At 71.3% G+C, this 55,547-nt stretch carries 39 protein-coding genes; 23 read left to right on the top strand and 16 right to left on the bottom strand.

All coding sequences use genetic code 11. The annotated features are described in order from the left end of the window. Positions 1 to 494 precede the first annotated feature (494 nt). On the bottom strand, positions 495 to 1,697 hold the full coding sequence (locus ABD747_RS09935; protein WP_344803934.1) for a glycoside hydrolase family 64 protein: 1,203 nt from the start codon (positions 1,695 to 1,697) through the stop codon (positions 495 to 497). Between the two features lie 227 nt (positions 1,698 to 1,924). Here ABD747_RS09935 and ABD747_RS09930 point away from each other — a divergent pair, with 227 nt between their 5' ends. The 3 genes from ABD747_RS09930 (at position 1,925) to ABD747_RS09920 (ending at position 3,765) form a co-directional block, all read left to right on the top strand. Next, positions 1,925 to 2,938, top strand: coding sequence for an aldo/keto reductase family protein (locus tag ABD747_RS09930; RefSeq protein WP_344803932.1), 1,014 nt, complete (start codon positions 1,925 to 1,927; stop codon positions 2,936 to 2,938). Continuing rightward, positions 2,938 to 3,132: a hypothetical protein gene (locus tag ABD747_RS09925; RefSeq protein WP_344803930.1), complete on the top strand. Its 195-nt coding sequence runs from the start codon at positions 2,938 to 2,940 to the stop codon at positions 3,130 to 3,132. Before ABD747_RS09930 ends, ABD747_RS09925 begins: the two co-directional genes overlap by 1 nt. Positions 3,133 to 3,282: 150 nt before the next feature. Continuing rightward, the gene (locus ABD747_RS09920; protein WP_344803928.1) at positions 3,283 to 3,765 is read left to right on the top strand and encodes an NUDIX hydrolase; all 483 of its coding nucleotides are present in this window, start codon (positions 3,283 to 3,285) and stop codon (positions 3,763 to 3,765) included. A gap of 97 nt (positions 3,766 to 3,862) precedes the next feature. Here ABD747_RS09920 and ABD747_RS09915 read toward each other — a convergent pair whose 3' ends face one another. Then, positions 3,863 to 4,159 carry a hypothetical protein gene (locus tag ABD747_RS09915; RefSeq protein WP_344803926.1) on the bottom strand — a complete coding sequence of 99 codons (297 nt, stop codon included), beginning with the start codon at positions 4,157 to 4,159 and terminating at the stop codon, positions 3,863 to 3,865. Then, entirely contained in the window at positions 4,156 to 5,298 is a 1,143-nt protein-coding gene (gcvT, locus tag ABD747_RS09910; RefSeq protein WP_344803924.1) for a glycine cleavage system aminomethyltransferase GcvT, read from the bottom strand. Before gcvT ends, ABD747_RS09915 begins: the two co-directional genes overlap by 4 nt. A 166-nt stretch (positions 5,299 to 5,464) precedes the next feature. On the opposite strand from gcvT, the gene ABD747_RS09905 reads away from it, so the two are divergent. Further along, on the top strand, positions 5,465 to 6,955 hold the full coding sequence (locus ABD747_RS09905; RefSeq protein ID WP_344803922.1) for a leucyl aminopeptidase: 1,491 nt from the start codon (positions 5,465 to 5,467) through the stop codon (positions 6,953 to 6,955). 263 nt (positions 6,956 to 7,218) lie between these two features. Here ABD747_RS09905 and ABD747_RS09900 read toward each other — a convergent pair whose 3' ends face one another. Then, positions 7,219 to 7,713 carry a hypothetical protein gene (locus tag ABD747_RS09900; protein WP_344803920.1) on the bottom strand — a complete coding sequence of 165 codons (495 nt, stop codon included), beginning with the start codon at positions 7,711 to 7,713 and terminating at the stop codon, positions 7,219 to 7,221. Positions 7,714 to 7,764: 51 nt separating this feature from the next. Next, positions 7,765 to 8,526 carry a dienelactone hydrolase family protein gene (locus ABD747_RS09895; protein ID WP_344803918.1) on the bottom strand — a complete coding sequence of 254 codons (762 nt, stop codon included), beginning with the start codon at positions 8,524 to 8,526 and terminating at the stop codon, positions 7,765 to 7,767. Between the two features lie 101 nt (positions 8,527 to 8,627). Between ABD747_RS09895 and lpdA the strand changes: the two genes are divergently transcribed. From lpdA to lipB, 4 genes are all read left to right on the top strand, one after another. After that, entirely contained in the window at positions 8,628 to 10,022 is a 1,395-nt protein-coding gene (gene lpdA, locus ABD747_RS09890) for a dihydrolipoyl dehydrogenase (protein ID WP_344803916.1), read from the top strand. Between the two features lie 121 nt (positions 10,023 to 10,143). Further along, the gene (gene sucB, locus ABD747_RS09885; RefSeq protein ID WP_344803914.1) at positions 10,144 to 11,946 is read left to right on the top strand and encodes a 2-oxoglutarate dehydrogenase, E2 component, dihydrolipoamide succinyltransferase; all 1,803 of its coding nucleotides are present in this window, start codon (positions 10,144 to 10,146) and stop codon (positions 11,944 to 11,946) included. 175 nt (positions 11,947 to 12,121) lie between these two features. After that, positions 12,122 to 13,021: a TIGR01777 family oxidoreductase gene (locus ABD747_RS09880; protein ID WP_344803912.1), complete on the top strand. Its 900-nt coding sequence runs from the start codon at positions 12,122 to 12,124 to the stop codon at positions 13,019 to 13,021. A 110-nt stretch (positions 13,022 to 13,131) separates the two neighbouring features. Further along, on the top strand, positions 13,132 to 13,872 hold the full coding sequence (gene lipB, locus ABD747_RS09875; protein WP_344803910.1) for a lipoyl(octanoyl) transferase LipB: 741 nt from the start codon (positions 13,132 to 13,134) through the stop codon (positions 13,870 to 13,872). 187 nt (positions 13,873 to 14,059) lie between these two features. Here the strand turns inward: lipB and ABD747_RS09870 are convergent, their stop codons facing one another. Further along, positions 14,060 to 16,573, bottom strand: a complete 2,514-nt coding sequence (locus ABD747_RS09870; RefSeq protein ID WP_344803908.1) for a DEAD/DEAH box helicase — start codon at positions 16,571 to 16,573, stop codon at positions 14,060 to 14,062. 150 nt (positions 16,574 to 16,723) lie between these two features. On the opposite strand from ABD747_RS09870, the gene ABD747_RS09865 reads away from it, so the two are divergent. The 4 genes from ABD747_RS09865 to ABD747_RS09850 all read left to right on the top strand — a co-directional run bounded on the left by ABD747_RS09865 (position 16,724) and on the right by ABD747_RS09850 (position 20,531). Further along, positions 16,724 to 17,761 (top strand): ABC transporter ATP-binding protein, encoded by a 1,038-nt coding sequence (locus ABD747_RS09865; protein ID WP_344803906.1) that lies wholly within the window; start codon positions 16,724 to 16,726, stop codon positions 17,759 to 17,761. After that, positions 17,758 to 18,726 carry an ABC transporter permease subunit gene (locus tag ABD747_RS09860; protein WP_344803904.1) on the top strand — a complete coding sequence of 323 codons (969 nt, stop codon included), beginning with the start codon at positions 17,758 to 17,760 and terminating at the stop codon, positions 18,724 to 18,726. The genes ABD747_RS09865 and ABD747_RS09860 overlap by 4 nt, the downstream gene beginning before the upstream one ends. 64 nt (positions 18,727 to 18,790) lie before the next feature. Beyond that, positions 18,791 to 19,744: a lipoyl synthase gene (gene lipA / locus ABD747_RS09855; protein WP_344803902.1), complete on the top strand. Its 954-nt coding sequence runs from the start codon at positions 18,791 to 18,793 to the stop codon at positions 19,742 to 19,744. Then, the gene (locus tag ABD747_RS09850; protein ID WP_344803900.1) at positions 19,737 to 20,531 is read left to right on the top strand and encodes a DUF4191 domain-containing protein; all 795 of its coding nucleotides are present in this window, start codon (positions 19,737 to 19,739) and stop codon (positions 20,529 to 20,531) included. The genes lipA and ABD747_RS09850 overlap by 8 nt, the downstream gene beginning before the upstream one ends. A gap of 50 nt (positions 20,532 to 20,581) precedes the next feature. Here the strand turns inward: ABD747_RS09850 and ABD747_RS09845 are convergent, their stop codons facing one another. After that, positions 20,582 to 21,142: a DUF1707 SHOCT-like domain-containing protein gene (locus tag ABD747_RS09845; protein ID WP_344803898.1), complete on the bottom strand. Its 561-nt coding sequence runs from the start codon at positions 21,140 to 21,142 to the stop codon at positions 20,582 to 20,584. A 494-nt stretch (positions 21,143 to 21,636) separates the two neighbouring features. On the opposite strand from ABD747_RS09845, the gene ABD747_RS09840 reads away from it, so the two are divergent. Next, positions 21,637 to 23,454 carry an ABC-F family ATP-binding cassette domain-containing protein gene (locus tag ABD747_RS09840; RefSeq protein WP_344803896.1) on the top strand — a complete coding sequence of 606 codons (1,818 nt, stop codon included), beginning with the start codon at positions 21,637 to 21,639 and terminating at the stop codon, positions 23,452 to 23,454. Between the two features lie 104 nt (positions 23,455 to 23,558). On the opposite strand, the gene ABD747_RS09835 is transcribed toward ABD747_RS09840, so the two are convergent. From ABD747_RS09835 to ABD747_RS09825, 3 genes are read right to left on the bottom strand one after another with little or no spacing between them, the layout of a single operon-like run. Next, on the bottom strand, positions 23,559 to 26,471 hold the full coding sequence (locus ABD747_RS09835; protein WP_344804194.1) for an AfsR/SARP family transcriptional regulator: 2,913 nt from the start codon (positions 26,469 to 26,471) through the stop codon (positions 23,559 to 23,561). 21 nt (positions 26,472 to 26,492) lie between these two features. Then, complete coding sequence (locus ABD747_RS09830) at positions 26,493 to 29,585, bottom strand: AfsR/SARP family transcriptional regulator (RefSeq protein WP_344803894.1); 3,093 nt, start codon at positions 29,583 to 29,585, stop codon at positions 26,493 to 26,495. A gap of 31 nt (positions 29,586 to 29,616) precedes the next feature. Next, positions 29,617 to 30,390, bottom strand: coding sequence for a hypothetical protein (locus ABD747_RS09825; RefSeq protein ID WP_344803892.1), 774 nt, complete (start codon positions 30,388 to 30,390; stop codon positions 29,617 to 29,619). Positions 30,391 to 30,529: 139 nt separating this feature from the next. On the opposite strand from ABD747_RS09825, the gene ABD747_RS09820 reads away from it, so the two are divergent. From ABD747_RS09820 to ABD747_RS09810, 3 genes are all read left to right on the top strand, one after another. Then, positions 30,530 to 31,768, top strand: coding sequence for an alpha/beta hydrolase family protein (locus ABD747_RS09820; protein WP_344803890.1), 1,239 nt, complete (start codon positions 30,530 to 30,532; stop codon positions 31,766 to 31,768). A 90-nt stretch (positions 31,769 to 31,858) separates the two neighbouring features. Further along, complete coding sequence (locus ABD747_RS09815) at positions 31,859 to 32,356, top strand: hypothetical protein (protein ID WP_344803887.1); 498 nt, start codon at positions 31,859 to 31,861, stop codon at positions 32,354 to 32,356. A 420-nt stretch (positions 32,357 to 32,776) separates the two neighbouring features. Then, positions 32,777 to 33,454 carry a Type 1 glutamine amidotransferase-like domain-containing protein gene (locus ABD747_RS09810; RefSeq protein WP_344803885.1) on the top strand — a complete coding sequence of 226 codons (678 nt, stop codon included), beginning with the start codon at positions 32,777 to 32,779 and terminating at the stop codon, positions 33,452 to 33,454. A gap of 250 nt (positions 33,455 to 33,704) precedes the next feature. Here the strand turns inward: ABD747_RS09810 and ABD747_RS09805 are convergent, their stop codons facing one another. Continuing rightward, on the bottom strand, positions 33,705 to 36,752 hold the full coding sequence (locus ABD747_RS09805) for an RICIN domain-containing protein (RefSeq protein ID WP_344803883.1): 3,048 nt from the start codon (positions 36,750 to 36,752) through the stop codon (positions 33,705 to 33,707). Positions 36,753 to 37,024: 272 nt separating this feature from the next. Next, positions 37,025 to 39,973, bottom strand: a complete 2,949-nt coding sequence (locus tag ABD747_RS09800) for an AfsR/SARP family transcriptional regulator (RefSeq protein ID WP_344803881.1) — start codon at positions 39,971 to 39,973, stop codon at positions 37,025 to 37,027. Between the two features lie 319 nt (positions 39,974 to 40,292). Between ABD747_RS09800 and ABD747_RS09795 the strand changes: the two genes are divergently transcribed. Further along, entirely contained in the window at positions 40,293 to 40,886 is a 594-nt protein-coding gene (locus ABD747_RS09795; RefSeq protein ID WP_344803879.1) for a DUF6790 family protein, read from the top strand. Beyond that, complete coding sequence (locus tag ABD747_RS09790; protein ID WP_344803877.1) at positions 40,883 to 41,560, top strand: TMEM175 family protein; 678 nt, start codon at positions 40,883 to 40,885, stop codon at positions 41,558 to 41,560. The genes ABD747_RS09795 and ABD747_RS09790 overlap by 4 nt, the downstream gene beginning before the upstream one ends. Positions 41,561 to 41,590: 30 nt before the next feature. Here the strand turns inward: ABD747_RS09790 and ABD747_RS09785 are convergent, their stop codons facing one another. Continuing rightward, entirely contained in the window at positions 41,591 to 42,454 is an 864-nt protein-coding gene (locus ABD747_RS09785; protein WP_344803875.1) for a PrsW family glutamic-type intramembrane protease, read from the bottom strand. A 276-nt stretch (positions 42,455 to 42,730) separates the two neighbouring features. Here ABD747_RS09785 and ABD747_RS09780 point away from each other — a divergent pair, with 276 nt between their 5' ends. Continuing rightward, the gene (locus ABD747_RS09780; protein ID WP_344803873.1) at positions 42,731 to 46,585 is read left to right on the top strand and encodes a hypothetical protein; all 3,855 of its coding nucleotides are present in this window, start codon (positions 42,731 to 42,733) and stop codon (positions 46,583 to 46,585) included. A 31-nt stretch (positions 46,586 to 46,616) separates the two neighbouring features. On the opposite strand, the gene ABD747_RS09775 is transcribed toward ABD747_RS09780, so the two are convergent. Further along, positions 46,617 to 46,982 (bottom strand): YdeI/OmpD-associated family protein, encoded by a 366-nt coding sequence (locus tag ABD747_RS09775; RefSeq protein WP_344803871.1) that lies wholly within the window; start codon positions 46,980 to 46,982, stop codon positions 46,617 to 46,619. Between the two features lie 126 nt (positions 46,983 to 47,108). Here ABD747_RS09775 and ABD747_RS09770 point away from each other — a divergent pair, with 126 nt between their 5' ends. Both ABD747_RS09770 and ABD747_RS09765 read left to right on the top strand, forming a co-directional pair. Beyond that, positions 47,109 to 48,470 (top strand): FAD-binding oxidoreductase, encoded by a 1,362-nt coding sequence (locus tag ABD747_RS09770; RefSeq protein ID WP_344803869.1) that lies wholly within the window; start codon positions 47,109 to 47,111, stop codon positions 48,468 to 48,470. Between the two features lie 97 nt (positions 48,471 to 48,567). Beyond that, a complete protein-coding gene (locus ABD747_RS09765) occupies positions 48,568 to 50,019 on the top strand; it encodes a DHA2 family efflux MFS transporter permease subunit (protein WP_344803867.1) in 1,452 nt (483 codons plus the stop codon). 11 nt (positions 50,020 to 50,030) lie between these two features. Here the strand turns inward: ABD747_RS09765 and denD are convergent, their stop codons facing one another. Together denD and ABD747_RS09755 are read right to left on the bottom strand one after the other, a co-directional pair. Next, positions 50,031 to 51,044: a D-erythronate dehydrogenase gene (gene denD / locus ABD747_RS09760; RefSeq protein WP_344803865.1), complete on the bottom strand. Its 1,014-nt coding sequence runs from the start codon at positions 51,042 to 51,044 to the stop codon at positions 50,031 to 50,033. 47 nt (positions 51,045 to 51,091) lie between these two features. After that, positions 51,092 to 51,529 (bottom strand): RDD family protein, encoded by a 438-nt coding sequence (locus ABD747_RS09755; protein WP_344803863.1) that lies wholly within the window; start codon positions 51,527 to 51,529, stop codon positions 51,092 to 51,094. Between the two features lie 136 nt (positions 51,530 to 51,665). Here ABD747_RS09755 and ABD747_RS09750 point away from each other — a divergent pair, with 136 nt between their 5' ends. Both ABD747_RS09750 and glnA read left to right on the top strand, forming a co-directional pair. Next, positions 51,666 to 53,840: a glutamine synthetase III family protein gene (locus ABD747_RS09750; RefSeq protein ID WP_344803861.1), complete on the top strand. Its 2,175-nt coding sequence runs from the start codon at positions 51,666 to 51,668 to the stop codon at positions 53,838 to 53,840. 269 nt (positions 53,841 to 54,109) lie between these two features. Further along, the gene (glnA, locus tag ABD747_RS09745; protein ID WP_344803859.1) at positions 54,110 to 55,531 is read left to right on the top strand and encodes a type I glutamate--ammonia ligase; all 1,422 of its coding nucleotides are present in this window, start codon (positions 54,110 to 54,112) and stop codon (positions 55,529 to 55,531) included. Positions 55,532 to 55,547: the final 16 nt, after the last annotated feature.

Genomic DNA, 55,547 nt, shown 5'->3' with positions numbered 1-55,547 from the left:
AACGCACCTTCCTGTTCGATCCTCGCTCTCGCGCTCCGCTGCGCGCTCTTGACGGCTCCGCTCGGCAAGCCTCGCTCCGCGCTCCGCTGCGCTCCAGGCCGGCTCGTTCGTCGGTTCTGGTGAAACGAAAAGACGTGTTTCACCGAACGCTCCTGCACTCCCCGGCGCGCAGCGCGCGCTTGATTGCTCCGCTCGGCAAGCCTCGCTCCGCGCTCCGCTGCCCTCCAGGCCGGCTCGTTCGTCGGTTCTGGTGAAACGAAAAGACGTGTTTCACCGAACGCTCCTGCACTCCCCGGCGCGCAGCGTCGGTGCAACTCACCTTCCTGCCTGAAGCTCGCCCCCGCCGCGCCCGGGGCGACTTCGCGCGGTTTGGTGCTACTGCGCTCGTCGTCCTCGACGAGCGAAGTAGCACGAAGGCGAGCGAAGTAGCACGAAGGCGCGCGAAGTTGATCTCCCTGCTCGCTGACCGCGGCCACGACGGGCGGGCGCGGCGGTCAGCCGGCTTCGATCCGGAGCAGCTTCGGGTGGCCGTGGACGACCCGGCCCTCGGCGTTCCAGCCCTTGGTGTGCACGTCGTCGTAGGGGAACGCATAGCCGGCGCCGCCGATGCTGTTGCGATGGACCAGCCGGGCGTAGTGATTGGTCCGCGAGGTGGTGTAGAAGTGCCGCGGCGAGGTGTCCGGCTGATGCGGGTTGGCCAGCAGCGAGGTCCGGTTCAAGGCAGCGGCCAGCCGCGCACTGAGGTTGCCCATCACGTCGTTGGACGTGTGGAACGGCGCGACGCTGCAGTTCAAGATGGCGTACGTCGACGGCCGGGCGAAGCTTCCCGCACCGCCGAAGACGAGCCGTCCGTCCGAGGAGACCCGGCCCTTCAACCGGCCCCAGCGGGCCTGCGTATCGACCACCAGGGTGTGCGAGCGGTAGTGCCGCCACACGTCGGCCACATAGCGATCGAGGTAGCCGGCCACCGGGCTGGCGCCGCCGTGCAGGTCGGCGGCCAGGTTCGGGCTGAGGATCCGGAGCTCTCGACCGCCACGCCGGACCACGAGCCGATCCCAGCCGGAGCCGTCCCTGTCCGACTGGGCCCGCAGCCCGGCCGCGAGCTTGGCCACGCCGCCGTGCCGCAACCCGCCGACGTACTGGCTCGCGCCGGACGTCGCCAATCGCATCGACAGCGGCAGCCCGACGAAGTCGACGAAGCTCAGGTTGGCATACACGCCGTTGCGGTCCAGGGTCAGCTCGAAGAAGCCCCAGTCGATCGCCGCGCCGGGGTCGGAGGGGCTCGCCGCCGACGGCATCGCAATGCCGCCGCCGGGGGTGACGGCGAACCGCAGCGGGCGGTCGAGGGAGAGGAACACCCGCCCGCTCAGCATCCGGGGCAACCGGAGCCGGCGGATCCGGCCGCTGCTGGACAACGGAATCGCCACGTCGGACGACACGGTCGCGCTCGCCGACCCGGACGCCTTCGGGAAGATCTTCGATCCCTTCGCGGACAGGAAGAACCACCGTCCGGTGGCCGGATCGACGCCACAGACGGTGGCGAACATCTTCCGGCCGTGGCGGCGGTTGACGAGGTCGAGCGGGAGCGTGGCCGGCGCCGCCTCTGCGATCGGCGAGCCGAGTACGGCCGGGCCGGCGACGGCGCCGGCTCCCAGGGTAAGGGCGGTGCTGGACAAGAACGTACGTCGGGTGAGCATGGACATCTCCTCCCAGCCGCGACCGGGACGGTCGCGACGGTGAGTTGATCGTGCGGGGGAACGGCCCCTCCGAGCGGCACCTACGTCGGCAACCGGAGACCTGATGAAGGCTCGATGCTGCCACAGTGCAGGTGAGCGCGACGTTTCGTCCGCGTTACTGTGCAAGACGGCCCGCGCGGCGCAGCCGGGCCACGCGACACACATCACACGACCTGGAGGCAACGTCCATGGAGTTCCGCTACCTCGGCAACAGCGGCCTGAAGGTGTCGGCGATCAGCTACGGCAACTGGGTCACGCACGGATCGCAGGTCGAGGCGGACCGCGCGACCGAGTGCGTCCGGGCCGCACTGGACGCCGGGATCACCACCTTCGACACCGCCGACGTGTACGCGAACGGCAAGGCGGAGTCGATCCTCGGCGACGCGCTGGCCGGCGAGCGGCGGGAGGGCCTGGAGATCTTCACCAAGGTCTACTTCCCGACCGGTGAGAAGACGCACAACGACACCGGACTGTCCCGCAAGCACATCCACGAGTCCATCAACAACTCACTGAAGCGGCTGCGGACCGACTACGTCGATCTCTATCAGGCGCATCGCTACGACCACTTCACCCCGCTGGAGGAGACGATGGAGGCGTTCGCCGACGTCGTCCGGTCCGGCAAGGCGCTCTACATCGGGGTGAGCGAGTGGACCCCGGACCAGCTGCGCGCCGGGCACGCCCTGGCCCGCGAGCTGCGGATCCCGTTCGTCTCGAACCAGCCGCAGTACAACGCGCTGTACCGGATCATCGAGCCCGAGGTCGTACCCACCTCTCGCGAGCTCGGCATCAGCCAGATCGTCTTCTCCCCGATCGCCCAGGGCGTGCTCACCGGGAAGTACCAGCCCGGCCAGCCGCCGCCGGCCGGCTCCCGGGCCACCGACGAGTCCGGTGGTGCGGGGTTCATCAAGAACCTGGTGGAGAACGACGACCTGCTCGGCCGGGTGCAGCAGCTGGCCCCGCTCGCCGAGGCCGAGGGACTCACCATGGCCCAGCTCGCGGTCGCCTGGGTCCTGCAGAACGACAACATCGCGTCGGCGATCACCGGCGGCTCCCGCCCCGAGCAGGTCAAGGCGAATGCGGAGGCCGCCGGAAAGACGCTGTCGGCGGAGACGATGGCGGGCATCGACGAGGCACTCGGCGATGCGGTCCAGCGCGACGGATCGCTGGTGGGCAAGGCGTCCCCGGGCCGGCGGCTGGTCTGATGAGCTGGCACTGGAAGGGCGAGCCGGCCGTCCGCGACACCGGCCTGGACAAGACGTTCCCGACCCAGGGCGAGGCCGAGACCTGGCTCGGCGAGTGCTATCCGGACCTGCTCGACGCCGGCGTCCGCGCCGTCACCCTGTACGAGGCCGACCGGCTGGTCTACGGCCCGATGCGGCTCGACCCCGAGGTCTAGCCGGTCCCGCCGCTACTCCCGGTCCCCGACCCGCCGGTTCCCGCTGAAACTGTGCGGCTGTTGCAGCGACACGCCGGTGCTCACTGCGACAACAGCACAGTTTCCGCGAGGCGCGGCGAGTGGACGAGGTGACGGGGACAGACTGGGGGCGTGCCGACACCGCGATACATCCTCGACCTGCGCGAGCACGTCGGGCACGCGCTGCTCCATCTCCCCGGCGTCTCCGGCGTGGTGCTACGCGGCCAGCCGTCGAACGCCGAGCTGCTGCTGGTGAAGCGCGCCGACAACGGGCGGTGGTCGCTGCCGGCCGGGATCGTCGAGCCCGGGGAGCAGCCGGGCACATGCATCCGGCGGGAGGTCTGGGAGGAGGCGTCGGTCGAGGTCAGCGTCGACCGGCTGGCAATGCTGCGCACGGACCCGCCGAAGACGTACCCCAACGGCGATCGCTGTCAGTTCTTCTCGATGACGTTTCGGTGCTCCTACGTCGGTGGTGAGGCCGCGGTCGGCGACGACGAGTCCACCGCGGTCGGCTGGTTCGCCCTCGACGCCCTGCCGGACCTGGGCGAGCGGGATCGCGAGCGGATCGAGGTGGCCCTGCCCGAGCGCGGCGAGACGGTCTTCCTGCTCACCTGAGCCCGCCCCGCCCCACGCCGGATCCCGTTGTGACGGCTCGGATCCGCTACAACGGATCCGAACCGCACCAGGGGATCCGAGAGCGCGGCAGCGTTGGTCAGTCGGCGGTGGCGCCCGCGGCCTCGCGGCGGCGGGAGGAGCCGACCAGCAGGGCGACGCCGAAACCGGCGACGGCCAGGCCGATCACCACGACGATCGGCTTCGCCGCGTTCGCGGCGGCCACCCGTTTCTCGTACGTCTCCATCGCCGACCCGTCGGCCTTTGCGCAGGTCTGGCCCGGGCCCATCGGCACCCCCCGGCAATCGACCTCCGGCGAGGCGCCCAGGGTGAACGGATACAGCGCGATCAACAGCCCGGCCACGATCAGCCCGACCTGGGCGAGCCGCGACCTCACGACTCACGCACCCGCGGGCTGACGAACGGCGGCTTGGTGACCACGAAGTCCTCCCGGCGGCCGCGGATGTCGACCTGGACCACGTCGTCCAGCCCGACCGAGGAGTCGATCAGCGCCAGCGCGACGCCGATCCGCAAGCTCGGCGAGTACGTCCCCGAGGTGACCGCTCCCAGCTCTTCGCCGCCCGCGCCGAGAACCGTCATCCCGGGTCGGGCGATGCCGCGCCGGACCGCCTTCAGCCCCCGCAGTGTGCGGGCCGGTCCGGCCGCCTTCTCCGCTCGCAACGCGGCGTCGCCGAAGAACCGCTCCTTCCCCCAGCCGACCGCCCAGCCGAGCCGGGCCTGGACCGGGGTGATCGAGGGCGAGATGTCCTGGCCGTGCAGCGGATAGCCCATCTCGGTCCGGAGCGTGTCGCGCGCACCGAGCCCGGCCGGCTGCAGGCCGTACGGCTCACCGGCGGCCGTCAACGCGTCCCAGACCGAGCCGGCCGCGGCCGCGGGCAGCACCAGCTCGTAGCCGCGCTCGCCGGTGTAGCCGGTCCGGCACACAGTCACCGCGACGCGCCCCTGCCCGTTCACCTCGCGGTCGACCTCGACGAAGCTCATGTAGTCGTGCCCGGCCGGGAACCCGGCCGCGGTCAGCACCTCGTCGGACTCGGTGCCCTGCACCGCGATCAGCGCGAAGTCCGGGTGCCGATCCGCGATCTCGACGCCGGCCGGCGCGGCCTCGGCCAGGATGCGGACGACCGTGGCGCAGTTCGCCGCGTTCGGCACCAGCAGCAGGTCGTCGTCGCTGCGCCGGTAGACGATCAGGTCGTCGACCACCCCGCCGTCGGCCGCGCACAGCAGCGTGTACTGCGCCTGGCCCGGCCCGATCTTGTCCAGGTCGGCGGTCAGGCAGGCGTTCAGGTACGCGGCCGCACCCGGTCCGCGGACCGTCGCCTTGCCGAGGTGGCTGACGTCGAAGATGCCGACCGCCGAGCGCACCGCGGTGTGCTCGGCGAGGACTCCCCCGCCGGCGTACTCCAGCGGCATCGTCCACCCGCCGAACGGGGCGAACTTCGCGCCGAGGGCGACGTGCCGATCGTGCAGCGGCGAGGTCTGCAGCGCCGTCCCGGACGGCCGGTCGTCCTCGCTCACCGCCATCGCCTCCCCTGGCCGCCGAACCGTCTCGATCGCCCGGCAAACCCGGGTCCGGACAAGGGCGAACCTACCGCAGCCACGCCAGGAGCCGACGGGCTAGCCTGGAGCCGACCGACAGCGGCGGCCAGTCCAGCTTGCCCGCTTCCGCCCGGAAGGATCGCCTGTGCCCACACCGACCCAGCCTCCGCTCGCCGTCGCGCAGACAGCTCCCCGAGGCGCCGACGTGCTCGTGGTCGGATTGACCGACGACGGTCCGATCGGCGTGCCGGCTGAGCTCGACGCGGCCTACACGAAGGCGTTCGCGACCGGCGTCGCGGACCTGGCCCGGAGCCTGGGCGCGAAGACCGGCGCCGGGAAGACGCGGACGCTGCCCGCGCTCGGCGACGGCCCGCGCATCCTCGTGGTCGGCGTCGGTGCGGCCACTCCGACCCCGGAGGATCTCCGCCGCGCCGCCGGCGCGGGCGTCCGGCAGGCGTCGACGCTGGCCGACGGCGAGCCGCTGTCGGTGGTGGTGTCGCTGGGCGCCGACGAGCCGGAGACCCTGCAGGCCGTGGCCGAGGGCGCGCTGCTCGGCCTGTACGAGTACGCGCCGGTCAGCGGCCGCGACCCGAAGCCGCGCCGGGTGGGCCTGATCACCGTGCTGAGCAGCGCGACGCCGGATGCCGACCTGATCTCGCGGGTGGAGCTGCTGGCGCGTGCGGTGGTGGTCACCAGGGACTGGGTCAACACCCCGCCCAACCTGCTGTATCCGCAGTCGCTGGCGGACCAGGCGAAGGCGCTGGTCCGCGACGCCAAGATCGGCGTCGAGGTGCTGGACGACGCCGCGCTGGTCAAGGGCGGCTACGGCGGCATCATGGCGGTCGGCGGCGGCTCGTCGCGACCGCCGCGGCTGGTCCGGCTGAGCTACGCGCCGCGCGGTGCGTCGTTCCACCTGGCGCTGGTCGGCAAGGGGATCACGTTCGACTCCGGCGGCCTGAACCTCAAGCCCGGCGAGAGCATGTACACGATGAAGTGCGACATGGCCGGCGCGGCCACGGTGATCGCCGCCACCGACGCGATCGCCCGGCTCGGCCTGAAGGTGAAGGTGACGACGTACGCCTGCCTGGCCGAGAACCTGCCGTCGGACACCGCGTTCCGGCCCTCGGACGTGCTCACCATGTACGGCGGCAAGACCGTCGAGAACGGCAACACCGACGCCGAGGGCCGGCTGGTGATGGCGGACGCGCTCGCCCGGGCGAGCGAGGACGAGCCGGACCTGATCGTGGACGTGGCCACCCTGACCGGAGCCGCCGTGGTGGCCCTCGGCGACCGGACGGCCGCCCTGATGGCCACCGACGACACCACCGCGGACCGGCTGCTGGACGCGGCCGAGTCGGCCGGCGAGGAACTCTGGCAGCTGCCCATCCCGCGCGAGATCCGGCCCCGGCTGGACTCGTCCGTCGCGGACCTGCGCTCGACCGCCAAGGAGAAGGTCGCCGGCGCGCTGGTCGCCGCCGCCTTCCTGCGCGACTTCGTCGGCGAGGACATCGCCTGGGCGCATCTGGACATCGCCGGGCCGGCCTACAACGACCGGTCGCCGTACGGCCACGTCAGCGCCGGCGGCACCGGCTTCGGCGTCCGCACCCTGGTCGCCCTCGCCGCCGCGCTCGCTTAATCTGCTCCGCTCGGCAAGCCTCGCTCCCGCGCTGTCTTGATTGCTCCGCTCGGCAAGCCTCGCTCCGTGCTCCGCCGCGTTTGAGGCCGGCTCGTTCGTCGCGTTCTCTGAAACGATGAAGCGTTGTTTCAGAGAACGCTCCTGCACATTCCGGCGCGCGGCGTCGGTGCTGCTCGGGTATGTGCCCTGAGCCGGTGCTGCTCGGGTATGTGCCCTGAGCCGGTGCTGCTCGGGTATGTGCCCTGAGCCTGTCGAAGGGTGCCTCAGCGGGGGTCCGGGGGCTCCAGGGGCGGGAGGCGGAACTCTTCCTCGAGGTCGTCGCTGAACTCGCGGCGCTCGCTCTCGGCGTCGGCGAAGCCGGGACTCCACGGCCGCGGCGGCTGCGGGCCGGCGGCGCTCGACGGACCGCGGTCCTCCACCTTGCGGGTCAGCCGGGTGTTGTAGTCGCGCATCCGCTGCGGATAGCCGACCACCAGCGCGTCGTAGCCGGGGATCTGCATGCTCTCGGCGAAGGAGTACGCCCATTGCGGCGACGGCACCCGGCGGCGGGTCCACTCCCCGTCCCAGGCGACCAGCAGGACGGTGGTCTCGGTGACGATGGTCTGCGGCTCGACGTACGCCTCGACACCGCGCCGGGTCCGGACGAACTCGGTCAGATACAGCGCGACGCTCTCGTCGACCTTTGCGCTGCCGCCGGCGGGCTTGGCCCGGCCGCGGGTGGGGTTCAGCTTGTCGGCGGCGCGGCGGAAGAACCCCATGCCTCGATTATGTCGGGCCGGCTCAAGTCGCACTCGCGACTTGTCAGGTTCTCAGCGCGCTATAGCTCCCCCGGAGCTTGACAACTCGCTCTCCAGCAGGGCGAGCGTGCGGGCCCAGGCGTCCGCCGCGGCGCCCGCGTCGTAGGTATGCGGGTTGGTGTCGTTGAAGAACGCGTGCCCGACGCCCGGATAGACCTGAGCGGTGAAGTCGACGCCGGCCGCCGCCAGTCGCTCGCGGACCGCCGGCAGCCCGCTGATCAGCCGCTCGTCCCGGTCGCCGTAGAAGGCCAGCACCGGGCACCGGATCTCCGCGACGGTCGCCTCGTCCGGCGGCGAGCCGTAGAACGGTATCGCCACCCGGATCCGCGGGTCGGCCGCGGCCAGGGCGAAGCTGTAGCTGCCGCCGAAGCAGAAGCCCAGCACCCCGATCCGATCGCCGACGCCATCGCTCGCGGCCAGGTGATCGACCGTGCCGCGGAGCGCAGCCACCGCCCAGGATGCGTACGCCGGATCCTGGGCCGGTGCCATCCGCTCCCGCATCAGCGGCTGCAGCCGGGCCTGCTCCTCGCGGTCGGTGCTGGTCCGCAGCCGGAGCAGCTCCGCACCCACCTGCGGGGTGATGCCCGCCCGGCTCAGGATGTCCGGCGCCAGCACCAGATAGCCCTCGCCCGCGAGCCGGTCCGCCACGTCGGTGATGTGCTCGACCAGTCCCCAGATCTCGTGGATCAGCACGAGCCCACCGCGCGGCTCGCCGGCCGGCTCGGCAACGTACGTCTCGAAGTCGTCCCCGTCCAGCGTGCTCCGTTCACCCACGCTGCCATGCATACACCCACCCCGGGTGGTCAGCTCGTGTCGGTCGTCGGATTGGATCGACCAGTGGAGTGCACCGCCGGCCCGATTGCGAAGATGACCGCATGGATGGGTCCTTTGACATGGTCGTGCTGGGTGCGGGCAGCGGCGGCTACGCCTGTGCACTGCGTGCGGCCCAGCTGGGTTCCAGGGTTGCTCTGGTCGAGAAGGACCTGGTCGGCGGCACCTGCCTGCACCGGGGCTGCATCCCGACCAAGGCATACCTGCACGCGGCCGAGGTCGCCGATGCGGCTCGCGACGGTGCCCGGTTCGGCGTCCACGCGACCCTGGATCGGGTGGACCTTGGCGAGGTCCGCAGCTACGCCGACGGTGTGGTCTCCCGGCTCTACAAAGGCCTGACCGGGCTGGTCGAGCAGCGCGGCATCACCGTCGTCTCCGGCGAGGGCCGGCTGGTCGGCGGCGATCCGGTGGCGGTGACGGTCGGCGACGACCGGCTGACCGCGCCGGCGATCGTGCTGGCCACCGGGTCGACCTCCAGAACCCTGCCGGGACTGGAGATCGACGGCGTACGCGTGCTGACCAGCGAGCACGCCCTGCGGCTGGACCGGCTGCCGGCCTCGGTGATCGTGCTCGGCGGCGGCGTGATCGGCGTGGAGTTCGCATCGGCCTGGAGGTCCTTCGGGGTCGAGGTGACCGTGGTGGAGGCCCTGCCCCGGCTGGTGCCGAACGAGGAGCCCGAGGCAAGCGCGGCCCTGCAGCGGGCGTTCCGCAAACGCAAGATCAACACCGTCACCGGAAACGGGTTCGCCGGGGTCCGCACCGCCGACGACGGGGTCACGGTGACCCTGGCCGACGGCTCCGAGCTGACCGCCGAGATCCTGCTGGTCGCGGTCGGCCGGGGCCCGGTCAGCAGCGGGCTGGGCTACGAGGAGGCCGGGATCGCGCTGGACCGGGGTTTCGTGTTCACCGACGAGCGGCTCGCGACCTCGGTACCGTCGGTGTACGCCGTCGGCGACCTCGTGCCCGGCCTGCAGCTGGCGCACCGCGGCTTCGCCCAGGGCATCTTCCTGGCCGAGGATCTCGCGCACCGGGCCGGGCGGCTCGACCGGCCGCCGGTCCCGGTGGTGGACCGGGACATCCCCCGGGTGACCTACTCCCACCCTGAGATCGCCTCGGTCGGTCTGGGCGAGGAGGCGGCCCGGGCGGCGTACGGCGAGATCGAGACGCTGACGTACGACCTCGGCGGCAACGGCAAGTCCCAGATCCTCAAGACCCAGGGCTTCGTGAAACTAGTCCGCCGCGCCGACGGCCCGGTCGTCGGCATCCACATCGTCGGCGCCCGGGCCGGCGAGCTGATCGGCGAGGCGCAACTGATCACGAACTGGGACGCCTATCCCAGTGACGTGGCCTCGCTGATCCACGCCCATCCGACCCAGAACGAGGCGCTCGGCGAGGCGCACCTGGCGCTCGCCGGAAAGCCGCTGCACGTCCACGGCTGAACGGGCCGGACAGCGGGTAGTCGACCCTCGTCAGCGCCGGAATGGCTGAGGCTAGGCTGACCCTCACTGAGCACGAGCTCGCCCCGAGCATGAACAGTCCCATGAAGGAGTCCCAGCACCCATGTCGACTTCCGTCACCCTCCCAGCGTTGGGCGAAAGCGTCACCGAAGGCACCGTCACCCGTTGGCTCAAGCAGGTTGGCGACACCGTCGAGGCGGACGAGCCCTTGCTGGAGGTCTCGACCGACAAGGTGGACACCGAGATTCCCGCCCCCACCTCCGGGGTGCTACTGGAGATCAAGGCGGCCGAGGACGAGACCGTCGAGGTCGGGGCCGTGCTGGCCGTGATCGGCGACGAGAGCGAGGCCGGCGGCGACGGCGGCGGCAGCTCCGACGACGGCGGCTCCGCCGAGGCCGCCGAGCCGGCGCCCGAGCCGGAGCCGGAGCCGACGTCGGCTGCCGATGAGGAGAAGGCCGAGGAAGCCAAGCCCGCCGGTGGATCGGGCGGCGGATCCGGCGCTGGCTCCGGATCGGGCGGCGGCGCCGCGAGCGGCACCGAGGTCACCCTGCCCGCCCTCGGCGAGAGCGTGACCGAAGGCACCGTCACCCGTTGGCTCAAGCAGGTCGGCGACACCGTCGAGGCCGACGAGCCGCTGCTGGAGGTCTCGACCGACAAGGTCGACACCGAGATCCCCTCGCCCACGGGCGGGACCCTGCTGGAGATCAAGGTCGGTGAGGACGAGACCGTCGAGGTCGGTGCGGTGCTCGCCATCGTCGGCGAGGCGGGCGCCGAGGCACCCGCCGCCGAGCCGGAGCCCGAGCCCGAGCCGGAAGCAAAGGCCGAGCCGGAGCCCGAACCGGCGAAGCCCGAACCCGCCAAGCCCGCACCCGCCAACGAGGAGCCGAAGCCGGCCCCGAAGTCCGAGCCTGCCCCCGCCGCCAGCGCACCGGCCGAGGCCGCGGGCGGCCAGGACTTCTCCGGCTACGCGACGCCACTGGTCCGCAAGCTGGCCGCCGACCACGACGTGGACCTCGCCTCGGTGAAGGGCACCGGCGTCGGCGGCCGGATCCGCAAGCAGGACATCCTGGCAGCCGCCGAGGAGGCCAAGAAGGCCGCCGAGGCTCCGGCACCGGCCGCCGCGGCACCCGCTCCGGCGGCGTCGGCTCCCGCCGCGGCGAAGAAGCCGGTCGAGCCGAGCAATCTGCGCGGCACCACCGAGAAGATGTCGCGACTGCGCAAGACCATCGCCAAACGGATGGTCGAGTCGCTCCAGGTCTCGGCCCAGCTCACCGCGACCGTCGAGGTGGACCTGACCGCGATCTCGCGGATCCGGGCCCGGGCGAAGGACGACTTCAAGGCGCGCGAGGGCGCGAGCCTGTCGTACCTGCCGTTCATCACCAAGGCCTGTGTCGAGGCGCTGAAGGTGTTCCCCAAGGTCAACGCGACGATCGACACCGAGGCGGGCGAGGTCACCTACCCGAGCGCGGAGCACGTTGGCATCGCCGTCGACACCGAGCGCGGGCTGCTGGTGCCGGTGATCAAGGACGCCGGCGACCTGAACATCGGCGGGCTGGCGAAGAAGATCGCCGACCTGGCCGCGCGGACCCGGTCGAACAAGGTGACCCCGGACGAGCTCGCCGGCGGCACGTTCACGATCACGAACTACGGCTCGGCCGGGACCTTGATGGACACCCCGATCATCAACCAGCCCCAGGTGGCCATCCTCGGCACCGGCGCGCTGGTGAAGCGACCGATGGTGATCAAGGACGCGCGGCTGGGCGAGGTGATCGCGATCCGGGACATGATGTATCTCTCGATGAGCTACGACCACCGGATCGTCGACGGCGCCGACGCGGCCCGCTTCTTGTCGCAGGTGAAGGCGCGGCTGGAGGAGGGCGACTTCGGCTCCGAGTTCGGCCTCTGAGGCCCGCCATCAGCCTCCGCTCCCCCGGCAGCCCGGCCTCGGGCAGCCCGGCCTCGGGCAGCCCGGCCTCGGGCAGCCCGGCTTCGGGAATATGTGCAGGTGTTGCAGCCGGCACCGGCGTGTCGCTGCAACAGCTGCACAGTTTCCGGCGCCTCGGGGCGGGTAGGTCGGCGACGTGAGATACCTGCTCGCCGGCTCCTCGGGCTTCCTCGGCACCGCCCTGCGAGTCGACCTGGCCGCCCAGGGGCACCAGGCGGCCCGGCTGGTCCGGCGCGAGCCGGCGACCGCGACCGAGTACCGCTGGGATCCCGACGCCGGCTCGCTCGACCCCAGCGTGTTCGACGGGGTCGACGTGGTGGTGAACCTGTGCGGCGTCGGAATCGCCGACCGGGCCTGGACGAAGGCCCGGCGAGAGCTGTTGCGGTCGTCCCGGATCAACCCGACGCGTACGTTGGCGCTGGCCCTGGCGGAGCGCTCGGCCCCGCTGCCCGTGCTGATCCAGGGCAGCGCCATCGGGTGGTACGGCACCGAGCCCACCGACGTACCGCTGACGGAGGCGGCGCCGGCCGCCGAAGACTTCATCGGCGAGCTGGTCGAGGACTGGGAGCGCGCCGCGCAGCCGGCGGCGCAGGCCGGGGTCAGGACGGTCTTCCTGCGGACGTCGCCGGTGATGGACCGCGGCGGCGGCGCATTCCAGCCGATGCGGACCGCCTGGTCACTCGGGCTGGCGACCAAGCTGGGCGACGGGTCGCAGCACATGCCGATGATCGCCCTCGACGACTGGCTGCGCGCGCTGCAGTGGGCCGCCGAGACCGCGGACGCGCAGGGGCCGTACAACCTGACCATCCCACAGCCGTCCACCAACGCCGAGTTCACCGACGCGCTGGCCGACGCCCTGCACCGGCCGAGTCTGTTCAAGGCGCCGGCGGGGTTGGTTCGGCTGGGTCTGGGTGAGCTGGCCGAGCAGCTGGTCGGCGACATCTGGGTAGTGCCGCAACGGCTGGTCGAGGGCGGCTTCGTGTTCACCGCCCCCGATGCCCGCGGCGTGGTCCGCGCCGCGCTGCGGCGCAGCTGAACCCGCCGCATCCCCGACCGGAAACTGTGCAGCTCCCGCAACTCCGGCCGGCGTGTCGCTGCCGGAGCCGCACAGTTTCCGGCGACGGGATGAGACGTAGACTCCCCGGCATGGCGCTGAGCTATCTGGACCTGCATCCCGGCGACGAGCTGGTCGACTATCGCGCCGCGTGGGACCTGCAGCGCGAGATCCATGCCGCGGTCGCGGCGGGCAGCCGGCCGGCGACGGTGATCCTGCTCGAGCACGCCTCGGTCTACACCGCGGGCAAGCGCACCGAGCCGCACGAGCGCCCGCTGGACGGCACCCCGGTGATCGACGTCGACCGCGGCGGCAAGATCACCTGGCACGGGCCGGGACAGCTGGTCGGCTACCCGATCGTCAAGCTGCCCGAGTCGGTGGGTGTCGTGGACTACGTACGTCGGCTGGAGGAGGCGCTGATCCGCGCGTTCGCCGCGTACGGATTGGAGACCGGCCGGGTGCCCGGACGCTCCGGCGTCTGGCTGGCGCCCCGCCCGTCGACCGGCTCACAGCCCGATCGTCCCGAGCGGAAGATCGCCGCGATCGGGGTCCGGGTCGCATCCGGCACCACCATGCACGGCTTCGCCGCGAACATCTCTCCGGATCTGGACTGGTTCGGCAAGATCATCCCGTGCGGCATCTCCGACGCCGGCGTGACGTCACTGGCCGCCGAGATCGGCGAGGCGCCCACCCTCGCCCAGTTCGCGGAGGCGCTGAAGCCGCAGCTGGAGGAGATGCTCGCCTTCGGCCCGTACGAGAAGTCCCCCGACCTGCCCGAGCGGCCCGCCCAGCCTCTGGTCAGCTACGGCCTGACCGTCGGCGCCCCAGCCTGACGCAGGGCCTCCCCTCCAGCCGCCTGACCACCGACCCCTACCCGCCCCTTCCCGCCCCTCCCGAACCGGAAACTGTGCGGTTCTTGCAGTCTCCGGCGGCGTGTCGCTGCAACACCCGCACAGTTTCCGCACGGGATGCGGCCGGCGGGTGGGATGCGCCGGGAGTCGGCGGGGGCTTGCCCGGGCGTCACCAGGGGGCGGGGGGGCCGACAGCGGTGATCCGGACGACCGCCTCACCGGCCTCGTCGCTGGCGGCGAGGTCCACCTCGGCGGTGATCGACCAGTCGTGGTCGCCGTCAGGGTCGTCCAGGATCTGCCGCACCCGCCAGACCTCCGACCCGGGCTCGATGATCAACAACGCCGGGCCGCGGGCGTTCGCCCCGGTCTGGATCGCCTCGTGCTCGGCGAAGTATCCCGCCAAGGCGCCCGACCAGTCATCGGCGGTCCAGCCGGCATCCCCGTCCAGCTCCCCCAGCTCGAACCAGCGCCGCCGGGCGGCCAGCTCGACCCGGCGGAACAGCGCGTTGCGGACCAGCACGGTGAACGCTCGCTTGTTGGTCGTCACCGCCGGCGGGCGCCGGTCGGCCTCGGCCACCAGCTCCTCCTCGGGCGAGGGGTTCCTGAGCGTCTCCCACTCGTCCAGCAGGCTGGAGTCGGTCTGCCGAACCAGCTCGCCGAGCCAGGCGATCAGGTCCTCCAGGGCCTCGGTCCGGGCGGCCTCCGGCACCGTCTGGCGCAGCGCCTTGTACGCGTCCGCGAGATAGCGCAGCACCAGGCCCTCGGCGCGGGCCAGCCGATAGAAGGCGACGTACTCGGTGAAGGTCATCGACCGCTCCGCCAGGTCCCGCGCCACCGATTTGGGTTTCAGCTCGTGATCGAGCACCCACGGGTGTGAGCGCGCGTACGCCCGGTAGCCAACGTCCAGCAGCTCCTTCAGCGGCTGCGGATAGGTGATGTCCTCGAGCAGCTCCATCCGCTCGTCGTATTCCAGCCCGTCCGCCTTCATCGCCGCGACCGCCTCCCCGCGCACCATCGAGCGCTGGGCGCTGAGCACCGGACCCGGGTTCTCCAGGGTCGACTCGATCACCGACAAGGCGTCCAGGTGATAGTTCTCCGACTCCGGGTCCAGCAGGTCGACCGCCGCCAGCGCGAACGGGGACAGCGGCTGGTTCAGCGCGAAGTCCGGCTGCAGGTCGACGGTCAGCCGGGCCAACCGGCCATCCGCATCCGGGACCGGCAGCCGCTCCACCACGCCGGTCGACAGCAGTCCCCGATAGATGGTCAGTGCGGCGTGCACGTGCCGGCGCCGCCGGAGCGCCGGCTCGTCGTTGTCGGTCAGCAACCGCTCCATCGCGGTCCAGCAGTTCCCGGGCCGGGACACCACGTTGATGATCATCGAGTGGGTGACGGCGAAGGAGGACTCGAGCGGTTCCGGTTCGGCGCTCACCAGCCGTTCGTACGTCGGTTCGCCGTAGCCGATGGTGCCCTCCGGCGGCTTCTTCCGGACCACCTTGCGCCGCTTCTTCGGGTCGTCGCCGGCCTTGGCCAGTGCCTTCAGGTTCGCCACCACGTGATCGGGCGCCTGCACCAGCACGGTCCCCGACGAGTCGAAGCCCGCCCGACCCGCCCGGCCGGCGATCTGGTGGAACTCGCGCGCGGTCAGCAGCCGCGGCTTCACCCCGTCGAACTTGCTCAACGAGGTGAACAGCACGGTCCTGATCGGCACGTTGATGCCGACGCCGAGCGTGTCGGTGCCGCAGATGATCTTGAGCAGGCCGGCCTGGGCGAGCAGCTCGACCAGCCGACGGTACTTCGGCAGCATCCCGGCGTGGTGCACCCCGATCCCGTTGCGGACCAGCCGGGACAGCACCTTGCCGAAGCCGGCGGCGAACCGGAAACCACCGATCAGGTCGGCGATCTGGTCCTTCTCCTCGCGGGTGCAGACGCGCAACGAGTTCAGCGCCTGCGCCTGCTCGATCGCCGCCGCCCGGCTGAAGTGCACGATGTACATCGGGGCCTGGTGGGTCGCCAGCCGCTCCTCCACCGTCTCGTGCACCGGCGTGGTTACCCACTCGTAGTGCAGCGGCACCGGCCGGGTCGCCGACGTGATCACGGCGGTGTCGCGGCCGGTCCGGCGGTCCAGATCGCGCTGGAAGCGCGTGACGTCGCCGAGCGTGGCGGACATCAGCAGGAACTGCGCGTCGCGGAGTTCCAGCAGCGGCACCTGCCAGGCCCAGCCGCGGTCCGGGTCGGCATAGAAGTGGAACTCGTCCATCACCACCGACGCGATCCGCGCCGCCGCACCCTGCCGCAATGCCAGATTGGCGAGCACCTCCGCCGTACAACAGATGATCGGAGCGTCCGCGTTCACCGCTGCGTCGCCGGTCATCATGCCGACCCGCTCGGCCCCGAAGATCTCCGTCGCGGCGAAGAATTTCTCGCTGACCAGGGCCTTGATCGGCGCGGTGTAGAAGGTCCGGCCGCCGTGCACGCCGGTGGCGAACTCGAGCCCGGTGGCCACCAGGCTCTTGCCGGACCCGGTCGGCGTCGCCAGGATCACGTTGGAGCCGGTGACCAGTTCCAGTAGCGCGTCCGCCTGCGCCGGATAGGGCTCCAGCCCTCGCGCCGACGCCCAGCCGGTGAAGGCCTCGTAGATCGCGTCGGGCTCGGGCGCGACGAGGCTGGGATCGAGGACGGACATGAGGTCTCGATCGTAGGCGACGCATATCGGGCGCTCGATCCGTGAACAGCGCCGTGAAAGCGCTCCCAGGAGGTTCGAGCGCCCGAAACGCGTCAGATCCCCACACGATAGGGTGACCGACTTCCGGGGCGAGAGGCTGGAATGACCGACATGACCGCTGCCGCGGAGCCGAGCACGACGTACGCCGTCGAGGCGCTCGGCCTGCGCAAGACGTATCGCACCCGAGGCGGCCGGCAGGTCGCGGTGGCCGACCTGGACCTGCGGGTGCCGGCGGGCGGGGTGCATGGCTTCCTCGGCCCGAACGGGTCCGGCAAGACCACGACGATCCGGATGCTCCTCGGTCTGATCTCCGCCGATTCCGGCCGGATGCGGGTCTTCGACACCGAGGTGCCGCACCACCTGCCGAGCGTGGTCGATCGGATCGGCGCCATCGTCGAGCAGCCCAAGTTCTTCCCGGCCTTCTCCGGCAAGAAGAACCTCGAGCTGCTGGCGCAGGCGATCGGCGCCGGCTCCGGGCAGGTCGGACGGGTGCTGGACGAGGTCGGGCTGACCGAGCGGGCCCGGAGCAAATATCGGACGTACTCCCTCGGCATGAAGCAGCGGCTCGCGATCGCCGCCACCCTGCTCAAGGACCCGGAGCTGCTGATCTTCGACGAACCCACCAACGGGCTCGACCCGGCCGGCATCCACGAGATCCGGGCGACCATGCGCGGGCTGGCCGATCGCGGCAAGACCGTGCTGGTGTCGAGCCACATCCTGAGCGAGGTGCAGCTGGTGGCCGACACGGTGACGATCATCGGGCGCGGCCGGCTGCTGGCCGAGGGCCCGGTCGCCGAGCTGCTCTCCCGCGGAGCGCCGGCCTCCTTCCGGGTCGTGGTCGCCGAGCCGGGGCGAGCCGCCGCGGTGCTCACGGCGGGCGGTCTCGCCGTCGAGCCGAGTCCCGACCAGAGCCTCATGGTCCGCCCTGCACCGGCCGGGCCCGGGCTCCCACCCACACCGTTCGATCCGGCCCGGATCACCGAGGCGCTGGCCCGGGAGGGGCTGTACGTCCGCGAGCTCGTGCCAATCCGTCCGGACCTGGAGCAGGTGTTCCTCAGTCTCACCGCCGAGGAGCATCTCGGCGCCCACTCGACGGCGCCGATCGCGTACGGCCCGCCGCCCGGGCCCGGGCAGGGAGGTGCCCGATGATCCGGCTGATCGGCGCCGAGCTGAACCGGCTGGCGAGCCGCCGGCTGACCCTGATCCTGGTGCTGGCGGTGATCGCCGTCGTCGCCCTGTTCCAGGTGGCCGTCGCCGATGCGGTCACCCCGCCGTCGCCGGACGAGGTGGCCGCTGCACAGCAGGGGTTCGAGCAGGACCACCGCGACTGGGAGCAGAACCACGAGGAGTGGGCGCAGGAGTGCCTCGACGATGGAGGCTCGGCGCAGGACTGCGCCGTCGCCGAGCCGACCGCGGCCGACTACGGCCTGGTACCGACGCCGTTCGGCAGCATCGCCGGCTCCGGAGTCGCGTTCGCGGTCGTGCTGGCCATGCTCGCGTCGTACCTGCTGGCGGCATCCTTCATCGGAGCGGAGTTCAGCACCGGCTCGATCGGAAACTGGCTCACCTTCGTTCCGCGGCGGGACAAGGTGTATGCCGCCAAGGTCATCGCGATCGCCGTCGGTGCGGCGGCCATCGGCATCCTGGCCGGGTTCTCGATGCTCGGCCTCGCGACGGTCGTGACGACGGCGATCGGGCAGCCGTTGACCGGCGCCGCGGACGTCGCGGCGACGGCCGGACGAGGCGTTGCCCTGGTGGTGTTCGGAGCGCTGATCGGCTTCTGTGTCGCCCTGCTCACCCGGCACACGGTCGCGGCGCTCGGTGTGCTGGTCGGCTACGGCCTGCTCTGGATCGGGCTGCAGATCATCACCGGGTTCATTCCGGCGATCAGCCGGCTCAAGCCGTGGCAGCTGGAGACCAACCTGCAGGCCTTCCTGCGCTGGGGCACCGACTACGAGGTCTATCGACGGGTCGTGTCGGCCGACGGCGTCGGATTCGACAGCGTCACCCGGCACCTCGGCTTCGGTGCCGCGGCGATCTATCTGACGGTCGTCGTGATCGTCCTGCTCGTCGCCACCCTGCTGGTCTTCCGCCGTCGCGACGTGACGTCGTGATCGATCCGATCGGTCAGGAGTCCGCGGCAGCGTGCAGCCGGCGGCCCGCGAGTAGAGTGAGCAGGTGACGATCGCCCCCGAAGGTCGCAAGCTGCTGCGTCTCGAGGTGCGCAACGCGAGCGTGCCGATCGAGAAGAAGCCGCCGTGGATCAAGACAACCGCTCGGATGGGACCGCAGTATCGCGACCTGCAGGAGCTGGTGAAGGGCGAGGGCCTGCACACCGTCTGCCAGGAGGCCGGCTGTCCCAACATCTTCGAGTGCTGGGAGGACCGCGAGGCGACGTTCCTGATCGGCGGCGACCAGTGCACCCGGCGCTGCGACTTCTGCCAGATCGACACGGGCAAGCCGGCCGACTTCGACGCGGGTGAGCCGCTGCGCGTCGCCGAGTCGGTGCAGAAGATGAACCTGCGCTATGCGACCGTCACCGGAGTCTGCCGCGACGACCTGCCCGACGAGGGCGCCTGGCTCTATGCGGAGACGATCCGCCAGATCCACGCGCTGAATCCCGACACCGGGGTGGAGATGCTGGCGCCGGACTTCACCGGCCACCGGCCCTATTTGGAGCAGATCTTCTCCACCCGGCCGGAGGTGTTCGCGCACAACGTCGAGACCGTGCCGCGGATCTTCAAGCGGATCCGGCCCGGGTTCCGCTACGACCGGTCGTTGCAGGTGCTCAGCTGGTCCCGAGAGGCCGGTCTGGTCACCAAGTCCAACCTGATCCTCGGCATGGGCGAGACCCGCGCCGAGATCACCGAGGCGATGCGCGACCTGCACGCCGCCGGCACCGAGATCCTCACCATCACGCAATATCTGCGCCCCTCGCCGCGGCACCATCCGGTCGAGCGCTGGGTCAAGCCCGAGGAGTTCGTCGAGCTCCGTGACGAGGCGACCGAGCTCGGCTTCGCCGGGGTGATGAGCGGCCCCCTCGTCCGTTCGTCGTACCGTGCCGGACGGCTGTATCGTCAGGCGCTGGAGAACCGCGGGTCGGATGCAGGAGGGGTGGTCGTCGATGGCTGACGAGAAGCTCAAGGCTCAGCTGGCTGCCGCCAAGGCGCGAGCCAAGGAGGCCGAGCAGAAGGCCAAGGCGGACAAGAAGGCCCGCAAGAAGAGCAGTACGAACCCGGCCGAGATGGGCCGGATGCGGCAGATCGTGCGGGCATACCAGGTCACCCACGAGTACGATCCGGCGCTGCCCTGGCTGATGGGTGGCGCGCTACTGCTGCCGGTGCTGATCGGCGTGGTCGTCGGCATCATCGTCGGGCACTGGATCTATCTGCCCATCCTCGGGCTCAGCATCGGCATCCTGCTGGCCATGGTCATCTTGGTGCAGCGGGCCAAGAAGGCGACCTACAAGCGGTACGCCGGCCAGGCCGGGTCCGCGGAGGTAGCCCTGGGCATGCTGCCCAAGCAGTGGGTGTCGACACCGGTCATCGCCGTCACCCGGCAACGCGACGCCGTGCACCGCACGGTCGGCCCGGGCGGCATCGTGCTGATCGGCGAGGGCGAGCCGGGCCGGCTGAAGGCGATCCTGGCCGGCGAGGTGAAGAAGCACGAGCGGGTGGCGTACGGGGTCAAGGTCACCACCATCGTCATGGGCGACAAGGAAGGCCAGGTCCCGCTCGACAAGCTCGCCGACCACATCCGCAAGCTGCCGAAGGTCCTGCAGGCCCACCAGATCACAGACGTCAAGCAGCGGTTGCGAGCCCTCGACGCCGTACGCCCGCAGATTCCCGTGCCCAAGGGCCCGATGCCGACCAACCCACGGCAGATGAAGGGCGCCAAGCAGGCGATGCGAGGGCGCTGACACCTCGTTCGGCTTTCGCTGCCGCGTCCCGGCTGCCCGGCACGATCGCCTCAGCTGGACCGAGGCGCCGGACCGGGCGCCGCCTGTTGGGCCCGCAGTTCCGCGGCGGCGCGATCGACGATGGATCGGCGCCAGCGATGCAGCATCTGGGTCAGCGCCATCCCCCCGACCCCCGCGGTGAACGCGGTGAGCGTGCAGACCACGATGTAGCCCGGCTGTCCCGACCCGAGCACGCCGAGCGCACCGAGCAGTGCAAGAGCCACCGCACCCACCAGCGCGACGAGGGCGAACACGTCCACCGTGGACCACGGTCTGCCGATCGGCACCGGCGGCTGCGCGGGAGGCGGGACCGGCGGGCCCGGCAGCGGTAGGTCACCGACCAGTGCCCGCAGGTCGCCCCAGGTCCGCGCGACCACGGCTGCGCTCACCCGGGTGTCCAGCTCCTCGTCGGTCAGCCGGCCGGCCGCGTAGTGCGCCGACAGCTGCTCGCAGACCGCCGACCGCTCGGCGTCGCCGATCCGCTGGTCGGCTCCCGGGAAGGGTGGGACCGGACGCGGAGCGGCCGGTCGTCGTGGCACGAGGGGGGTCGGCTCCGGGTAGGCGCTACTCATGCCGGCCATGCTTCCCCGCCGGGGTGGCCCGGCAACAGTGATCGGCGCGGATCGTAGACCCCGGTCGTACGTCCGAACCCGATCTCGGCCCCCGGTCTGACCCGCCCGGCCCGGCCGTGCACCCCGGCACCAGCCGAACTCGGATCCCCTGGAACAGTTCGGATCCGTTGCAGGGGATCCGAGGACGTGCAGGGGATCCAGGGATGACTGGGGGATCCGAATTGTACGAGGGGATCCGAGTTGGAGCACCCCAGCCGAACTCGGATCCCCTGGAACAGTTCGGATCCGTTGCAGGGGATCCGAGTTGATGCAGGGGATCCAGGGATGACTGGGGGATCCGAATTGTACGAGGGGATCCGAGCTGGAGCACCCCAGCACCAGCCGAACTCGGATCCCCTGGAACAGTTCGGATCCGTTGCAGGGGATCCGGGTTGATGCAGGGGATCCGAGTTGGACCAGGGGATCCGGGACGGTGCGGCCGATCCGGGCAGGGGATGGCAGGCTTGGGGGCGATGGCGAACTTGATCAACGCCGACGCGATCTCGATCGCGTACGGCACCCGCGTGCTGCTCGACCGGGTCAGCCTCGGCCTGTCCCGGGGCGACGTGGTCGGCGTGGTGGGCCGCAACGGCGACGGGAAGACCACGCTGCTGGAGCTGCTCACCGGCAGCCACGACCCCGACTCCGGCCAGGTCACCAGGACCGGCTCGGTCTCGATCGGCCATCTCGCCCAGACCGACTCGTTCGCACCCGACGCGACGGTCCGCGACGTCATCGTCGACGGCGAGCCCGATCACGTCTGGGCCGCGAACGCCGAGACCCGGTCGATCGTGCGGCACCTGCTGGCCGACATCCCGCTCGAGTCCCGCGTCGGCTCGCTCAGCGGCGGCGAGCGGCGCCGGACCGCACTGGTCGCGCTGATGCTCGCCGGTCACGACCTGCTGGTGCTGGACGAGCCGACCAACCACCTCGACGTGGAGGCCGTGGCCTGGCTGGCCCAGCACCTGCGCGCGCTCCAGGCCCGCGACATCGCGATGCTGGTGGTCAGCCACGACCGCTGGTTCCTGGACGAGATCTGCACCCGGATCTGGGAGGTGCACGACGCGCAGGTGGACGCCTACGACGGCGGCTACGCGGCGTACGTCCTCGCCCGGGCCGAGCGGGCCCGGCAGGCCGCCGGGGTGGCGGCACGGCGGAAGAACCTGCTGCGCAAGGAACTCGCCTGGCTGCGTCGCGGGCCGCCCGCACGGACCTCGAAGCCGAAGTTCCGGATCGACGCCGCGAACGCCCTGATCTCCGACGTACCGCCGCCGCGGGACAGCCTGGCACTGCAGCAGTTCTCGGTCACCCGGCTCGGCAAGGACGTGTTCGACCTGGTCGACGTCGACTACGCGATCGGCGCCGGCGAGCAGCGGCGGGTGCTGCTCGACGACCTCAGCTGGTCGATCGGGCCGGGCGCTCGGACCGGCCTGGTCGGCGTCAACGGCACCGGCAAGACGACCCTGCTCCGGCTGCTCACCGGCGAGCTCGCACCGGACGCCGGGCGGGTGAAACGCGGCCGGACGCTACGGATCGGACACCTGAGCCAGAACGTCGGCGAGCTGCGCGGCAGTCGCCGGGTGTTGGAGGTGGTCGAGGAGCAGCGCCGGGTGACGGCGCTGGCCGGCGGCGGCGAGGCGAGCGCGAGCACCCTGCTGGAGGACTTCGGCTTCACCCAGGACAAGCTGACCACCCGGCTGGACGACCTGTCCGGGGGCGAACGGCGCCGGCTGCAGTTCCTCCGGCTGCTGCTCACCGAGCCGAACGTGCTGCTGCTGGACGAGCCGACCAACGACCTGGACATCGACACCCTGACCGTGATCGAGGACTATCTCGACACCTGGCCGGGCACCCTGATCGTGGTCACCCACGACCGCTACTTCCTGGAGCGGGTCTGCGACGTGACGTACGCCCTGGTCGGCGGCGGGCGGTGCGTGCTGCTGCCCGGCGGGGTCGAGCAGTATCTGGCCGACCGGCAGGCCGCCGACACCCAGCCCACCACCGATGCCGCGCCCACCCCGGCAACACAGGCGACCCCGGCGACACCGGGGAGAGGCGCGGCCGAGATCCGGCAGGCCCGCAAGGACCTGGCCCGGCTGGAGTCGCAGCTGGCCAGGCTGGAGACGAGGATCGAGCGGGTGCACGCGCAGATGGCCGAGTCCGCCAGCGACTACCCGAGGCTGGCCGCCCTGCAGACCGAGCTCGCCGACGTCCTGGCCGAGAAAGACGAGCTCGAGGCGGCCTGGCTGGAGGCGGCAGAGGTCGCCGGCTGAGCCGGATGGCGGCGCTACCCCGACGTGGATCCTGACCGGCTGCGTCCTGCTCTCCGGCCCGATCGCGCCGCCGCACGACCGATGCCTGGGGCGCCAGATCCGGCTCAGCCGGTGGTGCGTGACGAGAAGCGGTCACCTCGATCGGGTTCGGCCCAGTCGGCGATGTCGCGCAGCGACATTCGCTCGCCGGCCGCCCACGCCCGGTCGAAGGCAGCCGGGTCCATCGCCGCGCGGGCCCGCTCGAACAGTTCGCGCGTCTTCGGGTGCTCCGGCCAGTCGACGCCGGCCTGGCGGGCGTGCGCGCAGGTGGCGGCGTAGACCCGGACGGCCCGCTCGTGGTCGGCGCTCAGCGCGAACCCGTTGCCGACCGTCTCCAGGAAGGACTTGCTGCCTCCGGTGCCGAGACGCTCGTGCAGCCCGATCACCCGGCGAGCCCAGCCGAGCGCGTCGGCCGGCCGCAACGACTCGCTCTCGACCACGCAGGCGGCCAGCGAGGTGAACCAGGCGCCCACGAGATTGTCGAGCTCGACGGATCGACGATAGAGCCGCTCCGCGGTCTCGCGGGCCTCGTCGAGGCGGCCGAGCGGAAGGACCGTGATGCAGGCGATGATCTCGGCGAACAGCTGGGTGACCTGGTCGTCGGTTCCCGCCGCGATCTGGTCCAATGCCCGGCTCAAAGCCGGCAGCAAATCGTAGGCGGTGCCGGCCCAGGCGCCGCCGGCGGCGCTGACCAGCGCCTCCGCCACGACCACCCGTGCCGACGCCGGCACCTCGGCCACCCGCGGCAGGGCGGCGTCCAGCTGGGGTCGGCCGAGGTCGGGTCGGAAGCGGAGCAGATAGCCCGCGCCCAGCCTGAGCAGGGTCAGCAGTTCCTCGACGCTGCCCGCCCGCTGCAGCCCGGACGCTTGGGCCGCCTCCAGCCACCGGGCGCCTTCGATCATCCGTGAACGGAACAGCCAGAAGAAGCCGAGCCCCGAGCCGAGCCCGATCAACTCGGCGCTGCCGGCGGGTCCGACCGCGCGCTGCAGGACGGCCCGGACCACCGGGTAGGACTCCTCCAGCTCGTCGTACCACAGCGGCGCCTCGGGCCGACCCAGCCGCGGCCGGCGGGCCAGCAGTGCGGCCACCCAGTCGTCACGGCGAGCGAGCACGAGGTCCTCCTCACCCGCCTCCACCAGGTGGCGCCGGCCGTGTGCCCGGACCGTGTCCAGCTGGGCGAACACGGTGCCCGTCCCCCGCTGGCCGGGGCGAACGTCGAGCAGGGAGCGGTGGGCGAGGCCGAGCAGCAGCTCGGTGACCTCGTACGCGTTCAGGTCCGGTGGGGCGACCCCGGCCGCGGCGGTGGCCGGGAACGGCCCGGGGAGCACGGACAGGCAGCGGTGCAGCGACTGCTCCTGCTCGGTGAGCAGGCGATAACTCCACTCCATCGCCTCGTACAGGCTCTGCCGGTGATCACCGCGTTGCCGGCCGACCCGGGACAGTCTGGTCGGGTCCGCCCGCACCTGCTCGGCGATCTCGGTCAGGCTGAACGAGCGGACCCGAGCGGCGGCGAGCTCGATCGCCAGCGGGATGCCGTCCAGCGCCCGGCAGATCTGCACCACGCTGGCCATGGCGTCGGCGTCCAGCACCAGCTCCGGGTCGGACGCCCTGGCCCGCTCGGTGAACAGTTCGACCGCGGGCGCGGGTCCGGCCAGCGACAGCGGCGCGATCGACCAGAGGTACTCCCCGTCCACCCCGATCGGTTCCCGGCTGGTGGCGAGCACGGCGGCACCCCGCTCGGCGTCGTCGGAGAGCAGCGTCTCCTCGACGAGAAGGGCGACGCCGTCGAGCACGTGCTCGCAGTTGTCGAGCACCAGCAGGATGCGCCGTCCGCGCGCGAACTCCCGCAACACCTGGATCGGGTCGAAGACCTGGGACGCGCTCAGCGCGAGGGTCGACACGACGATGTCGATGACGAGGTCCGGCTCAGTTGTCGCGGTGAGATCCACGAACCAGACGCCGTCGGGGAAATCGGCGGCGACCCGGGCAGCGACCTCGATCGCCAGCCGGGTCTTGCCGCTCCCGCCGCTGCCGCAGATCGTCACCAACGGCTGGCCGAGCACCAGACCGGCGACCCGGTCGGTGTCGGCAGCACGACCGATCAGCGGGGTTGCGCGGCGGGGCAGCCGGACGGCGACCGGGTCGGCGGTGCGTGCTTCGCCCTCGATCCGGGCGGCCACCGGGTCGTCGGCCTCCCGGGGCTGCCGGGTCTGCTGGGCCGGCCGGGCAGCGCCGACCAGCGACGGATCCCGGGCGAGGATCCGGCCGTGCAGCGCGCGCAGGTCGGGACCGGGATCCAGGCCCAGCTCGTCGGCCAGCAGCTGGGTCAGGCGGGCGTACGCGGCGAGCGCCTCGTCGGTTCGATCCAGCTGGACCAGTGCCGTCATCCGCTGCGCCCACAACCGTTCCCGCAGCGGGTTCCGACCGATCATCTCCTCCAGATCGACGATCGCTCGATGAGGGAGTCCCTGGCCGATCAGTGCGTCGATCCGCAGCTCCTCCAGCTGTTGGCGCAGCTCGATCAGCCGGGCGAGCTGGACCACGGTTCCGACGTCGGCGATCACCGCCTCGAAGGGCTCGCCCCGCCACAGCTCCAGGGCCTCCTCGATCGCGATCAGGGCCGCCGCCGGATCCCCGTCGCGGACCTGCGCGTTCGCCCGGTCGCCCAGCCGCTCGAACCGGAGCGAGTCGACCGCGTCGGGGGCCGCCACCAGCCGGTAGCCGCCGCCGTCGCGGACCAGCACCGACGACGTACGGCCGCGGTGCGGTTCGAGGATGTTGCGGAGGCGCCACAACTGGGAGTCCAGGCTCGACATCGACACCTCGACGTCCAGACCCCAGGCGGCGGCGACGAGGTCGGTCGCCGGCACCCGCTGGTTCGCGCGCGCAGCGAGCACGCACAGCAGTGCCGCCTGCTTCGTCGTGCCGAGCTCGATCGTCGATCCCTCGACCTCGACCGTCAGGGACCCGAGGTCCATGATCCGCACGAAACGATCCTCTCAGCGGCTCGACGGTCGTTCGTACGCCCTGGGGTCGAGCGAGGTCGCTTGCGCGACGTCGAGCTGCCCACCAAGGGCCCAGGCATCCTCGTACCCTGCCGGGCCCAGGTCTGCCTTGGCCCGCTCCAGCGCGCGGTCGGTGATGGCGTGCTCCGGCCAGGACACGCCGAGCCGGTGCGCCAGCGCCCGGGACGCCGCGGCCTGGGCGACCCCGATGGCGGGCTCACCGGCGAAGATCATCATCCCGGCGCGCGCCTCGAGCATGGTTCCCGCCGGCCGGTCGGCGGGGCCCGCGAACATGATCAGCTGTTGCTGGTCCACCCAGCCGGCGGCCGCCCGCATGTCGCCGGTCGCGTAGCTCAGCCTGATCAGCGTGCTGATCGCGAGCGCCGCGGCGAAGCCTTCGCCGGCCGCGACGGCCTCCGCGGCCACCGCCTCGGCCCAGAGGCCGACGTCGGTGGCGCCGTGGAACGCCCGGCCGTAACTGTCGATCGCCGCGATGATCAGCCGGGCGGCCGATCCGGTCGTCCCGGCGCCGATCTCCAGGGCCCGGTCGACCATCGGGCCCACCAGATCTGGCACGTCGGCGTAGCTGGTGTTGATCACCAGCAGGGTGAGGAGCCGCAGTACGGAGTCGGTGATCTCGGGAGGGATCGACCGGCCCCGGGCCAGCACCAGGTCCAGTTCGGACCTGATCCGGTCGTACTGGCCCGTGCGCAACCACTGCGTGCCCAGCGCGATCCAGTTGATCATGGTGTCGTCCGGGTCCGCGTCGGGCACCGCGATCGCCGCCTCCAGCCAGCGAGCGGTGTCGGCGGGCGGCACCCGGCGCAGCCAATAGCCGTCGAGCTGCACCGTGAGCCGGGCACCCCTGCGGCTCGGTGCCGCGACGAGGCACCGGTGCAGCACCGCCCGGATCGTGTCGGCCTCGTCGTCCAGCTCTCGATACAGCCACTCGTGCCCCGGACGGTCGAGCGGTGGCGCATCGGCGACCAGCTCCGACAGCCAGCCATCCCGCCGGTCGAGCAGCAGCTCGGTCTCGCCGGCCGCGTCCAGCGAGCGGCGGGCGTGCGCCCGGATCGTCACCAGCTGCCGGTAGCGGCTCCGCCGGGACGAGCCGGCGTCGAGCTCGATCATCGAGGAGTGGACCAGCTCGGCCAGCAACGGCACGACCTCCTCCGGTGCCAGCGGATCGAAACCCGCGACCGCGACGGCCAGTGACGCGCCGAACCGTCCCGGCAGCACGGCGAGGCGTCGGTGCAGCACCCGTTCGGAGGGGCTCAGCAGGCGGTGGCTCGACTCGATCGCCGCCCCCACCGACACCGGCCCGGAACGCCTGCTGCGGCCGACCCTGGTCACCGCACCCGGGTCCGCGCGCAGCTGCTGGGCGATCTCGGCCAGACTGCTGAACCGCACCCGGGCCGCGGCCAGCTCGATGGCCAGCGGAAGCCCGTCGGCCGCTGCGCAGATCGCCTCGACGAGCTCGGCGTCAGGTCCCGAGAGATCCAGCTCCTCTCCCGGCCGGGCCCGGTGCGCCCGGTCGGCGAACAGCCGGGCCGCGGCCGACAGCCCGCGTGCCGATGGTGCCGGGGCCGATGGTGCCGGGGCCGATGGCTCCGGATCCGGCGACTCCGGGTCCGGAACAGGCAGCAGCGAGAGCGGGGCGAGCGACCACACCGTCTCGCCGTCGACATCCAGCGGGGTCCGGCTGGTCGCCAGCACGGTGCAGCCGGCATCTAGCCCGACCACGGCCTCCACCATCTCGGCGCAGCCGGCCAGCAGGTGCTCGCAGTTGTCCAGCACGAGTAGCAGCCGCCGGGTCCGGCTGAAGTCGGCGAGCACGTCCAGCGGCCCGCGTGACTGGGCGGTGGAGATCCCGATCGTGTTGATCGTCGCACTCACGACCAGCGCTGCCTGCTGCGCCTCGTCAGCGGGGGTGATCGGCGCCAGGTCGACGAACCAGATCCCGTCGGGGAACTCGGCTGCGGCGGCCGCCGCGGCGGCGACGGCCAGCCGGGTCTTGCCGCAGCCGGCCGGACCGACCACCGTCACGAGTCCGGGATGGGCGAGCAGCCCGGCGACGCGCGCGACCTCCGATTCGCGAGCGACCAATGACGTCAACCACGACGGGAGCCGAACCTCCGGGCCCGTCTTCTCCGGCCGCGTCGGGCCGGCGGCCTGCGTCGGGCCGGCGGGCGGCGTCGGGCCGGCGGGCTGGGGCGAGCCGGCGGGCTGGGGCGAGCCGGCGGTGGGCTTCGGTCCGGAAGCCGCCGACGGGGCCGGCTGCCGCTCCGGCTCGGCCACCGTGCCGTCCAGGATCTGCTGGTGGAGTGCCCGTAGCGCCGCCGACGGTTCGACGCCGAGCTCGTCGCGCAGCAGGCGGAACGCACGCTGGTAGGCCTCCAGCGCGTCCGCGGTCCGGCCGGTCAGCTGTCGCGCCAGGATCAGGTGTCGCCAGCCGCTCTCGCGCAGCGGGGCCGTGGCCACCATCGTCTCGGCGACGTCGGCCGCGGCGCGCGGGTCATCCGGCAGCAGTGCCTCGATCAGCAGCTCGTACGCCTGCAGACGGAGCTCCTCCAGCCGGGCGACGTCGGCGGCGAGCACCGGCTCGTCGGCGAACCGGCCGAACGGGCGCCCGCGCCACAGCGAGAGCGCCTCCCGGGCGGCGGCGGCCGAGTCGGCCGGCCGGCCCTCCGTCAGGGCGGTCCTGGCCGTCGCGATCCGGGCCGCGAACCGGTGCGAGTCGACCTGATCGTCGGCGCTCACCAGCCGGTAGCCGCCCGCGTCGGTCACGATCCGGGTCGGCGCGGCCCCACGTCCGCGACCGGGTTCGAGCAGCTGACGCAGCCGCCAGAGCTGGGAGTCGAGCGCTCCCTGCCGATCCCCGAGAGCGCCCTGGTCGCCGCCGACCCGCTCATCACCCCAGGCGAACTCGATCAGCGCGTCCGCCGAGACCCGGGTATTGACCCGGGCCACCAGCAGGGTCAGCAAGGCAGCTTGCCGGGTGCCGCGTGGGACGACCCGGGCGCCCGGTTCCCGCGGTTGGTCGGCGTCGAGCTCGACCTCCACGTCTCCGAGATCGAGCGTCCGCATCTGCGTACGGTATCGCTGCCCGGCGCGCAGTTTACGCCGTAATGCGACCGTCCGCCGCGGCGCGGCTGATCCGCGCGCGATCCACCAGGTCCTGAACGGCTTCGCGACCCGAGCCGGCGTCCAGCGGTGGACCGAACCCGAGGCTCAGGGTGTCGATCGTGCCCGCCTCGATCAGCTCGAGCACCAGCTGACCGACCCGCAGCACGTCCGCGACATCGCTCCCCGGCCACGCGGGGGCGAGGGCGAGCTCCTCGGGCAGCAGCATCGCGCGCTGCTTCTCCAGGTAGAACGCCAGGCGAGCCGTGTGGCTGGTGGCCTCCACCGCGACCAGACCGTCGGCGATCGTCCAGCCCGACCAGCAGGTGCTGCCGATCCGCTGCTCTCGACGATCACCCAGCGCATCGAGGTCCCGGCCGGGCACCGACGTCGCTCGGATCGGCGGATAGGCGCGTTGGAGGTCCTCCGGCCACTCCGGCGGAGCGTCCGGCGCGGGTCGGTCCGGATCGGGCGGGCGCAGGTAGCGGCGGGTCTGCGCCGGTAGGCAGTCGAGGAGGTCGTTGTTGCCGACCAGACCCGGATGGCGCCCGCTGTTGATCAGGGTGACCTCGGCCGACCGGCCGAAGCTCGCCGCGACCGCCCGGACGGCCGACCGGAGGTGTGGTCCCGCGCCGGTGTCGATCAGATACAGCCGCGCCCCGGATCGGAGCACGGCCGGGCCCGGCAGCGAGACCACCGGCCAGACGGGCCATTCGCCCTCGACCAGGAACAGGTTCTCGTCGACCGCGTGGATCGTGCCGTTCGTCATGGCACCAAGCGTGCGGGCAACCACTCGCAGCGGACTTTCGCGGCGTCCCGTCGGGGGTCCGGGTCGCGCAAGTCCGACGCGAGCGGCGCGCGAGCCTGCGCGAACAGAGTGTGCTCACCCAGCAACCAGGAGGAATCCCATGACCACTTTCATCGACGACCCCGAGTTCGACGGCCAGTTCGTCCGTACGCTGTCCGCGGCGACCCGCGGCGGCGCCGATCTCGGCGAGGCGCTCGCCGTCGCCGAGCGGATCGTCCCCGGCGACTTCGCCTCGTGGTACCGCGCATGGACGCAGACCGCCGAGCGGGTCCGGGCCGAGGCCGACCGGGCGCTGAGCAGCGGCGACGCGGTGAGCGCGCGCCGCGGCTACCTGCGCGCCGCCGAGTACTACCGGCAGGCGACGTTCTTCGCCCGCACCGATCTGGACGATCCGCTCCTGCACGCCGCGTACGACGGCCACGTCGCAGCGTTCGAGGCCGCCGTCCCGCTGCTCGGCCACCCGACGTACCGGATGGTCGTCGAGGGCGACCACGTGCTGGCCCGCGGCTACCTCTTCACCCCGGACGACACCGATGCGCTGCGCCCGACGGTGATCCTGCCGGCGGGTTACGACTCGACCGCCGAGATGGGCTACACGTTCGCGGCGGTCACCGCGCTCGACCACGGTATGAACTGCCTGACCTTCGAGGGACCCGGCCAGGGCGGGATTCTCTACCGGCACAAGGTCCCCCTGCGGCACGACTTCGAGGCCGTCCTCAGCCCGGTCGTCGACTGGCTGCTGACCCGGCCCGGCGTTGACCCCGACGCCCTCGTCCTGCTCGGGCGTAGCTTCGCCGGCTATCTCGCGCCCCGAGCGGCCACCGGCGAGCACCGGATCGCCGCCCTGGTCTGCGACCCGGTCCAGTATGACTTCGCCGTCACCATCCGCCGCCGCGCGGGCGAGCGGGTCTGGGCTCGGCTGATGGACCACGACCCGTCCCTCGACGCCGACCTCGCGCCCATGATGGCCGACCCGCACGAGCGGAACGGCTTCCAGTGGCGGATGGCCGCACACGGCACCAGCAGCCTCAGCGACTACTTCCGCGAGCTGGCCCGGTTCTCACTGGTCGGGATCGCCGACCGAATCGGCTGCCCGACTCTGGCCACGTCCGGCGAGGGCGACTTCGCCGACAACGGGCAGCTCCAGACCTTCGCCGACGCACTCGCCGCCCCCGTCACCAGCCACACCTTCACCAAGGCCGAGGGAGCCGGCGGGCACTGCGAGGGGCTGGGGCAGGACCGGTTCGACCAGTACGCGTACGGCTGGCTGCACACCGTCCTCGCCGACCCCGACCGCCGGCCGGCTCGCGCCCGACTCTCACGCGTGCCCGCTCGATAGTCCCGGTCGTGCAAGTCCGGCGTGAGGCCCCCGAGAGCCCTGCCGCCGAGAGTTGCCGACATCCGCATCTCACTCACCCGAGGAGCCATCATGACAATCACCGAGATCCTCGCCATCCTGGCTATGACCGCCTGGGCGGTCTATCGCCAGACTCGGGCCGCCCGGCTGGGACTGGACGGCTCGCGCTTCAAGCTGGCGATCATCTATGCCGTCGTGGGGGTTGCCGTCGGCGGGTTCGACCCGCCGGCGGGCACCCTGGGTTGGGCGATGATCGGCCTCGGGCTGGCCCTCAGTCTCGTCGTCGGGCTGGTCCGCGGACGCCGCACCCGGATCTGGATCGACGACGCCGGCGCGGTCTGGTCCAGGGGCACCGCCCTCACCGTCGGACTGTTCCTCGGCCTGATCGCGACGAAGTTCGCGCTCGGCACCGCGGCGTACGTCCTCGGCATCGACGACGGCGCCGGCTTCGGCGAGGTCCTGGTGATGATCGCGATCATGATCGCCGTCCAGGCCGAGATCGTGCACCGCCGGGCCCTCGTCGCCGTCGCCTCCGACCGCTCCACCCAGCCGGTCGGCCTCCCCGCCTGATCAACGACATCGTCAAGCTGGCCGGAGACAACAACGACGCGTCCAAGGGCGTCGGTCTGCACATCGACACCGATGCCATGGCGTACGCGGCCCAGCTGCATGCGCCCACCTGTGACCTCAGGAACCGCTGAACGCCGACCATCGCCCACCGTCGGTGGATATCCCGACGCATTCTCAGCCCTCCGGCCCGGACCGGGTCGAGGGGCGGGGGCTGCGTCGGGATTTCGGCGTTGGGCCAGCCTCGCTTTCTTTGAGCGATTCCAGAAAATGGCCGGAGTGGGAGGTCGCGAAAGCGCAACGTTCGAGGCGGCAGAGTTGCGGTTGTGACCAGTTTTCGGGGGTGCGGACGGCGTGTCCGATGATTCACGTCGCCCGTCCCGGTCATCAGGGGGACATCACCGCAGCGCCGGGGAGGCGTCCGTGACGAGGTTCTTGCTGACGTCGGGCGGGGTCACGAACGCGAGCATCCGCTCGGCGCTCGTGGACTTGCTCGGCAAACCGATCGAGGAGTGCGCCGCCCTGGTCGTCCCGACCGCGCAGTGGGGTCACCCGTTGTGCGGCCCGGCGACGGTGCGGGGGCTGGTGGCCGCCGAGCCGGTCTTCCGGCACTTCACTGGGCTCGGCTGGACGTCGCTCGGCGTGCTCGAGCTGCCCGCACTGCCGACCATCGGCGCCGAACGCTGGGTGCCGTGGGTGCGGGCGGCGGACGTCCTGCTCGTGGACGGCGGGGATGCGACCTACCTGTGCCACTGGCTGCGAGAGTCCGGGCTGGCCGAGCTGCTGCCGTCGCTGGGCGACCTGGTCTGGGTCGGCGTGAGCGCCGGCAGCATGGTGCTGACGCCCCGGATCGGGACGTACTTCGTCGAGTGGCCGGCCGCACCGGACGACCGGGGCCTGGGCATCGTCGACTTCTCGATCTTCCCGCACCTCGACGCCTGGCCCGGCAACATGCTGGCCGACGCGGAACGATGGGCCGCGGACATCGCCGGTCCGGCGTACGCCATCGACGAGCAGACGGCCATCGCGGTCGTCGACGGTTCGATCCAGGTCGTCTCCGAGGGCCGGTGGGTGCAGCTCGGGTCGCGCCGGGGGAGCTGACTCGGGAGTCGCTCAGGTCCGGTGGATCGGCGCGCGATCGCGCGCCGCATGTCGCGAATCGACCACGCGCCGACCAGCAAGCGTTTTCCACCGGCCCTTTCCGCCGCGTGAGGTCGATCGGCGACACGATCCCGATTCACAGCCGACCGCCGTCAACGAAGAATCCCGGCGCAGTCGACGATCCGGAGCCCCGGGTTGGGGCTTCGAGTCTCGGCTGCGCCGGGATCCTCGGCGGGTCAGTGGGTCGTGATCACCACCCGGCGGCAATGGTCGACCAGCGCTGACCCGGCGCCGACGTGTCGAGGGCCAGCGTCAGGCTGGCGCCGCCCACCGTCGGATAGCCGCGGTCCGTGCTCAGCACCAGGCGACCGCTGCCGGGCGCGTCGATGGCGGACACGACGGCCGCGGTGCCGTCGCCGCCGGCGCTCAGCCGCCAGCGCTGGCCGGTCTTTCCGGTGCAGGTCTGCAGCCGGATCTGGCCATTCTGCGAGGCGTCGGACGCCGCGAGGCACTTGCTGTCGGTCGGGTTGACGATGCTGAACTCGCCGGAGGCGCTGTCGTCCAGCGGCGTGATCCGCCACTGCTCGTTCCAGGCGCCCATCCGCGGGTACTGGATCAGCGGCGTGCCGTCGTCGTTCGACCCGCCGGCGATGTTGGCCACCTCGCCGGTCGTCGACGACTGCAGCACGACAGGAGCCGCGACCGGGGTGATCGTTACCGAGGGAGTCGTGCCCTTCGCGGCCAGCGAGAAGCTGCCATTCGTCGGCAGCCCGTTCACGACGAAGCTGGTGCCGCCACCGCCGCCACCACCGGCGCCGATGTTGCCGCCACCGCCGCCACCGCCCCCGCCGAGGTAGCCGGCGCCGCCACCGCCGCCGCCACCGAAGCTGTGCGCGCTCTGGCTGCCGTTGCCGCCTCCGTTGCCGCCGGCAATGCCGGTGGCGCTGGTGCCGGGCTGGTTGTACGTCGTCTCGTCGTACGGCTTCGCGGTGCCGGCCGCGCCGCCGTTGGCCTTGCCGGGACCGCCGCCGGCCTTGCCGCCGGAGTCGCCGTACGGCTGGGAGCCCTTCGACACCTTCAGATGGGCGGCGCCGTCGGTTGCCGGCGAGCAGGTGCCGTCGACGGCGGCCGTCGAACCGCTGATCAGGCAGCTGTCACCACCCTTGCCGCCGGTCATCGACTCGGGAATGGTCAGCCCCGCTCCCCCGCCTCCGCCGCCACCGGCGGCGAGCAGGAAGCTGGCGCAGTTGTCGTACGAGCTCAACCCGGACATCCCGCCGCCGGCCCCACCGCTGCTCGGCTTGCTGCCGAACAGGACCGGATCGGCCGCCCCGGCGCTTCCGCCGCCGCCGGCCGTGCCGGCGGTTCCGGAACCGTTCACCCCGACCCGGACGTACAGCGTGGTGCCGGCCGCCGCCGGGATGGTGGCGGTGACGACACCGCCCCGGCCGCCGGATGCGGAGCCGTTCCCGTTCTGCACCCCGTCGGCTCCGCTGCCGCCGGTCGCGGTCACGGTGACCGCCGACGCGCCGGCCGGAACGGTGTAGGCCTGGCAGCTCGTCGCGTCGTCGAACGTCTTCGGGCCGTCCAGGCCGAGCCCGCCATGCCTGCCCTTCACCGGCCGGACGGGCCGGGCCTTGCGCACCGCCATCGGTGCCGGCTGCGGCGACGCGGTCGAGGGGACGAAGTCCTGGACCAGGAAGAGAGAACCGCCCTCGCCGTTCGTGCTGGTCGACAGGATCGAGCGCGAGGTCAGGGCCGTGTCCTTCGCGTCGACCGAGGTCATCAGCCCGTAATGCGGTGCATTGGTGGTGCCGATGTCGACCAGCGTGGGCCGGACGGCCTGGACCGTGCTGTCCACGCCGTTCACATGCAGCGTGGTCGAGCTGCGGTCGAAGATCGTCATCCCCATCGCGTCCGCCGTCGCGGTCAGGCCAGCCGAACCGGCACCGGCCTGGACCGCGGTCCAGTCGTCGCTCGTCGGGACCCGCCAGCCGTCGATGCCGCCCCACTGGGTGGCGTCGATCATCGCCGGCAGCGGCGCCCAGGACGGCCGGGTCACCCGCAGGTCGCCGAGGTTGTCGTCCTTGTCGTACGTCCGCAGGTAGCACAGCGTGGAGACGGTCGGGCAGTAACCGGCGGTGGCCGAGGAGTCGCCGAGCAGCGTCACCGGCTTGTCGGACCACAGCCGTGGGTGGGCCTTGTCGCGGTAGTCCAGCACCGTGCCGTCCGGGATCCGGCCGATCCCGGTCTTCAGGTAGTTGTCCGTGCCGGCCGATGCCTGCCTGGCGAAGTCGTTCGCATAGCCGGCGAGAACCGTCGCGTAGTCCGAGGCGAGCGTCGGCTGCACCGTGTACGGGTGGGCGTCGGAATTCACATTCGGGAACGCGAGGTGAGTGACCTCCGAGTACAGATACATGCCGAGGGCCAGTTGGCTGGTGTAGTAATCGGTCATGTCGTAGGCCGAGTTCACGTAGCTGGCGGGGAAGACATGGGTTCCCGGGTACTGGGCGACCTTGGTCGGCGAATACCCGGCCTGGTCGGACAGCAGGTGCGCGTACTCGACGATCGCACCCTCGGCACCGCCGGTGCTCGGCATCAGGTTGACGTGGATCTGGTCCATCTCCGTCGGCAGGTTGTCCCGCATCGCGGCCAGGTCCTTGAGGTAGTCGGTGCCGAGGTCGTCCACCTTCGTGCCGCTCTGCAGGGCCTTGACGATCGCCTGATACTCGCGCCACCAGGTGTTGATGTTGCCGGCATGACCGTCGGCGACGCCGGCGTCGTGATCGTAGGCTTCCCGGGTGGTGTTGGTCTCCAGCGTGCCCAGCTTGTCGTCGAGCAGGTTGCAGACATTGGTGATCTGGGTCTGCAGCGCAGCCGTCTTGGCGTCGACGTCCTTGGTCAGGGCGGCGATCTCCTCCGGCGTCTGGTCCTTCTGACCGCCGGTGATCACGTTCAGCAGCCAGCCCAGCCCCTGGTCCTCGCCGAACGTGCCGGCCTCCTCGCCGACGGCGCCGATGAACGCGATGAACGGGTTGGTCTCCTTGTCTCCGCCGAGCGCAACGGACTGCGCGGAGCGCAACTCGGTCGGCGAGGGCGGGGGCTGACAGGCGGGCGAGCCGGCCGAGCCGGCGCCCTGCCGAGCACCGGACCCGATCAGGTCCTGGGGGTCCGCCGCGTCGGCACTGCAGCCCGAGGCGGTGGTGAGCAGGGCGAGCGCGGCGACCGTGGCCGCCGCGACGCCGAGCCGACGACGTACGCCGTGCGCGGCGCGCCCCGGCTGGTGGTGGGTGTTCATGGTTCCTCCGAAGGGTGCGGACGAGCTGATGACCACCACCCTCGGCCGGGGCCCTTTCGCCGAACTCGTGTCGCACTGTCGTCGGGCTTTCGCTCGACTCGCGCGGACTCACGCGAGCCGTGACGCCACTCGGAGACCATCGCCGGACGGGTCGTCGCGCCCGGAGCCGGCAGGTCGAGCACAGCGTCGTCTATCTGACCGATGCTGCGGCATCGCGGCTCTCGGGGTCGCGGGGATCTCGCTCCGTTCCCCGAGGCCCGGGATCCGCGATGTCAGCCGGGGTCGTCCGCCGTCGTCCAGCCACGGGCGACCTCCTCCAGCGTCAGCGAAGCTCCCGCGGCCGCGGCCGATTCGAAGCCGGCCCCCAGCGCCGTTCTGGTCCGCTCGATCAGGGCCGCGGTCGGTGCTCGGGTCGGCCACACGGTGCCTGCGCGATGGGCCAGCGCGGCGCCACCGGCGTACAGCCGAGCCGCCTCGGAATAGTCGGATGTCATGGCGGCGAAGTTGCCGAGCGTCTCCAGAAACACCCAACCGCCCCCGCTGCCGAGCCGCAGGTGGATCGGCACCAGGCGGCGTATCCATGCGATCCCGTCGACCGGGTCCTGCTCGATCATGGCGACCGAGGTCCGGACCAACGCTGCCATCCACTGCGCGAACAGGTTGCCGATCTCACCGGCCCGCTCGAACAGGGCTGCCGCCTCGGTCTTGCTGACCTCCAGCGGCCGTAGCGGCAACTGAGCGACAGAGCCGACCATCTCGGTCAGCACCGCGAGCTGCGGATCGCCTGCCCGCACGGCCAGCGGCCTCAGCCGGTCGTGCAGCGCAACCAGCCACTGGTTCTCCTCCCGCCCCCAGGCGGTGCCGGCGAGGCAGGCGATGGTCTCTGCCACGTCGATCACGTCCGACTCGGCGATCGTGCCGATCTGGTCGAGGCCCACGACGAGCAACGGTCTCGCGAGATCGGCTCGGGTCCGGAGGTAGTAGACAGCGGCGAGCCGCATGGCCCGGATGCCGGCTTCGGCCGGGGTTCGTGCTGGCGGGCCCTGGGCCAGCAGCGCCTCAAGCCACCGTCCGCCTTCCATCAGCCGGTGCCGGTAGTACCAGTACGTCGTCAGCTCGGCGCCGAGCCGGGCCAGCTCCGGATCGCCGTCTCCCCGGAGCTGATCCTGCAGGCACGCCCGAATCACGCCGTACGCATCGTCCAGTTCCTCGAACCACGCGGGTTCGTCGGCCGTGCCGGCTCTCGGTCGCCGGCCCAGCACGCCGCGCACCCATTCGTCGCGTCGGCGGCTCAGCGCGTTCGCCTCCCCGCCATCGAGGAGTCGTCGCCGGGCGTGCGCCCGAACCGTCTCCAGCTGCGCGAAGCGGGTTGCGTGCTGGCGCGATCGCCGAGTGATCAGCATCGAGCTGTTGACCAGAACGGCGAGCCCGTCGGCGACGGTCGCGCGGTCCGACTCTCCGCCCGCCACGCCTGCGGCTGTTGTCAGCGAGAACTCGCCGGGGAGGATCGACAGCCGGCGGTGGAGTGCCTGCTCCGGTTCGTCAAGCAGCCGATAGCTCCACTCGATCGCGTCGTAGAGGGTGTTGCGATGGTCGGCCCGACCCCGTCCGGCCGGCTCCAATCCGACCTGGCCCGGCGCGATCCGGCCCCGCCCGATCCTGCCCAGCCGGCTCGGATCGCCGACCACCTGATCCAGGATCTCCTCCAGCCCGAACATCCTGGTCCGCGCCGCTGCCAGCTCGAGGGCCAGCGGAAGGCCGTCCACCGCACGACAGATCCGGCCGATGGCGTCGAGGCCGGCGGGCTCCGGATCGAGATCCGGCCTCGCCGCGCGGGCGCGTTCGAGGAACAGCTCGACCGCCGGGGAGTGGCCGGCGCCGGTCCCGCCCGCACCGTCGGCCGGTGGCTCGAGCAGTGACAACGGCGACAGGGACCACACCATCTCCCCGTCGATTCCCAGGGGTTCCCGGCTGGTGGCGAGCACCGTGCTCGCGCCGCCCGAGCCGAGCACCGCCTCGACGCCGGCCGCCGCGCTCGCCAGCACATGCTCGCAGTTGTCCATCACCAGCAGGGCCCGCTTGTCGGCCAGGTAGTTCTGGATCGCCAGCAGCGGATCGCCGAGTGCCGACGCCCCGAGCCCGAACGTCGAGCTGAGGACGTCCGGCACCAGCGACTCCTCTGCCGCGGCGGCCAGGTCGACGAACCACACCCCGTCCGGGTAGTCCGGCGCCATCACGGTGGCGACCTCGACCGCCAGCCGGGTCTTACCGCAGCCGCCTGCCCCGACCAGGGTGACCAGCGGATACGCGCCGACGAGCGATCGGATCCGATCGAGGTCGCCCGATCGGCCGACCAGCCGGGTGGCGCGTCGCGGCAGGTGGACCTCGGGCGCCGACGGTCGCGTCTCGGGGGCCGGCGAGGCCGCGTCGACCACGATCGGAAACCCGGCCGGCCGGAGCGCGGGATCGTCCTCGAGATCACCGGACAGCAGCCTGGCGTGCAGGTCGGTCAGCTCCGGTCCCGGGTCCAGGCCCAGCTCGTCGCGCAGCAGCTCGCGGATCCGCTGGTAGCCGGCCAGCGCCTCCTCGATCCGGCCGGTTCCGGCGAGAATCCGCATCCGCTGAGCCCAGAGCCGTTCGCGATAGGGCGTGGCGGCGATCAGCGGCTCGAGATCGGCCAGCGCCCGGCCGGGCTGGCCGGCGCCGATCAGGGCCGAGATCCGGCGCTCGGCCAGGTCGCTGCGGAGTTCCTCCAGCCTGGTCACCGCCGGTACGACGTCGGGCAGGTCGGAGATCGGCTCGTACGGACGCCCGCGCCACAGGCCCAGTGCCTCGTCGATTTCTCCGACGAGGTTGCGTTCCGACGACGCGTGATCGTCCACGGCGGGGAGGTTCTCGGCCAACCGGACAAACAGGGTGGCATCGACCACCTCCGGCGACGCCGCCAGCCGGTAGCCGGCACCGGACTTCAGCAGCACCGAGGACGCTCGACCCCGGGTCGGCTCCAGCAGGTTGCGCAGCCGCCACAGCTGGGAGTCCAGCCGCGCGGTCGACACGACGGCGTCGGAACCCCAGGCCGCCGCGATCAGCGCGTCCGAGCTCACTGCACGACCGAGCTCGAGCGAGAGCCTCGCGAGCAGGGCACCCTGTTTCGTGGCGCCGAGGTCGGTGGATCGACCCTCGATCTCGACGATCGGCGATCCCAGGTCACGGATCCGCACGGCGCAACGTTAACCCGGATCCACCGACTGACGGCGTCGCGAGCGGCATCAGACGGGTGTGCCTGGCAAGGCGCTCGGCGCGAGGGTGGACTGGCGGTCCATCGAGCGTCGGCAACGCAGCCAGCGTGCCCGGATGAGGTCGCGCAGTAGCCGTGAGTCGCCGGATGCGGGGTCACCCGCGGTGACGGGTCAACGAGGAGCGCCCGGGCTTCCGGGCGCCCGTGACGCGCGCGCAAGTCCGGCGTGAGATCGCCGCAAGTCGCGTACCGCAGAGTCATCGGTGAGGAACCGCCTCAGCTCAGCACGAAGGGAACCCACCATGATCGGCTCACTCATCGCCGCCCTGATCGGCAACTACATGACGACCTGCTTCGCGATCGGCCTGATCGTCGGGCTCGTCGCCGTCGCCCGGCACCGCGGGCCGCGGACCCCAGAGTCGTCCAGCGGCCTGCTGCTGAACGCGTACGTCCTCTGGGCTATCGGCGTCGCCCAGGCGATCAACTTCGTCATGCACTCCGTGTTCGGCGACTTCGCCGCCGCCTCGATCGGCTGGGCCCAGAGCCCATTCCAGCTCGAGCTCGCGTTCAGCAGCCTCGGGGTCGCGGTGATGGCGTTCATCCTGCACGGCCGGCACGCCCCGTTCCGCGGCAAGGTCGCGGTCGTGATCGCCACCGCGATCTTCGGCTACGGCGCCGCCGCTGGTCACGTCTACCAGGTGATCGCGAACCACGACTACGCCGTGAACAACACCGGCCTGCTGCTGGTGATGGACGTCGCCATCCCGACCGTCGGCCTCGCCCTGGTCGTCTGGCACGCGGTCAGCCCGCGGACCGGCGCAACCGACGCGGGCGGCGCCTCCAGTGCGTCCGGCACCGACGCCGTGACCCGGCCCGAGCCGGCCGGTCGTCGATGACGACCGAGCCTGCTGCCGGCGCGACCGCCCGCGACGCCGCCGGCGCGGAGACAGCGGACGGCCAGCCGGGCACCGACCGGCTGATCTCCTTCAGCGACGGGGTGATCGCGATCGCGATCACCCTGCTCGTCCTCCCGCTGACCGACATCCACCCGGCCGGGGAGAACGTCTGGTCCCTGCTCGCGGACAATCGTGGCGCCCTGCTCGGCTTCGGCCTGACGTTCGCCGTGATCGCCAACTACTGGTCGGCCCATCGCACCCTGCTGACCTCCCTGCGCGGCCACACCACGACGTTGGTCCAGCTGAACACCATCTGGCTGGCGACCATCGTCTTCCTGCCGTTCCCCACCTCGCTGCTCGACTCCGACCTGCACCAGGGCTACGCCACGCTCTACATCGTCTCGCTGCTGGCCGCCTCGCTCCTGACCGTGGCCCTCGCTCGATATCTGCACCGCCACCCCGAGCTCCGGGACCGCGCCGCACCCGATCTCGAGAGCTTCGTCGCGACCAGCTGGGCCGCGGCCGGCGCCCTCGTCGTCGCCGGCGCGATCTCGGTGGCCGCACCACGGCTCGGCCTGGGTGCGCTGCTGCTGATCATCCCGGCCCAGCTCGTCGCCGCGCGGAGCGTACGTCGGCGCGCGTCCGGCCCTCGCGACCGCGCGCGGACCACGTAGCCGGTCCGGCTGCCGCGCCTCGACGTTGCCTCAGCCGGTCCGGCGACTCCCGGTTGTGGAACGCCCGAGCCGGGAGTCCACCAGCCAGAGCGCGGTCAGCCCGACCACCGCGAGCGCGACATGCGCCAGCACCGTCTCGGACCGGTCCCAGACCGCGTGGGTGGCGATCACGGCCAGCACTGTGCCGACCAAGACGGCGACCGCGAGCACAACACCGCGCCGACGCTGCAGGGCGAGCACCAGTCCCGCCGCAGCCGCAGCGCCGAGCGCGGTCCAGGTCAGATGCGTGGCGGGGCTGAAGATTCCGCGGACCAGCAGCAGCTGATCGACCGTGGCCAGCGAAGCATCCTGCTCGTGCGCGGCGGCGTAGGCATAACCGAGGGTCTCCAGCACCGCGAAGCCGGCGCCCACCGCGACGCCGGACAGCAGTCCCACCCGAAGCAGGCCCGCATCGGCGGTGATCCGGGCGTACCAGAGCACCAGCGCTACCGCTGGGATCAGCTTCGCGACTTCCTCGACCGTGCCGACCACCAGTGGGGAGACGCTCGAGCCGGTGCCGATGGCGGCGTACTCCCCCAGCCCGGACAGTGCGAGCGCCAAGGCTCCGCCCGCCAGCCCTGCGCCGACCAGCGCCCCGGCCGACGGCACGCGCCGCCCGGCGAGCATCGGTGGGTAGCGGCTCCACAGCCAGGCCGCGAAGCCCACCGGAACGGTCGACGTCCCGACGACGACCAGCGCCGGCAGCAGATGGATCTCACCGGTGATCAGGTACGCGGCACGGAGCAGGGCGAAGAGCGCCACCCCGCACCCGGCGAGCACCGCGCCGACCCAGCCGCCGAGCCCCGAGCGACGCCCGGGCGACGCCGGCGGTCCGGACCCGGCTGGGTCGGTCATGATCGACTCCTTCCGGCTCCGCCGCCCACCCGGCGGAGGGGTGTTGGACTGCCTCTTGACCTCCGACGTCGGCTTCGAGACGAGGAGGTAGCTCACCGTATCGTCGGCGTCGTTCGCCGGGAGGGCGACGACGCGCTCGCGCCCGTCGACTCCGGCGGCGCCGGCCGCGCAAGTTCGCGCGAGTGCCACGAGAGTCTCCCGAGAGCGCGCGATCCGAAGGTTGCGTCGTGGTCGAAACCGATCACGGACCGACCAGGACGGAACGGAACCAGCGCCATGAACAACACCACTCCCTTCGGACCGCGCCAGACCACCGACTCCGGCTCGGCCGGAGCGGGATGGAGCCGCCGAGGCTTCCTCGGCGTGCTCGGTGCGGTCGGGATCGGCACCGTCGTCGGCTGCGCCGACGCCGGATCCGATGCCCAGTCCGTCATCGGCCGACCCGTCACCGGATCGGCGCCGCTTCGCCGACCGGACCGGACCGGAGGGGGCGCCCGCCTCGCCGGCGCCCAGCCGTACGCCCCGACGAAGCCGTATCAGCTGGCGTCGGTGTGCGAGCTGAGCGAGGACTACTTCCTGGTCCAGAACCACAGCATCGATCCCGACAAGGACAAGGTGGTGGCCTACAGCAGGTCCGACGGCCTGGTCGAGGCGATCGTGCTGCAGGACGGGGTCGTCAAGCAGGTGTTGCGCGACCCGACCCAGCCCGGCGGCTGGCAGGTCAACCCGCTGCCGGACGCCGAGGACGTGATCGACATGGTGGCCGGCGTCAGCGGAGCAGGCGGCACGTCGCGGCCGCCGGTGCTCACCGTCTGCTACGTGAAGTCGACGGACCCGAGGAACCCGACGCCGAGCGACCTGCTGACCGTGGCCACCCAGACGATGCTGCCCGGTTCGACGACCTTCGCCACCCGGACCGTGCCGTGGTCGGCGAAGGCGGGAGGGCTGCAGGTCTCGCTGAGCGTCGACGGCGGGCTGCTGATCGCCGCCATGGTCCCGGCCAGCGACTGGGACTCCAACTCCGACGACGCACAACTGCACTTCCTCGGCACCAACCCGGCCTACGATCTCACCTCCTGGCAGAGCGGGTCGATGACCCACTTCACCTACGACCCCACCCGCAACGGCGGCTGGGCAGCGGTGATCGCGCAGTCCCTGCCCGACGTCGAGGTCGCCCGGACCATCCACCTCTATTTCCCCGACACCGACCAGCCGACCGTGCAGATCCGCACCGCGAAGCTGACCGGCGGCGTGCTGACGGCGTCCTCTCCCGAGACGAGGCTGGGCGGACTGCCGCAGCCTCCCGAGGGCGGTCTGGCCGTTACCCGGGTCGAATACCTGAGCACGCTCGGCTCGAAGGACATGCCGACCGCACTGGTCTGGACCGAGCGCAGCTTCGACGGCGGCGTGGCGGGCAACCCGAGACTGTGGGCGGTCACCTACGACCCGTACCTGCCGTACACGAAGTGGGTCTGGACCGATCTCGGACTGCCCGGCTCGATCACCCAGGGTCCGAGCGAGATCCCGGTGTCGACGGCGTTGGTCCCCCGATCGCAGTCAGGTGCCACCGGCGGCGCGACGGTCCTGCTGGACATCTTCGTCGTGCTCGGCGACACCCTGCACGTGCTGCGCCAGATCGAGCAGGCAAAGTCCACCGACGACTCCCGGCACCCCGCGTACACGCCGCTGATTCCGCTTCAGCCCGGTGTGGCGACGATGACCAGCCAGGCCGCTGCGTCGACCGGCAACGAGCTGATGGTGATCGGCACCGACCACGTCCTGCAGACCCTGGAGAAGGACCCGGTCAGCGGGCGCTGGGTCGACGCCGAGCTGCAGCTGCCGGCGGAATCGCTGCAGCAGGACTCCGCCTACCGGGTCACCCTGACCCTGTCCGACGTGGCCTGGAATGCTGCCGTCGCCGGGGCGACGCTGAAGATCACCGCCTCCAGCGCCGCACCGGCCACGATCGAGGATGCCGCCGGCACGCGGTCCGTCGTGCTCGGCACCGAACCGGTCAGCCTGACCACCGACGACCAGGGCGACGCGGTCGTGGCGCTGCTCGCCGACGGCCTGTACGCGCCGACGCTGACGATCAGCACCGACGGCCTGGAGACCCCGGCCAGCGTCCAGCCGAGCGGCCCGGTCAACGCGTACATGTCGGGCGACACCAAGCAGAAGCTGAACTATCTCGACCCGCTGAGCCCGGCAGGTCTGACCAACGCCAAGACGCCGGACGGGATCACCGTGGCACCGGGCGCGGGCGACGCGGCCGCCGCCGGCGATGCCTTCGCCACCATGACCCAGGCGGCAACCTGGGGCGCCGCGGGATCGTCCGCCGCGGTCTCGTCCACCCTCGGCCGGGTCGACGGCAACCGGGCCCACCTGCGCGATCACCGCCACCGGCACCCCCACCCGCCGACCCGGCTGAGCGTCAAGGCGCAGGGCGCGGCGATCAACAACTGGTTCCACGACGCGATGCACGCGATCAAGAAGGGCGCGGTCAAGGTCACCAAGATCGTCGTCGACGTGGCGAACAAGGTGATGCAGCTCGCGGCCGACTTCGCGCACTGGGCGGACAACGTCGTCCAGGTCATCGTCAAGACCGTCGAGGACGCGGCCCACGTGCTGCACGCCACGTTCAACAAGCTCGCCGCCGACATCGTGCACGTGGTCAAGTGGCTCGAGGCCGAGGTGGTGGGACTGCTGAAGGACTCGGCGTACGTCGCGGGCAAGCTGAGCGGCTGGCTGGACGACTGCTGCACCTTCGTCGGCACCGAGATCGTCCAGCAGAAGGACGCGGTCGACCGGTGGCTGACCAGCCAGGAGGCGGCGATCCAGCGGCAGTTCGACGCCATCCGCGCCCGCTTCGGGCCGAAGGTCACCCTGGCGAACATCGCGACCAACCCGCCGGCGGCGCTCGGGTCTCGCCGACCACGGATCCTGCGTCAGTTCGACGCCGTCAACCCGCCCGGCGACGCCGCCGATCCGGACGCCCACCCGCACGGCGACTGGTTCTTCCGGAAGGTGAAGCACGCCCTGTCCAGCGGCGGGCTGAACACCCCCGACCTGGCCGGGGCCGACGTCAAGACCCTGATCGACAATCTGGTCCGTGCCGCCGGCACGGCACTCGCCGACTTCGCGAAGGCGTTCGCCGACTTCGCGAAGGCGCTGACCGCGATCGTGACCCATCCGGACAAGGCCGGAACCGTCGGCATCTCGATGCTGCTGAACGGGGTCAGCGAGATGCTGCACGGCGTGTTCACCCTGGCCCGGGCGGCGGTGGACACGGTGTTCGACCTGTTCGCGGGTCTGGTCAAGGTCGTCGGCGACATGCTGGCGACCAACGTCGGCTCGATGAAGATCGTCGGCGAGCTGCTGACCCTGGCGGGTCTGGGCAAGATCGAGATGCGGTCGGTCGCCACCATGATCCTGGCCTTCCCGACCGCGCTCGCCTACAAGGTCGCGCACGGATCGCACAGCCGGCCGTTCGACGGCGTCAAGGCGACCCGCTCGGGGAAGGGGCTGGCCGGCAACGCCCAGTCCGACCTGAAGTTCACCGGCTCATCGGTGATGGGCGTCTGGGCCTTCTTCGACGTGATCGCCGCGGGGTACACGGCGGCGCAGAAGGAGCCGCCGATGTTCCTGGCCGCGATCGACATCGCTGCGCCGGTCATCGTCGCGGGGCTGACCCCGCCGATGACCGACGGCGACGTGCCGACGTTCGCCAACCCGGTGAAGGGCGACAACCACGCTCAGATGATCTTCGCGTCGTGGATCCTCGGCGTCGTACCGGCATTCGTTGCGATGGCCGGCATCTACGTCGACCACCTGCTGAAGGCCAAGAAGTACGCCAAGGACGAGGCCGGCACCGTCAAGGACTCGCTGCTCTGGGTGCAGGCCGGCGCCGGACTGTTCTCCCTGGTCACCGGTGTGATCGGCGCCTCGCTGGCCGAGACGCCGTCCGGCGCCGACTACGCGGTCGCGGTGCTGAACAACGTCGCTCCCGGCTTCTCTCCGCTGCTCTCCGACGAGATCGTCGAGGCCACAGTGGGCGGCTCGGCCGCCGTGGAGATGGTGCTCACGGCCTTCTGCGGCCTCAGCGGTGCCGTGGTCTACGGGACGTCGAGCTGACGGGCGTATCTACCCGACGCGACGGGCGCGCTCAGGCCGGTGGCTCCCAGGTGCCACCGGCCTTTGCCGCCTCGACCGCCGCCCGGCCGGCCTCGGCCATCAGGCCCTCGGCCTCGAGCTCGGCCACCCGGCGCCGGTTCGGGGCACCCCAGCTGCTCTTCGCCCGGCGCGGGGTGAGCAGCATCTGGGTCCTCGTCTCGTCCAGGCCGCGGCCGCGGATGTCCACCCAGCCAAAGCAGAGCGCCTGCCGGACCACCTGCTCGTACGGGATCCAGCGCTCGCCGGCGTTCTTCTTGCCGTACACCGCCCAGACGCCCGCGGACATCGCGTGGTTCTCGGCCAGCCACCGCCGCAGCTCGGCCACGCTCGCGAACTCGACCTGCTCGTACTCGGGCATGGTGCCGATTCTCGCGCCCCCACCGGAAACTGTGCAGCTGTTGCAGCGACACGCCGACGGCAACTGCAACAACCGCACAGTTTCCGCGGAACGGGGCCGATGCGGGATGCGTACTAGGTTGGCGGCATGGTCGATGTCGACGCCCTGAAATCCTTGCTCCCCGACGGTGTGGTGGTCACCGAGGCGGCGACGCTGGAGAACTACCGGTACGACTGGTCCCGCGACCCCGACGCCGGCACCCCGATCGCGGTGGTCCGGCCGACCGACGCCGAGCAGGTGCAGGCCGTGGTCCGCTGGGCGGCCGAGCACCACGTCGGCATCACGCCGCGGGGCGCGGGCACCAGCCTGTCCGGCGGGTCCAGCGCGACCAACGGCGGCATCGTCGTCTCACTGGAGCGGATGCGGGCGATCGAGATCGACACCACCACCAGGGTCGCGGTGGTCGAGCCGGGCGCGTTCAACGCGGAGGTGAAGGCGGCCGCCGCCCAGCACGGCCTGTGGTATCCGCCGGACCCGTCGTCGTACGAGATCTGCTCGATTGGCGGCAACATCGCCACCAACGCCGGCGGGCTGTGCTGCGTGAAGTACGGCGTGACCACCGACTACGTCCTCGGCCTGGACGTCGTGCTCGCCGACGGCGAGAAGATCGTCCTCGGCGGCAAACGGATCAAGGATGTCGCCGGGCTGTCCCTGCTCAAGTTGTTCGTCGGCTCCGAGGGCACCCTCGGCATCATCACCCGGGCCATCCTGCGGCTGGTGCCGGCACAGCCGCCCAGGGCGACGCTGGTCGCGACGTTCCCCGACGCCGAGTCGGCCGCCCGGGCCGTGGTCGAGATCGGCCTGGTGACCCGGCCGTCGATGGTGGAGCTGATGGACAACGCCTCGATCAACATCGTCGAGGACGCCCGCACGATGGGCCTGGACCGGACCGCCGGCGCGCTGCTGGTGATCCAGTCCGACGCGCCCGGCGCTGCCTGCAGCGCGGAGATCGAGATCGCCGAGGCGGCCTGCGCCAAGTACGGGGCAACGGAGTGCTTCAGCACCGACGACCCCGAGGAGGGCGAGCTGTTCGTGGAGGCCCGGCGCGCGTTCTTCCCGGCGCTGGAGGGGCGCGGCGCGCTGATGCTGGAGGACGTCGGCGCACCGGTGCCGCAGCTGCCGGACCTGCTCGCCGGGATCGAGAAGATCGCCGCCAACCACGCCCTGGCGATCCCGGTCGTCGCCCACGCCGGCGACGGCAACACGCACCCGACCATCGTGTTCGACCCGACCGACGGGGCGGCCAAGGATCGGGCAGCGATCGCGTTCACCGAGATCATGGAGCTGGCGATCTCGCTGGGCGGCACGATCACCGGCGAGCACGGCATCGGCCGGTTGAAGAAGGAGCTGCTGCCGACCCAGCTCGGCTCCCGGGTGATGGAGCTGAACCGCCAGGTGAAGGCCCTGCTCGACCCGCAAGGGATCCTCAACCCCGGCGCCATCCTCTGATCCTCCGGGTGAGAGTGGCGTGAGAGTGCGGCGAGAGTCGCGCCGGCCATCGTTCTGACTGTCAGCTTCGGAAACGATCCACAGGCGGGAACGAACGATGTCCACTCCACGCAGCCCCTGGCTGGTGCTGGTCGCGATGACCGGCTCGCTCTCGATGATCATGCTCGACCAGACCGTGGTCACGGTCGCCCTGCCGTCGATGAGCCGGGAACTGCCGCTGTCCCCCACCGGTCAGCAGTGGGTGGTCAACGCGTACGTCCTCGCGATGGCATCGCTCGTCGCCCTCGGCGGCAAGCTGGGCGACCGGTTCGGCGGAGTCAGCACGTTCCGGGCCGGGGTGACGATCTTCTTCGTCGCTTCGGCGCTGTGCGGCCTCGTGCCGCACGGGCCGTGGGGCGAGCCGGCCATGATCGCCGCACGCGCCTTGCAGGGCGCCGGCGCCGCCTTGATGATGCCGGTCTCGGCGTCGATCGTGATCGGCGCCTTCGGCCCGGCCAGGCGCGGCCGCGCGATGGCGGTCTACACCGGGATCAGTCAGGTGTTCCTCGCGGTCGGGCCGCTGCTCGGTGGATTCCTCACCCAGGAGTTCTCCTGGCGCCTGGTGTTCTGGCTCAACGTGCCGGTCGGGCTCGCCGCCCTGATCATGGTCCGGATCGCCCGCCCGGAGAACACCCGGAACGCGGACGCCGCCATCCGGCTCGGCTCGGTCGCCCTGCTCGTGATCGGGATCGGCGCGTCCGTGCTCGCGATCCAGCAGGCCACGGTCTGGGGCTGGACCTCACCCGCCACCCTGATCTTGCTCGTCGCCGGCGTCGGGGTCACCGCCTGGTTCGTGCTCGGCCAGCTCCGCTCGTCCGACCCGCTGGTCGACGTCCGGCTGTTCGCCCGGCGTACGTTCGTCGGCAACGTGATCGTGATCGGGCTGGTCCAGTTCGGCCTGCTCGCCGTGGTGCTGTTCAGCTCGCTCTACGTCCAAGACCTGCTCGGCCTGGACCCGATGGTCGCGGGGCTCTGCGCGCTGCCGCTGATCGCCGGCATCGCGATCGCGGCCCAGGTCGGCGGTCGGTGGTACGACCGGTCCGGGGTCCGGCCACCGGTCCTCACCGGTCTGGCTCTCGCCGTCGTCGGGGTCGCGCTGTGGGCGGCGACGCTACCGCTGCTGAGCTACGGCCCGCAGGTCCCGGGAATGGCGATCACCGGTCTCGGCCTGGGCCTGATGATCTCGCCGACCAACACCGACGCGCTGAGCCGGGTGGCACCGGTCGAGCGGAGCCAGGCGGCCGGCCTGATGCAGACCGTCCGGCAGATCGGCGGCACCCTCGGTGTCGCGCTGATCGGCGCGGTCGTCCTCGGCATCGAGCACCACGGCACCCGGGCGCCGTCGCCGGAGAGCGCCGCCTGGGCGATCACGGTCGGCTTCGGGCTGACCGCGGTCGTGTTCACCATTGCCCTGCTGGTCGGCCGGCAGCTGCTGTCCAGGGATCGGGTGTCCGGCTCTGCGGCCCCGAAGCCGGAGTTGTCAGGCTCGCAGCACGCCGTCGCCAACTGAGACCCGACACCTCACCTGAGCGTGCCACCGAGCTCGTCGTCGATGTGGGCCCGGATGATCTCCTCCATCGAGGCATCGGCGGTGAAGCCCAGCTCGCGGGCCCGGCGAGCCTCCAGCCCCGGGGCCCACTCGGCGACGATCCGGGCGATCGCCGGGTCCGGCTCCCGGCGGATCAGGGCGACCGCCGCGTCCCCGGCGATCCGGCGGAGCGCCCCGATCTGCTCACCGACAGTGGCACTGACACCCGGCATGGCGAGCGTCGGATCCGGGCCGATCAGGGCGGAGTCGATCGTTGCCGCCCTGAGCAGGAAGCCGACCGCCGAACGCGGCGAGGCGAACCAGTGCCGTACGTCCTCGGGCACCGGCAGCACCGCCTCCTGCCCGGCCAGCGGCTCGCGCAGGATGCTCGAGAAGAAGCCGGAGGCGGCCAGGTTGGGCCTGCCGGGGCGGATGCAGATGGTCGGCAACCGGATCCCGACCCCGTCGACGAAGCCACGCCTGGTGTAGTCGGCCAGCAGCAGCTCGTCGATCGCCTTCTGGGTTCCGTAGCTGGTCCGCGGTGTCGCGGGGTACGCATCCGGGATCCGGTCCGGCAGCGGTGCGCCGTAGACCGCGATGGAGGAGGTGAACACCAGCCGTGGCGTATAGCCCTCGGTGAGGTGCGCGCGCCGGATCGCCTCCAGCAGATCCCGGGTGCCGTCCAGGTTCACCCGGTAGCCCTTGTCGAAGTCGGCCTCCGCCTCGCCGGAGACGACAGCGGCCAGGTGAAAGATCACGTCCGGCCGGCCGGCGACCACCGCCTCCGCGGCGCCGGTCGGGCCGAGGTCCGTCGCCACCCGATCGACCGGGCCGAACCAGCCCTCGATCGGCGCCGGCTCGACCACGTCGTACAGGCTCAGCCGCTCGATCGCCAGCTCCCGCACACCGTCGCTCAGCCCACCGTCGGCCACCAGCCGGGCGACCAGCTTTCGCCCGATCATTCCGGCCGCCCCGGTCACCGCCACCGTTCCCCGAGTTGTCACCATTTCAGCACGCTAAGGCGTGCTCACATGCTGACAACTCAGGGGATGGGTCAGCGGCGGTTGATCACCGCGGTGCCGGCAGCCAGGTCGTGCAGGCCGCGGCGGTCGGCACCGATCACCAGCGGCGGCAGCACCAGGCAGACCAGCAGGGCGCGGCCGTACGCCCGCAGCGGGCCGAGCGGTTCCCGGTCCAGCCGGACCACCGCGATCTTGGCCAGCAGCTGGCCGACGCTGCTGCCGAACAGCATCGTCCCGGTGCCGGTCTGGACGAAGAACACGGCGAGGATCATCCAGCTGCGCCAGTCGCTCTCGGTCAGCACGCCTCGTCCGAAGAACACCACCGCGATGGCCATCGAGACCGCCCAGTCGAAGATCAGCGCGGCGATCCGGGACCGCCAGGACGCGAGCGACCCCTGACCGGTCTCGGGCAGCCCGAGCCGCTCGCCGGGGTATTCCTCCTCGGCGTCCACCGACGTCTTCTCGGCCACCTCGCGAGATTACCCGGCCCGGCGGCGGGACGGGCGAGGTCACCCGCGCACGACGGTTACACCACCGCAACCGGACGGAAAAGGACGGGCCGTAGCGTCCAGCGCGACTGCGAGCCCAACCAAGGAGAGCAAGCCGATGAGTGGAAGCGATACCCGGCACGGCGCGATCGAGGCCGTGACGGCGTACCAGATCCCGGACAAGGACTTCGCCGAGCCGCTCGGCCGGCTGTTCGGCAAGAACGTCTTCGACCTCGCCCGGATGAAGAGCCGGCTGCCGAAGGTCGTCTACAACTCCGTGCTCGCCACGATCGAGAAGGGTGCTCCGCTCGACCCCTCGATCGCCGACTCGGTCGCGTCGGCGATGCGGGACTGGGCGCAGGAGAACGGCGCGTCCCACTACGCGCACGTCTTCTATCCGTTGACCGGCCTGACCGCGGAGAAGCACGACTCCTTCCTGGAGCCGGACAGCAACGGCTCCTCGCTGGCCCAGTTCACCGGCAAGACGCTGATCCAGGGCGAGCCCGACGCCTCCAGCTTCCCCAACGGCGGCATCCGCGGCACGTTCGAGGCCCGCGGCTACACCGGCTGGGACGTGACCAGCCCGGCGTACATCCTGGAGAACCCGAACGGCAACACCCTCTGCATTCCGACGATCTTCGTCTCCTGGACCGGCGAGGCGCTGGACAAGAAGACCCCGCTGCTGCGCTCCCAGCAGGCGATGGGCGCGCAGGCCGCCCGGCTGCTGAAGCTGTTCGGCCATACCGACGTCGACACCGTCGTGTCGTTCGCGGGTGCGGAGCAGGAGTACTTCCTGATCGACGAGCACTTCTACTTCGCCCGGCCGGACCTGATGAGCGCCGGACGTACGCTCTTCGGCGCCAAGCCGGCCAAGGGCCAGCAGTTCGACGATCACTACTTCGGCGCCATCCCGGAGCGGGTGCTGGCGTTCATGATCGAGGTCGACCGGGAGCTGTTCAAGCAGGGCATCCTGGCCAAGACGCGACACAACGAGGTCGCACCGGGCCAGTTCGAGATCGCGCCGCTGTTCGAGAAGGCGAACCTCGCCCATGACCACCAGCAGCTGATGATGACCACCCTGAAGAAGGTGGCCGAGCGCTACCAGATGACCTGCCTGCTGCACGAGAAGCCGTTCGCCGGTGTCAACGGCTCCGGCAAGCACGTGAACTTCTCGCTCGGCAACGCCAACCAGGGCAACCTGCTGAACCCCGGCGACACCCCGCACGAGAACGCCCAGTTCCTGACCTTCTGCGCGGCGATCATCCGCAGCGTCCACCTCTACGGCGGCCTGCTGCGCGCCGTGGTGGCGTCGGCCAGCAACGACTTCCGGCTCGGCGCCAACGAGGCGCCGCCGGCGATCATCTCCATCTTCCTGGGCGACCAGCTGATGGACGTGTACGACCAGATCGCCAAGGGCGGTGCCACCGGCTCCAAGGGTGCGGGCACCCTCGAGGTCGGCGTCGACACGCTGCCCAAGCTCAAGGCCGACCCGGGCGATCGCAACCGGACCAGCCCGTTCGCGTTCACCGGCAACCGGTTCGAGTTCCGTGCGCCCGGGTCGGGCCAGTCGATCTCCGGCCCGATGGTGGCGATCAACACCATGCTGGCTGATTCGATCGACTTCATCGCCACCGAGCTGGAGGCCAAGCTGGCCGCGGGCGTCGAGTTCAACGACGCGATCCAGGCGGTCCTGGAGGGCATCGTCACCGACCACGGCGCGGTCATCTTCAACGGAGACGGGTATTCCCAGGCCTGGCAGGAGGAGGCCGCGCAGCGCGGTCTGAAGAACCTGCGCACCACCCCGGACGCCCTGCCCGAGCTGCAGGATCCTGCCGTGATCGCGATGTTCGACAAGTACAAGGTGCTCAGTCCGCGGGAACTGCACAGCCGCCACGAGGTCTATCTCGAGCAGTACGTCCTCAGCGTCCACGTCGAGGCAGCTGAGACCGCGAAGGTGGCCAAAACCGCGATCCTGCCCGCCGCGCTGCGCTACCAGGCACTGCTCGCGGACAACGTGGCCAAGCTGAGCGCGGTCGACATCCCGGCCGATCGGACCATGCTGGACGAGGTGACCGCACAGATCGGCAAGCTGACCGCCGGTCTGGCGGCACTGGAGGGGGCGCTTGCGCACGAGAGCGAGGAGGCCTCCTCGCTCGACCACGCGACCCAGGCCAAGAACGAGCTGATCCCGCCGATGGCCGACGTCCGCGCCGCCGCCGACGCGCTGGAGGGTCTGGTGGCCGACGATCTGTGGCCGCTGCCGACGTACCAGGAGATGTTGCACATCCTCTGATGGCGCTCCCTGAGCCTGTCGCAGGGCTGTGGAATGCCCTTCGACAGGCTCAGGGCACGTTCGACCCGCGCTGAGCCGGTCGAAGGGCGAGTGTTCGGGGCACAGGCTGTGTCACATTCGCGAAACAATCGCGCAACGCCGTGGAAACGGGATCTCCGTATGTTCGGCGATTACCGAGGGCGATAGTCTCGCGCTCGTCCAGCCAGCCGTGTCCACCGGCACGGACCCGATCTCACCTGCGCGCGTGCGCGCCAGTCAGCGGAGGTTCAATGTTCACCAGCGCCGAGGAGCTCTTGGCCTACATCAAGGACGAGGGTGTCGAGATCGTCGACATCCGGTTCTGCGACCTGCCCGGCATCATGCAGCACTTCACGGTTCCGGCCGGCTCGTTCGACGAGGCCGTGTTCGAAGACGGTCTCGCCTTCGACGGCAGCTCGATCCGCGGTTTTCAGAAGATCCACGAGTCCGACATGGCCCTGCTGCCGGACCCGACAACGGCGTACCTCGATCCCTTCCGGGCCGCCAAGACGCTCTGCATCAACTTCTTCGTGCATGACCCGCTGACCAAGGAGCCCTACAGCCGCGACCCGCGCAACATCGCGCGCAAGGCCGAGGCGTACCTGGCATCCACCGGGATCGGCGACACCGCCTTCTTCGCGCCCGAGGCCGAGTTCTACGTCTTCGACGACGTCCGGTTCGAGACCAAGCAGAACACCGGCTACTACGCCATCGACTCCGTCGCCGGCGCCTGGAACACCGGCCGGGTCGAGGAGGGTGGCAACCGGGGCTACAAGGTCCGCTACAAGGGCGGCTACTTCCCGGTCCCGCCGGTCGACCACTTCGCCGACCTGCGCGACGTGATGGTGAAGAACCTGGAGGGCTCCGGGCTGGTCGTCGAGCGCGCGCACCACGAGGTGGGCACCGCCGGCCAGGCCGAGATCAACTACCGGTTCAACACGATGCTGTCCGCGGGCGACGACATCCAGAAGTTCAAGTACATCATCAAGAACACCGCCTGGGCGGCCGGCAAGACCGCGACCTTCATGCCGAAGCCGATCTTCGGTGACAACGGCTCGGGCATGCACGTGCACTCCTCGCTGTGGAAGGACGGCTCGCCGCTGTTCTACGACGAGGCGGGCTACGGCGGGCTGTCCGACATCGCCCGCTGGTACATCGGCGGCATCCTGGCTCACGCCCCGTCGCTGCTGGCGTTCACCAACCCGAGCGTGAACTCCTACCACCGGCTGGTCCCGGGCTTCGAGGCTCCGGTGAACCTGGTCTACAGCTCGCGCAACCGTTCCGCCGCGATGCGGATCCCGATCACGGGCTCGAACCCGAAGGCGAAGCGGGTCGAGTTCCGCTGCCCCGACCCGTCGTCGAACCCGTACCTCGCGTTCGCGGCCCTGCTGCTCGCCGGCATCGACGGCATCCAGAACAAGACCGAGCCGCCGGCCCCCATCGACAAGGATCTCTACGAGCTGCCGCCCGAGGAGCACGCGAACGTGCCGACCGTGCCGGACAGCCTCGGTGGTGTGCTCGACGCGCTCGAAGCCGACCACGAGTTCCTGCTGCAGGGCGACGTCTTCACCCCCGACCTGATCGAGACCTGGGTCGAGCTGAAGCGGGCCGACATCGACGCCGTGCGGCTGCGCCCGCACCCGCACGAGTTCGAGCTCTACTACGACGTCTGATCGGACTGTTCGCACG

This window comes from Microlunatus ginsengisoli, assembly GCF_039537205.1.
Taxonomy (GTDB): Bacteria; Actinomycetota; Actinomycetes; order Propionibacteriales; family Propionibacteriaceae; genus Microlunatus; species Microlunatus ginsengisoli.
The sequence above is the reverse complement of the archived record's forward strand: the minus strand, read 5'-3'. Positions and strand labels throughout refer to the sequence as shown.

Bases quoted from the DNA above. Each gene is read 5' to 3' on its own strand.
- ABD747_RS09935 (WP_344803934.1), bottom strand. From the start codon at position 1,697: ATGCTCACCCGACGTACGTTCTTGTCCAGCACCGCCCTTACCCTGGGA.
- ABD747_RS09930 (WP_344803932.1), top strand. From the start codon at position 1,925: ATGGAGTTCCGCTACCTCGGCAACAGCGGCCTGAAGGTGTCGGCGATC.
- ABD747_RS09925 (WP_344803930.1), top strand. From the start codon at position 2,938: ATGAGCTGGCACTGGAAGGGCGAGCCGGCCGTCCGCGACACCGGCCTG.
- ABD747_RS09900 (WP_344803920.1), bottom strand. From the start codon at position 7,713: ATGGGGTTCTTCCGCCGCGCCGCCGACAAGCTGAACCCCACCCGCGGC.
- lpdA (WP_344803916.1), top strand. From the start codon at position 8,628: ATGGATGGGTCCTTTGACATGGTCGTGCTGGGTGCGGGCAGCGGCGGC.
- sucB (WP_344803914.1), top strand. From the start codon at position 10,144: ATGTCGACTTCCGTCACCCTCCCAGCGTTGGGCGAAAGCGTCACCGAA.
- lipB (WP_344803910.1), top strand. From the start codon at position 13,132: ATGGCGCTGAGCTATCTGGACCTGCATCCCGGCGACGAGCTGGTCGAC.
- ABD747_RS09870 (WP_344803908.1), bottom strand. From the start codon at position 16,573: ATGTCCGTCCTCGATCCCAGCCTCGTCGCGCCCGAGCCCGACGCGATC.
- ABD747_RS09865 (WP_344803906.1), top strand. From the start codon at position 16,724: ATGACCGCTGCCGCGGAGCCGAGCACGACGTACGCCGTCGAGGCGCTC.
- ABD747_RS09860 (WP_344803904.1), top strand. From the start codon at position 17,758: ATGATCCGGCTGATCGGCGCCGAGCTGAACCGGCTGGCGAGCCGCCGG.
- ABD747_RS09850 (WP_344803900.1), top strand. From the start codon at position 19,737: ATGGCTGACGAGAAGCTCAAGGCTCAGCTGGCTGCCGCCAAGGCGCGA.
- ABD747_RS09845 (WP_344803898.1), bottom strand. From the start codon at position 21,142: ATGAGTAGCGCCTACCCGGAGCCGACCCCCCTCGTGCCACGACGACCG.
- ABD747_RS09840 (WP_344803896.1), top strand. From the start codon at position 21,637: ATGGCAGGCTTGGGGGCGATGGCGAACTTGATCAACGCCGACGCGATC.
- ABD747_RS09835 (WP_344804194.1), bottom strand. From the start codon at position 26,471: ATGGACCTCGGGTCCCTGACGGTCGAGGTCGAGGGATCGACGATCGAG.
- ABD747_RS09830 (WP_344803894.1), bottom strand. From the start codon at position 29,585: ATGCGGACGCTCGATCTCGGAGACGTGGAGGTCGAGCTCGACGCCGAC.
- ABD747_RS09825 (WP_344803892.1), bottom strand. From the start codon at position 30,390: ATGACGAACGGCACGATCCACGCGGTCGACGAGAACCTGTTCCTGGTC.
- ABD747_RS09820 (WP_344803890.1), top strand. From the start codon at position 30,530: ATGACCACTTTCATCGACGACCCCGAGTTCGACGGCCAGTTCGTCCGT.
- ABD747_RS09815 (WP_344803887.1), top strand. From the start codon at position 31,859: ATGACAATCACCGAGATCCTCGCCATCCTGGCTATGACCGCCTGGGCG.
- ABD747_RS09805 (WP_344803883.1), bottom strand. From the start codon at position 36,752: ATGAACACCCACCACCAGCCGGGGCGCGCCGCGCACGGCGTACGTCGT.
- ABD747_RS09795 (WP_344803879.1), top strand. From the start codon at position 40,293: ATGATCGGCTCACTCATCGCCGCCCTGATCGGCAACTACATGACGACC.
- ABD747_RS09790 (WP_344803877.1), top strand. From the start codon at position 40,883: ATGACGACCGAGCCTGCTGCCGGCGCGACCGCCCGCGACGCCGCCGGC.
- ABD747_RS09785 (WP_344803875.1), bottom strand. From the start codon at position 42,454: ATGACCGACCCAGCCGGGTCCGGACCGCCGGCGTCGCCCGGGCGTCGC.
- ABD747_RS09780 (WP_344803873.1), top strand. From the start codon at position 42,731: ATGAACAACACCACTCCCTTCGGACCGCGCCAGACCACCGACTCCGGC.
- ABD747_RS09775 (WP_344803871.1), bottom strand. From the start codon at position 46,982: ATGCCCGAGTACGAGCAGGTCGAGTTCGCGAGCGTGGCCGAGCTGCGG.
- ABD747_RS09770 (WP_344803869.1), top strand. From the start codon at position 47,109: ATGGTCGATGTCGACGCCCTGAAATCCTTGCTCCCCGACGGTGTGGTG.
- ABD747_RS09765 (WP_344803867.1), top strand. From the start codon at position 48,568: ATGTCCACTCCACGCAGCCCCTGGCTGGTGCTGGTCGCGATGACCGGC.
- denD (WP_344803865.1), bottom strand. From the start codon at position 51,044: ATGGTGACAACTCGGGGAACGGTGGCGGTGACCGGGGCGGCCGGAATG.
- ABD747_RS09750 (WP_344803861.1), top strand. From the start codon at position 51,666: ATGAGTGGAAGCGATACCCGGCACGGCGCGATCGAGGCCGTGACGGCG.
- glnA (WP_344803859.1), top strand. From the start codon at position 54,110: ATGTTCACCAGCGCCGAGGAGCTCTTGGCCTACATCAAGGACGAGGGT.